Raw genomic sequence first — 56089 nt, 5'->3', positions numbered from 1 at the left:
GGCGTTGCTCGATCTCCTCCAGCACCGCCATCGCTGCAGCGCAAGCCACTGGGTTGCCGCCAAAGGTGTTGAAGTAACGGTAGGAGTTGCGGAAGCGCTCCATCACCTCCGGCCGTGTGACCAGGCCCGCCACCGGGTAGCCGTTGCCCATGGGCTTGCCCATGGTCACCACGTCGGGGATCACGCCCTGCTTCTGGTGCGCCCAGAAATGGCTACCACTGCGCGCAAAGCCCGACTGCACCTCGTCGCAGATCAGGAAGCCGCCAGCCTGGCGGACCACCTGTTCGGTCGGCCGCAACCAGCCCGGGGCCTGGTCGGGGAAGCCTTCGTTCAGGAACAGCGGACACACGATCAGCGCAGCGAAGCCGATGCCCGAGCGCTCATGCTCGTCGATCTGCTCCTGCACCTTGGCGGCAAACCGCAGCCCCTGGGGGTCGTCGATGCGCAGGCTGTCGGGCGCCTCCACATGGCGCACGTACTGGTTGAGCCCGTATCCGTATTTGGGTGCGTTGCCAGTCGACAGCTGGCTGACCAGGCTGGTGTTGCCGTGGTAAGTGGCGTCGGTGGCGATCACGCCCCGCTTGCCGGTCATGGCTTCGGCTATGCGCAGCGCGATGTCGTTGGCCTCGGAGCCGGTGCAAGTGAGCAGGGCGTTGGAGAGCTCGCCACCGTACGTGGACGTCAGCTTCTCGACGTAGTTCACCAGGTTCTCGTGCAGGTAGCGGCTGTGCACGTTGAGCTGGGCGCTTTGCGAACAGATCGCCTCCACCACCCTCGGGTTGCAGTGCCCGACGTGGGGCACGTTGTTGTAGCAGTCCAGGTAGCGGCGGCCGTCCGCGTCCCAGAGCCACACGTCTTCGCCCTTCACGATGTGGACCGGTCGCTTGTAGAAGGTGGAGACGTTGGGGCCGAGCAGGGCCCGCCGTTTCTCCAGCAGTTCGGTTTCGTTCATTTCAGTTTTCCATCAAACAGCCAACCAGAAGAAACAAGTTCTGGCGCCTGCGGCGCCAGAACTTCACCGGAAAAGGCAGCCTGACCAGGCGATCCTCAGGAGATCACGTCCTGGATCAGTTCCTTGTTTTCCTTGTGGCGGATGATCGCGAAGAAGTAGCCCACCACCAGAACACCGAACGGCAGCAGCGCCATGAACCAGCCCAGACCGTTCATGGCCCAGGAGGTGGTGGTCGGGTCCAGGCCTTCGGCGACCGCACCCGTCAGCAGGCCGAAGCGCGCCATCAGCAGGTAGAGCCCGACCGACAGACCGATGGTGGCCAGCACCGGCGCAATCAGCGACTGGAAGATGTTCGCGTCGCCCGGCACACGACGGAACCAGGCGATCACCGCCAGACAGACCAGGATCTCGATCAGCAGGATCGACACCACCGCCAGACCGGAGAACCAGAAGAACATGTTGAGGATGGGATCCAGACCCGCCATCGCAAAGAGGGCAATGACGGCGGCGGTGATCACCGAGACGATGATCGAGCCGGCCGACGGTGCGCCGCGCTGGTTGACCTTGGCCATGGCCGCGGGCAGGGTGCCACCGCGGCCCAGGGCAAACAGGTAGCGCGCAGCGGAGTTCTGGAACGCCAGCATGGCGGCAAACAGACTCGAGAGCACCAGGCTCTTCATCAGCGCGGACAGCCAGTCACCCACATACTGGCCGGCCAGCGAGAACAGCACATTGGCGGGATTGACCAGGGGCGCGCCGTCGACCGACGACAGCTCGACCACGCGGTCCATCACCTTGCCTGCACCGAGGCCACTGACCACAGCGAACGAGGTGAAAGCGAACAGCACGGTGATCAGCACCACGGCGACGTAGGTGGCCAACGGCACGGTGCGCTTGGGGTCGATCGATTCTTCGCCGTAGATGGCGGTGGCTTCGAAGCCCACAAAAGAGGCGAAGGCGAAGGCCAGCGCGATGCCGGCGGAACCAGCCAGACCACCCGCCAGGATGTTGGCGGGGCTGAAGGACGCCGCAAAATTCCATCCCTCCGGGCCACCCTGCACGAAGATCGCCACCGCAGTGACCACCAGGCTCAGGAGCTCAAGCCCCATCAGCAGGCCCAGCACGTGCGCGCCCACGTCCACGCTGCGCAGCGACAGCCAGGTCACCGCGGCCCAGGCCACCAGAGACCATCCCCACCAGGGCAGCCCCCCGACCTGCTCGGCCATCAGGCCGCCGAAGAAGCCGAAGATCGACAGGTGGATGGCCAGGTAGGCCAGCAGGGACACGAAGGCCGAGCCCACGCCCAGGTGCAAGCCCATGCCGCGACCGATGTACGCGAAGAACGCGCCGGAGTTGGTCACCTGGTGGCTCATGGCGGCGTAGCCCACGCTGAACAGCAGCAGGATCAGGCCCGCCAGCAGGTAGGCGCCCGGCGCGGCCGCGCCGTTGCCGAGCAGGATGGCGGCGGGCAGTGCGCCGGTCATGCCCACCAGCGGCGAGGCGGCGGCGACCACGAAGAAGACGATGCCGATCACCCCCAGGCGGCCGGATCGCAGGGACTGATCGGCACCCGGGGCGGACCCGGACGGTGAATGTGAGGTAGAGGCGGTGTTCATGGCTTGTCCTGAAGGGTGGGTGGGAGAACGGGCTCAGAAGCCCTTGACCAGGCTGAGCACCAACCGGTTGTCACCAGCGCCCCCGAGCTGCTCTTTGCGGGTGGCGCCCGAGAACGTGGCGCCTACGGACAGGCCTTCGCCCAGGTCGCGGGTGACGCCCAGGCTGTAGTCACCGAAGTCCCCGGCGGTCTTGTTGCGCATGCCCAGCCCGGCCTGCAGCTTCCAGGCCTCGCCGAGGGGTTGCGTGTAGGCCAGGCTCAGGCGACCGAACTTCTCGATCACGCCGCTGACACCGCGTGCGTACTTGACGGTCACCGGCCCCCAGCTCAGGCTGGCATAGGCCTCGTTGCCGTTCCAGCCCCCGCCGCTGCTGGGGTAGATGAAGCTGATCAGCCCGATGTCGTAGGACAGCTGCTCGGTGATGGCGCCGCGGTGGCCGCCGTAGAGGTCGATCTCCAGTTTCGCGTCGCCAAAGCGGCCGGTGGAGTTCCAGTTGCCCAGGTAGAAGCCGTTGTCGAAACTGGTGTCGACGCCGCCCTGGAGCGCGGGGCGAACCTGTTTCCCTTTGGGGTTGTCCTGGTCCAGGCCGTTGGACTTGTACAAGGACACGACACCCAGGTTGTAGCTGGTGTCGGCCAGGACGATGCTGGGTGCGCTCAGGCATGCGGCGCAGCATGCCAGGAGGGTGAAGGCGCGTTTCATGTGGTCGTTCCTCGGTGTTGTGTTGGGCTGTTCCGTTCCGCTGGCCTGTGTTGCCAAGGGTGGACGGGATGCTAGGGACGGGCCGCCGAACGGGTTATCAAAACTGCGCACGATGTGGTCCGGGTTTCTCCCAATCGGGCCCTCTGCTGCTACGCTGCGTGCCATGAGCGACCCCACTGCCGAGGCCCCCGAAGACGCGGACGCGCCCGGCTGGGCCCAGTCCCTGCTGACCTTCGACATGGACGCCCACGCTGCGGCGCAGGGCGACTGGTCGCTGCATTACGAGCAGCTCTCCAGCGGGCGTTTCCGCGGCGAACTGTCCCTGGTGCAGCTGGTGGGCGTGCGCCTTACCGAAGAGAAGACCAGCCTCGCGCTGCGCCAGCGCGGCAGGCTGGGTGAGCAGGTCTACGGGTTCGCGATGTCGGTCGCGCCGACCGGGGATGTGTACTTCGACGGCCGCAAGGTCCACCCCGACGCCATCCTCTGCGGCAGCGGGCGCGAGATCGATTTCGTCACCCCGGCGCAGCACGACCTGATCGCGCTGACCGTGGAGCGCAGCCTGCTCAACCCCTTGTGGGAGCACATGTACCAGAAGCCGCTGGCCAGCTGGCTGGAGCGTCAGGTGGAGCTGCTGCCCACACCCGAGAGCGCCGCTGCGCTGCGCAGCAAGCACCAGCAGGCGCTGAAGGAGGCGCTGGCGCTGGCGCAGCACTTCACCGACCCGTCTGCGTTGAACCAGTTGCGCGACGACATCCTGATCGAGTGGATCGAGGCACTGCCGCCGAGTGTGGATATCTCGGACCTGGACTCGCTGGCGCGGCGCAAGCGCATGGTGGACAAGGCCTGCGAGCTGATGATGGCCAACCCGGACGAGCCGCCCTCGATCCTGGACGTGTGCAGCCGGGTGGGTGCGAGCCGGCGCAAGCTGAACTATTGCTTCCAGGACGTGCTGGGGATCTCACCGACGCAGTACCTGCGGGCGCTGCGGCTCAACGGCGTGCGGCGCGGTCTGCGCGAGGCGGAGCCCGGCGCGACGGTGCAGGACGTGGCGGCGCGCTGGGGGTTCTGGCACCTGGGGCAGTTTTCGCTGGACTACAAGAAGCACTTCTTCGAACTGCCGTCCGAGACCCTGAACCGAGCTCGGAAAGGACGTTCAGGGTAAACCCGCAAGTCGGTTTTGCGCATTTCCGATCACGCACGGCGGGGAGTGGCCGGCACAGTGCTCGGCATGAGTTCTTCCTACCCCCATCTCTCCCTGCACGTGGCCGGTCAATGGCTGTCCGCGGCCTCGGGCGGCGAGCGCCCGGTCATCAACCCTGCCGACGAATGTGTGCTCGCCACACTGCCGCTGGCCGGCCCGGCCGAGCTGGCTGCGGCCGCCGAGTCGGCCCGGCGCGGCTTCGAGCGTTGGCGTCGCGTGCGACCGCACGACCGCTACGTCATCCTGCGCCGCGCCGCCGAGCTGCTGCGTCAGCGTGCCGATGAGATCGCCACCGTGCTCACGCTGGAGCAGGGCAAGCCGCAGGCCGAGGCCAAGCGCGAAGTCGTGCTCTCGGCCGACATCATCGACTTCCAGGCCGAAGAGGCCAAGCGCCTGTATGGCCGGGCGGTGGCCCCGCGCGTGGACGGCATCCTCTCGCACACCGTCACCCGCGTGCCGGTGGGACCGGTGGCCGCCTTCACGCCCTGGAACTTTCCGGTCAACCTGCCCAGCCGCAAGCTCGGCAGCGCGCTGGCTGCGGGCTGCAGCGTGGTGCTCAAGCCGGCAGAAGAGACGCCGGGCAGCGCCATGCTGCTCGTGCGCTGCTTTCTGGACGCCGGTGTGCCACCCGACGCGATCAACATGGTGTGTGGCGACCCGGCCGAGGTCTCTTCCTTTCTGATCGAGCGGCCCGAGATCGCCAAGGTCTCGGTCACCGGTTCGGTGGCTGTGGGCAAGCTGCTGGGCGAGCAGGCTGCCCGTCACGTCAAGCGCTTCACCGGCGAGCTGGGCGGCCACGCGCCCGTCATCGTCGCCGAGGACATGTGCGAAGGCGCTGGCCTGGACTTTGTGCTCAAGCAGTCGGTCACCGCCAAGTACCGCAACGCCGGCCAGGTCTGCGCCTCGCCGATCCGCTTCTACGTGCCGCGCGCGCAGCTGGCCGTCTTCAGCGAACGCTTCTCCGCCGCCGCGCGGAAGCTTCAACTCGGTTCGGGCCTGGACGCTGCCACTCAGATGGGACCGCTTTCGCACGCGCGCCGCATCGACGACATGGAGCGCTTCGTGGACGACGCCGTGGGCCAGGGCGCGCGCCTGCTCACCGGTGGCCACCGCGTGCAGCGGTCCGGCTTTTTCTTCGAACCCACCGTCTTCGCCGAGGCGCCGGCCAGCACCCGCCTGATGCAGCAGGAGCCCTTCGGACCGATCGCTGTGATCCAGCCCTACGACACGCTGGACGCCGCCATCGAACAGGCCAACGCGCTGCCCTACGGTCTGGGCGCCTATGCCTTCACGCGCGACCTGCACACCGCCCACCGCCTGGGCGAAGGCATCGAGGCCGGCATGGTCGGCATCAACCACTTCGGCGTCTCGCAGCCCGAGCTGCCCTTCGGCGGCATCCGCGAAAGCGGCATCGGCCACGAACAGGGCCCCGAGGGCATCACGCACTACACCGAAATCAAAACCATCACCGTCGGCCAACCCTTCTGAACCCGGGAGCACATCACATGAGCAGCATCGACCAACTCAAAGCCGACAACGCCGAATTCCAGTGGCACCCCATGGCGCACCCGGCGGCCATGAAAAAGGCCAAGCCCGACATCGTCGCGCGCGGCGAGGGCTGCTGGATCTGGGACGTGGACGGCCACAAGCTGCTGGACGGAGTGGGCGGCCTGTGGGCCAGCAACCTGGGCCACAGCGCCACGGCGGTGCGCGACGCCATCGTCGCGCAGCTCGACGAACTGCCCTTCTACAACACCTTCCGCGGCACCTCGCACCCGCGCGCCATCGAGCTCTCGGCGCGGCTCGTGAAGCTGATGGAGCCCGACGGTGTGGCCAGCGTGATGTTCTCCAGCGGCGGATCGGACGCGGTGGAAACCGCGCTCAAGCTGGCCCGCCAGTACCACAAGCTGCGCGGCGAGAAGGATCGCTTCAAGTTCATCAGCCTGCGCCAGGGCTACCACGGCGTGCACTTCGGCGGCATGAGCGTCAATGGCAACACCAACTTCCGCCGCGCCTACGAGCCGCTGCTGCCCGGTTGCTTCCACATCGACACGCCCTGGCTCTACCGCAACCCCTACACGAACGACCCGCTGGAACTGGGCGAGATCTGCGCCGAGCTGCTGGAGCGCGAGATCGTGTTCCAGGGCCCGGACACCGTGGCCGCCTTCATCGCCGAGCCGGTGCAGGGCGCGGGCGGCGTGATCGTGCCACCGGCCAACTACTGGCCGCTTGTGCGCAAGATCTGTGACAAATACGGTGTGTTGCTGATCGCCGACGAGGTGGTCACCGGCTTCGGCCGCACCGGCCATCTGTTCGGCACCCGCCTGTGGGGCGTGACCGCCGACCTGTGGTGCCTGGCCAAGGGCATCAGCTCGGGCTATGTGCCGCTGGGCGCGACAGCGATCTCGGGCAAGGTCGCCCAGGTGTTCAACGACGACAAGACCGGCCAGGCCGCCGTGGGCCACGGCTATACGTACAGTGCCCACCCGGTGGCCGCCGCCGCGGCGCTGGCCACGCTGGACCAGATCGCTGCGCTGGACGTGCCGGGCAACGCCGGGCGCGTCGGCGCGGTGATGCAGGAGCGCCTGCGCAAGCTGGAGCAGACCTGCAGCTTCGTCGGCAACGTGCGCGGCGTCGGCCTGATGCTGGGCATCGAGATGGTGGACGACAAGGCAACGCGCGCGCCCATGCCGCGCAGCAGCGACATCCCGGCACGTGTGGCCAAGGAGGCCTACCAGCGCGGCCTGATGGTGCGAATCTCCGGCCCCAATCTCATCCTCTCGCCGCCTCTGGTGATCTCACTCGAAGAGGTGAACCACCTGTGCGACACGCTGGAGGCCGCATTCGCCGCTGTGGAGGCCAGCCTGTGAGCCCGACGAAGGCTGGTCGCCCGCCGGTCATCCTGCTGATCGGCACCGTCGACACCAAGAGCGACGAGATGGCCTACCTGCGCGAGTCGGTCGAGCATCTTGGTGGCCGCGCAGTGGTGATGGATGTGGGCGTGCTGGGCCGGGGCGGCTTCACGCCCGACATCCTCAACAGCGAGGTGGCCGCCGCCGCGGGGGTGACGTTGCAGCAGGTGATGGAAACGGGCGACGAGAACACCTCGATGAAGCTCATGGCCACCGGCGCGTCGCTGATCGCGACCCAGTGGTTCGTCGAGGGGCGCTTCGACGGCTTGCTGGCCCTGGGCGGCACCATGGGCACCGACCTGGCGCTGGACGTGGCCAACGCGCTGCCGCTGGGCTGCCCGAAGGTAGTGCTCTCCACCATCGCCTACTCGCCGCTGATCCCGCCCGACCGCATCCCGCCCGACCTCATCATGCGGCTGTGGGCCGGTGGCCTGTACGGGCTGAACCGGCTGTGCAAGGCGGCGCTGGGCCAAGCAGCGGGTGCGGTGGTGGGCGCCTGCCTGGCGCGCGCGGCCGAGGCCGACCCGCGCCCTGTGGTGGGCATGACCTCGCTGGGCAGCAGCGCGCTCTCCTATATGAAGAAGCTCAAGCCGGCGCTGGAGGCGCGCGGCTACGAGCTGGCGGTGTTCCACACCACCGGCATGGGCGGGCGTGCGTTCGAAGACCTGGCACGGCGCGGCTACTTCGCCTGCGTGATGGACTTCAGCCTGCAGGAACTGGTGAACGACCTGGCCGGCAGCTGCGTGAGCGCCGGCAGCGAGCGCCTGCTCGGCGCAGGCCTCGCAGGCGTACCGCAGATCGTGGCACCGGGCGCGACCGACATGGTCGACTTTCCGGCCTGGACGCGCTGCCCCTCACAGTTTGAAGGCCGCTCGGTGCACGAGCACAACCGCCTGATCGCCTCGGTCTGCATCGACCCCGAGATGCGCCGCCACGTGGCGCGCGCCATCGCGGACCGGCTGGAGCGGGCCACCGGTCCCACCTGCCTGCTGCTGCCCACGGGTGGCGTGGAGCAGTGGGACCGGCTTGGCGAACCGCTGCACGACCCCGAAGGTCTCAAGGCCTTCAGCGACGAAATGGTCCATGTCGTCTCGCCCGAAACCGTGTTCCAGCCGGTGCAAGCCCACATCAACGACGATGCCTTCGCACAGGCCGCCTTGGCCGTGTTCGACGCCTGGGTGGCCAATGGGCTGGTCGCTGCCAGTCCCATGAACAACCATTGAGCCCGGTCCAGGCATTCAGCGAACCCCTAGGCATGTTCCATACCCTTTTCAACTGGTTCAAGGCCCCCAATAAGACTGACCTGGCACCCACTGGCCTGCTCACCCGCCCACCTGAGCACGCGCCGCTCAGGCCTCTGCTGCTGCGCGTGTTCGACGTCACCGGACAGCTGCGCCTGGCCGCCGGTCGGGGTCTGGGCAGCCTGAACCTGGGATTGAAGGAAGGCGCCTCGCGTGCCACCCAGCTGGAGCAGATGCTGGTGAACACCGAAGGCCGCATTGACCGCAGCCGCGAGGTGGCGGCGCGCATTGAAGAGCGCTTGCTGGCCGACACCTCGGCTTCGGCTGGCAGATTGCGCGAGGGCCTGGCCTCCGGGGAGGCAGAGCTGGCGAGGGTGCGGGGCTCGACGCTGGAGGTCATCGACTCCATCGAGCAGGTGGCGCGTCAGATCAACATTGTTGCGCTCAACGCGTCCATCGAGGCGGCGCGCGCGGGTGAGCAAGGACGCGGTTTCGCCGTCGTTGCTTCCGAGGTGCGCATGCTGGCGCAGCGTGCACTGGAGGCTTCGGTCCAAGCCCGCGCCGGGCTGGACTTCAGCTCACTGCAGCAGCGCCTGGACGGTTTGAGCGACAGCACCTCGCAAGAGCTCGATGCGCTCGCCGGCACCATCAACCACGCCTTGGTGGAGTTGCGTGGCAACTTCGACACCATCGCCGCCGATCTGGACCAGGCCTCCCAGCACAACCGCGTGGTCGCCGAGACCCTGCCCGTGTTGACCCAGCGGCTGGAGACCGTGGACACCCGGCTGTCACAGGTGGAAGCGCTGGAAAAGGACGTGCGCGTCGCGCTGGACGCGACCACCGAGCCGGATGCAGCGTTGACCCAGACATTGAACCAGCGGCACCTCCTGCAGGCTGCGGGCAGTGACGCGGTGCAGCGCATTCGGGCGCGGGGCCGCCTGCGCGTGGCGGTGGAGCCGGGATTTGTCGGTCTTTCGTTCCGCCTGCGTGCCGGGGGCGCCTTGCAGGGTCTGGACGTTGAATACGCACAGGCCTTCGCGAGACACTTGGGCGTGCAGGTGGAGTTCGTCGAGACCGTCTGGGACCAGTGCCTGGGTTTGCCGTACTTTGGGCGCGACTTCCGCGAAGCCCCGGTGGATCTGGTGTGGTCTGCGTTGCCACCGGCGCCCGAATTCACCGGCCTGACTTTCAGCCAACCCTACACCCGCCACCCCATGGTGCTGGCCCGGCGGCGTAACGACACCCGCGTGACAGGCCTTCTCAGTCTGGAGGGCAAGGTGCTGGGTTGCGGCTACGACCCCGGCGCCTTCGAGGCGCTGCAGGCCGCAGGCGTGCGCTGGCAGGCCAACCGCGACCTGCCGGGTGCGTCCGTGCAACTGGGCAGCCTGATCGCCTATCCCGACCCCACGCGCATCTACGACGCGCTGGCCGATGCGCGGATCGACGCCTTCTTCGTGGAACGCCCCATCTTCCACTGGGCAGCCAGTGCGCCGGAAAGCCCGTGGTCTTCCCGTCTGCAGTTGGTGCCCAACGGCCTGATCGACGACGAGTTGCCCTACGTGGTGGGGGCGGCAGACACGCCAGAGGGCCACGCATTGATTGCCGAGGTGAACCACTTCCTGAGGGTCTTCTCCGGTACCACGCAACAAATCGCCATCGAATGTCGATGGCAAGGACTCAGTACATGACCGAAGCTTCCGCAAGCGCCCTGGTGCTCGACTTTGGCGGCGTCATCAGCCGCATGCTGTTCGAGACGCACGACTTGTCCGAGCAGGCCCTGGGCCTGCCGCCCGGCACCCTCACCTGGAGGGGGCCGTTCGACCCTTCGACCGATCCGCTCTGGCAGGACATGCAGGCCGACAAGCTGAGCGAACGCGACTACTGGATGGCCCGCACCCGCGAGGTGGGGCGCCTGGTGGGCGAGTACTGGGACCGCATGGAAACCTTCGTGCAGCGCGCACGCGGCGCCGACGTGGAGGCCGTGATCCGGCCCGAGGCGGTCTCGATCATCTGCGCGGCGAAAGCCGCCGGGAAGAAGCTGGCCATCCTCTCCAACGAGCTGGATCTCTTCTATGGCACCGACTTCCGCAGCCGCCTGCCGTTGCTGCAGCTGTTCGACGTGATTGTGGACGCCACCTACACCGGCATCCTCAAGCCCGACCCGCGCGCCTACGCCGCCGTGACCGAGGCACTGGGGCTGCCCGCTGGCGAATGTGTGTTCGTCGACGACCAGAAGCGCAACGCCGACGGCGGTGTGAAGGCCGGGATGCAGGTGGTGCACTTCGACGTGCTGCAGCCGGCGGCATCCTTTGAGAAGGCGCGGGAACTGTTGGGTCTGTAGGCGCTCTCTTCATGGCAACAACGCCTTGAAGAATATGAACCCCCTGAAGAACGCCCCCCGGCGCACGCTGCTGGCCGCGACCGGCGCGGGCGCCGTCCTGCTCACCCTCGGGGCCTGGCTGCGCCAGACACCGGACGCCCAGGCCCAAGCCATGCCCAGCACCCTGCCTCTCATGACCGGTCCCGCACCGGCCCTCTTCATCGGCCACGGCAGCCCGATGAACGCGATCCAGAGCAACCGTTTCACGCAGACCCTGACCCGGTGGGGTGAGGCGCTGGGCCGCCCCAAGGCCATCCTCATGGTGTCGGCCCACTGGCTGACCGAGCGCGACACACGGGTGTCCACGACCGAGAAGCCACCGATGATCTACGACTTCGGTGGCTTCCCGGCTCCGCTGTACGAGGTGCAGTACCCCGCGCCCGGCGCGCCGTCCGAGGCGCTCGGCGCCGCGGCGAGGCTGGCGCCCCGCCAGGTGATCCAGGACGCCCGGCGCGGACTGGACCATGGCACCTGGAGCGTACTCAAGCACCTGTACCCGGCGGCCGACGTGCCGGTGTTCCAGCTGTCCATCGACATCGCGCGCGATGGTGCGTACCACCTGGCGCTGGGCCGCGCGCTGTCGGCCTTGCGCGGTGAGGGCGTGATGATCGTGGGCAGCGGCAACGTGGTGCACAACCTGCGCATCCTCGACGAGACCGCGGGTGAAACCGAGCGCGCAAGCACCCCCTGGGCCCAGGCCTTCGACGACACCGTGAAGCAGGCGATGGACGCCGGGGATGCCCGGGCGCTGGCGGAATGGGCGTCCCTGACCGAAGGCGCCGCCACGGCTGTGCCGTTCCCCGACCACTACTTTCCGATGCTCTATGCCCTCGGTGCGGCGCAGGCGAACGAAAAGCCCCGCCACGTGTTCGAGGGCTTTCACGAAGGTACGCTCTCGATGCGCTGCGTGCAGTGGGGCTGATCCGCAGCGACCGCGCTATGCTGGCCGCATGACCTCCTCCATCGAACTCATCGAATTCACCACCGGCGGTGATCCCGCCGCCGAGCCAGTGGCCAGCATCGTGGTGCTGCACGGCCTGGGCGCCGACGGCCGCGACTTCGTGCCCGTGGCCCAGGCCATGGACCTCTCTGCCATCGGCCCGGTGCGCTTCGTGTTCCCCAGTGCACCGGTGCGGCCGGTGACGATCAACGGGGGCTATGAAATGCGCGCCTGGTACGACATCTATCCGCCCGGCAGCGATCCTTCCGTGCCCCGGCGCGAGGACGAACCCGGGCTGCGCGAGAGCCAGGCCATCGTGCAGCAGTTGCTGGACCGGGAGGCGCAGCGCGGCGTGCCACCGGGTCGCACCGTGCTCATGGGCTTCTCGCAGGGCTGCGCCATGACCCTGCTGGCCGGCCTGCGTGCTCCGCAGCAGCTGGCCGGGCTGGTGGCGCTCTCGGGCTACCTGCCGCTGGCGGCAAGCACGGCGGCGGAGGCCAGCGAGGCCAGCCGCGGTGTGCCGGTGTTCATGGCGCATGGCGATGCCGACGACATCGTGGTGCCGTCGCGCGGCGAGGCGGCGCGTGATGCCCTGGTCGACCTGGGCTGTCCGGTGGAATGGCAGATCTATCCCATGGGGCACGAGGTGTGCATGGACGAGGTGGCCGACCTCAACGCCTGGTTGCTGCGGCGGTTCGCGGGCCAGGCGTGATCGATGTTTGTTACGGATCAATTCAACTGCAACCAACTGACGCCGGAGCGCCGGTGACCTTTGGCAGCGCAACGGCTGGCGCTATGCTGGCAGCATGAACAGCCGTCGGAAGATTCAGCTGCGCGAAACCGTCACCGGCGACGACCCGTCGGCGGTGCCCTCCGCCACGCTGATCGTCCTGCACGGACTGGGGGCCGAGGGGCGCGACTTCGCGCCGCTGGTCAATGAGCTGGACCTGTCGTCCGCAGGGCCGGTGCGGTTCGTGTTCCCCAATGCGCCCCTGCGCACAGTGAACGTTGGCGGTGGCGAACCCATGCGCGCCTGGTACGACCCGCGCCCTGTGGCCGCCGAGACCGGTGCCGTGTCGACGCAGGACGAAGAGGGCCTGCGTGCGTCCTGCGAAATCGTGCAGGCGCTGATCGACCGGGAGGCGGCGCGCGGCATGCCCCCCGGCCATGTGGTGCTGCTGGGCTTTTCCCAGGGTGCGGTGATGACGCTGATGGCGGGACTGCGCGCACCCCAGCGCCTGGCCGGTCTGGTGGTGCTCTCGGGCTACCTGCCGCTGTCCATTGCCACCGAGGCCGAGGCCAGCGCCGCCAACCGCGACGTGCCCATCTTCATGGCGCACGGCCGGCAGGACCCGGTGGTGCTGCCCCAGCGCGCCGAGTCCTCGCGCGACAAGCTGCTGCGCATGGGCTACGACATCGCTTGGCACGACTACCCGATGGGGCACGAGGTCTGCCAGCAGGAGGTGCGCGACCTCAGCGGCTGGCTGTCGGTGCTGCTTGCGCCCTGGCATTGAGCGCGGCGGCGCTCAGCGCGCCGCGTTCACCAGGGCGTTGGTCAGGCGGCTGTGCCGATCCAGCTTCTTCAGGTGTCACCGCTCTGCGACGTAGTGCGACATGTGCGCACTCTCTCCGGGTGCCAGAAACCCCCGCACTTCCGCTTCGAGCGTGTGGTCGGCCACGGTGGCGCGGGCGCGCTGGTGCAGGTAGTCGGCCCACGAGGCGACGATGAAGCGCTCCACATAGCGCGAGGGTTCGCCCAGGTCCTTGTAGACGCGCCAGAAGGTGGCGCCATCGCGTCGGCGCGGCGCCTTCATGCGGCTGATGGTGTCCAGGAAAGCCTTGTCTTCGCCGACCCGGATGCGGTAACCCACTTCCACGGCCACCGGGCCTGCCTCCGGGTTGGGTTCGGCCTCGACAAACAGCTCGTCCCAAGGGGTGCCCTGTGTCACTTCGTGCGCTTCGCCCACGCGCAGCGGGAACGGGCGCGCCAGCAGCAGTCCCGCCGCCATCAGGCCCCCTGCGGCCACCAGGGCGGTTGTGAGGCCGGTGATGTCGGACAGCGCACCCCAGAAAGCCGAGCCGATGGCGAACGCACCGAGCGAAGCCACGATGTGCAGCGCCACGGCGCGTGAACGAACCCAGGCCGGTGCGCTGGCTTGCGTGGCAGTGTTGAAGGTGGACATGGCCGCCATCCAGGCCGCACCGCCCACAGCCATGGCGGCGTACACCAGCAGCGGCACCCGAACCCAGGCGGCCAGCAGCATGACGGTGGCGAACGCCACGCAGGCCACGGCGATGATGGCTTCGAGCCCGAAGCGGTTGCGCAGCCGGCCAATCACCAGGCCCGAGGCCACCGCCCCGGTGCCCATGCAGCCCATCAGCAGGCCGAAACCCTGCGCTCCGGTGCCGAGCTGGCGCTGCGCGATCACCGGCAGCAGTGCCCACAGGGCCGAGCCGGCGGCGCTGTAGGCCATCACGCGCACCAGTTGCGCCAGGATGATCCGCGAGTGCCAGGCGAAACGCAGACCGCTCAGCGTGCCGCCCCACAGTCGCTCGGCCGGCAGGCGCGACGGTGGGTGGGCCTTGGGCGGCCAGCGGCGGATCGATTCCCACATCACCACCGTGGTGAACACCGTCACCACGAACACCCAACCCGCACCAAGCATCGCAAACAGGAGGCCGGCCAGCGTGGGGCCGATGGCGCGTGCCGCGTTGTAGGCGATGCCGATGGCCGTGATCGCCTGCGGCCATTCGTCGCGCGGCACCGGGTCGATCACCGACGAGTTCCAGGCCGGTGTCAACACGGCCGTGCAGCAGCCGCACACGAACACCAGGAACAGCACCGAAGCCGGCCCGCCCCAGCCGCCGAGCACCAGCAAGGCCAGCAGCACGCAGGCCACCACCTGCGCAACCAGCGCGCCCGAGATCAGGCGGCGGCGGTCGGTGGTGTCGGCCAGTACCCCGGCTGGCAGCGCCAGCAGGAACATGGGAAGGAAGACGGCGGTCTGCACCAGTGCCGCCAGAAAGGACGAGCCGGTCAGCTGGACCATCAGCCAGGCCGCAGCCATGGTCTGCATGCCGCTGCCGATGAAGAAGACTGCGCCACACAGCCAGAGCCCGCGAAAAGCAGGTTGTCGCAGGGGGCTCCAGATGGAGTGGGAGGGGGTCATCGGGCCATTGTCCCGCAGGGGCTCAGACTCGCCGCGCGGCCTCGGTCAAAACCCTGGCCAGGCGGTTGTGCCGCTCCACCAGCGGCCCCAGGTCGACGGTCGCCAGCCGACGTTCCCGCACCACCACCCGGCCATTGACCACCGTGTACGCCGCCTGAGGGCTGGCACACAGCAGCAGGCTGGCCACCGGGTCGTGCACCGCGCCGCCCGCGAAGCCGAGTGTGCGCAAGTCGAACAGCGCGAAGTCTGCGCACATGCCCGGCGCCAGGTGGCCGATGTCGGCGCGGCCCAGCACCTGCGCCCCGCCGCGCGTGGCGACGTGCAGCGCGTCGCGCGCGGTCATCTCGGCCGGGCCGAGGTCGCAGCCGAAGAAGGTCTTGCCCTCGCGGGTCTCGGGGGCTGAGAGCGCGCGGCCCACGCGCGCCAGCAGCAGCGCCTGTCGCGCCTCGTTCACCATGTGGGCACCGTCGTTGCTGGCGCTGCCGTCCACGCCCAGACCCACCGGCACGCCGGCGTTGAGCATGCGGCGGATAGGGGCGATGCCGGAAGCCAGGCGCATGTTGCTGCAGGGGCAGTGCGCCACGCCGGTGCGGCTGGCGGCAAACAGCGAGATGCCCTCGTTGTCGAGCTTGACGCAGTGCGCGTGCCAGACGTCGTCGCCCAGCCAACCCAGTTCCTGCGCGTACTGTGCGGGCGTTCGGTTGAACTTTTCGCGGCTGTAGGCGATGTCGTGGTCGTTTTCGGCCAGGTGGGTGTGCAGGCGCACGCCCTGTCCCTTGAAGCTGCGCGCCAGTTCGGCGCTCTGCTTCATCAGCGCGGGGCTGACGGAGAAGGGCGAACACGGCGCCAGCGCGATCTGCACCATGGCGCCGTGTGACGCGTCGTGCCAGGCCTCGATCAGGCGCTGGCTGTCCTTCAGGATGGCGTCTTCTTTCTCCACGACCCGGTCCGGTGGCAGGCCGCCCTGCGACTGGCCCACGCTCATGCTGCCGCGCGTGGCGACGAAGCGCATGCCGATGCGCTGGGCGGCCTCGAGGCTGTCCTCCAGCCGCACGCCGTTGGGGTAGATGTAGAGGTGGTCGCTGCTGGTGGTGCAGCCGCTCATCAGCAGCTCGGCCATGGCGACTTGGGTCGAGACCTGCACCATCTCGGGTGTCAGGCCGGCCCAGATGGGATACAGCCCGCGCAGCCATGAAAACAGCTCCGCGTCCTGCACGCCGGGGATGGCGCGCGTGAGCGACTGGTACATGTGGTGGTGGGTGTTCACCAGACCGGGGGTGACCAGGTGGCCACGCGCGTCGATGGTCTCGTCCGCCGATTCGAGCAGGGCGCGCGGCAGTTCGGCGGTCGGGCCGAGCCACTCGATCACGTTGTCACGCACGAAAAGACTCGCGTCCTTCAGTTCGCGGCCCTGGGCCGGATCGGCGTGGTCGAAGGTGGCGATGCAGGTGGCGTTGTGGATCAGCAGGGTCTTCGGATTCATGTCACTTCAACCAGTAGTTCGGTTTGGAGAAAGTCTTCTTCAGGTGCTCGATGAAAAAGCGCACCTTGGCCGGCAGATGGCGCTGCTGCGGGTACACGGCCAGGATGTCGTAGGCGGGCAGGGCGAACTCGTCGAGCACGGTCACCAGCTCGCCACGCTGCAGCTGCGCCTGGATCTCCCAGGTGCTGCGCCAGCCCAGGCCCAGGCCCTCGCTGACCCAGCGGTGCAGCAGCTCGCCGTCGTTGCAGTCCAGGTTGCCCTCGGCACGCACCGTCACGGTCTTGCCGTCCTGCTGGAAGTACCAGCCGCGCTGCTGACCGCCCTGCAGGTTGAAGGCCAGGCAGTTGTGCTGTGCCAGGTCGTCCAGCGTTTGCGGCTCGCCGTGTTTGCGGAAGTAGGCCGGCGTGCCACAAACCACGCGCTGGTTGGTGGCGAGCTTGATGGCGACGAAGTTCGGGTCGATGGCGCCGCCGATGCGGATGCCCATGTCGTAGCCCTCGCGCACCAGGTCCACCACCCGGTCCGTCAGGTTGAACGACAGCTTGACGGCGGGGTGGGCCTTGAGGAAAGCGCTGGCATGCGGCGCCACATGCAGCCGCCCGAAGGCCGCGGGCGCGGACACGATGAGGTGGCCGCTGGCCTGGTGCTTCTGCGCCGCCACGCTGGCCTCGGCCTGTGCCCACTGCGCCAGCAGGGGCCGGCATTCGTCGAGGAAGCGCGCGCCCGCGTCGGTCAGCACCAGACGCCGGGTGGAACGGTGCATCAGCTGCGTGCCCAGACGCTTTTCCAGCGCGTCGATGCGCCGGCCCATCATCACCGGAGTAATGCCGGCGTGCAGCGCGGCCGCGGCCAGGCTGCCGTGCTCCATCACCTGCACGAAGGCTTCGATTTCCTTGTAGCGGTCCATGGCCGGATGTTATGCCTTTGATTGCGTACCGGAAGTATCGAATCAACTGACCGTCAGTGGCATTCACAAGACCGTATGGTGTCCATAGCATGGACCCCAGTTCACAAACCACTGGAGACAGGCATGGCCAAGATGAGAGCCGCGATGGCGGCGGTGCTGGTGATGGAGAAGGAAGGCATTGCCCAGGCCTTCGGTGTGCCGGGGGCAGCCATCAACCCGCTGTACGCCGCGCTGCGCGAGCGCGGCAGCATCACCCATGTGCTGGCCCGCCATGTGGAGGCCGCCTCGCACATGGCCGAGGGCTACACACGCGCCCGCGCCGGCAACATCGGCGTCTGCATCGGTACCAGCGGGCCGGCCGGCACCGACATGATCACCGGCCTGTATTCGGCCAGTGCCGATTCGATACCGATTCTCTGCATCACCGGGCAGGCGCCGCGCGCCCGGCTGTACAAGGAAGACTTCCAGGCGGTGGACATCGAAAGCATCGCCAAACCCGTGACCAAGTGGGCCGTGACGGTGCGCGAACCGGCCCTGATGCCGCGCGTGTTCCAGCAGGCCTTCCACCTCATGCGTTCCGGCCGACCCGGCCCGGTGCTGATCGACCTGCCGTTCGATGTGCAAATGGCCGAGATCGAGTTCGACATCGAGACCTACGAACCGCTGCCGGTCTACAAACCCGCGGCCACGCGCCGGCAGATCGAAAAGGCGCTGGACATGCTGGCCGCCTCGGAAAAACCGCTGATCGTGGCCGGTGGCGGCATCCTCAACGCCGACGCGGCCGATCTGCTGGTGCAGTTCGCGGAAGTCACCGGCGTGCCGGTGATCCCCACGCTCATGGGCTGGGGTTCCATCCCCGATGACCACCCGCTCATGGCCGGCATGGTGGGCCTGCAGACGAGTCACCGTTACGGCAACGCGACGATGCTGGCGAGCGACTTCGTGCTGGGCATTGGCAACCGCTGGGCCAACCGCCACACCGGCAGCGTCGAGACCTACACCAAAGGCCGGACCTTTGTGCACGTGGACATCGAGCCGACGCAGATCGGCCGGGTGTTCGAGCCCGACTTCGGCATCGTGTCCGACGCCAAGGCCGCGCTTGAACTGTTCGTGCAGGTGGCGCGCGAGCGCGTGGCCGCCAGGACCTGGCCGAGCTATGCCGACTGGGCCGAGCGCTGCGCCGAGCGCAAGCGCGTGATGTTGCGCAAGACGCACTTCGAGCAGATTCCGATGAAGCCGCACCGCGTCTACGAGGAGATGAACCAGGTCTTCGGCCGCGACACGGTGTACGTCAGCACCATCGGCCTGTCGCAGATCGCGGCGGCGCAGTTCCTGCACGTCTACGGCCCGCGCCAGTGGATCAACTGCGGCCAGGCGGGGCCGCTGGGCTGGACGCTGCCCGCCGCGCTGGGGGTGGTCGCAGCGGACCCAACGAAAAACGTGGTGGCGCTGTCGGGCGACTACGACTTCCAGTTCCTGATCGAGGAATTGGCCGTGGGCGCGCAGTTCCGCCTGCCCTATGTGCACGTGCTGGTGAACAACAGCTACCTGGGCCTGATCCGCCAGAGCCAGCGCGGCTTCGACATGGACTACTGCGTGCAGCTGGCCTTCGAGAACCAGAACGTGCCGGAAGAAGCGGGCGAGCTGCGCGGCTACGGTGTCGACCACGTGGCCGTGGTGGAAGGCCTGGGCTGCAAGGCCCTGCGCGTGACCGACCCCGAACAGCTGCAGGGCGCGCTGCGACAGGCGCAGCAACTGGCCGACGAGCACCGCGTTCCTGTCGTCGTGGAATGCATACTGGAGCGGGTCACCAACATCGCCATGGGCACCGAGATCGACAAGGTGGTCGAGTTCGAAGACATCGACTGCCGCGCCGCGCAGGGCCTTGAAACCGCAGGTCTCCTGGACTGAGCACAACAACAACGGAATACAACATGCCGCAATTCGCCGCCAACCTCTCCATGCTCTGGAACGAGCTGCCCTTCCTCGACCGCTTCGACGCGGCGGCGAAGGCCGGTTTCAAGGCCGTGGAGTTCCTGTTTCCCTACGACTTCCCCGCCGAAGACATCGCCGATCGCCTGCAGCGCAACGGCCTGCAGCTGGTGCTGCACAACCTGCCGCCGGGCGACTGGGCTGCGGGCGAGCGTGGCATGGCCTGCATCCCGGGCCGTGAAGACGAGTTCCGCGCCGGGGTGGCCAAGGCCGCCGAATACGCGCCGGTGATCGGTGTGCAGCGCTGGCACTGCATGGCAGGTCTCATGCCCGCGGGCGTGAGCGAGGCGCAGGCGCGCGCCACCTGGGTGTCCAACGTGCGCTTTGCCGCGGCCGCGGCGAAGCAGCTGGGCCTGCCGCTGCTGATCGAACCCATCAACAGCTTCGACATGCCGGGTTACTTCGTGAACCGCCCGCGCCAGGCGATCGCGTTGATGGACGAGGTGGGTGCGGACAACGTGTTCCTGCAGTACGACATCTACCACGCGCAGCGCATGGAAGGCGAGCTGTGCAACACCATCAAGGATTTGCTGCCGCGCATCGCGCACATGCAGCTGGCCGACACGCCCGGCCGCCATGAGCCGGGCACCGGCGAGATCCACCACCGCAACCTGTTCGACCACATCGACGCGTTGGGCTACGCCGGCTGGATCGGTTGCGAATACAAGCCGAAAGACGCCACGCCAGGCGGTACCGACCGGGGCCTGTCATGGGTCGCCGCGCACGGACAACAGCTTTGAACAAAACCCTCGAGGAGACAAGACACATGACCAAGAGCGGCAGCAAGGTCGGCTTCATCGGCCTGGGCATCATGGGCACGCCCATGGCGCTGAACCTCATCAAGGCCGGCCACACTCTGTTCGTGGCCAGCCGCAGCAAGATCCCGGCCGAACTCGCCGAGGCGGGTGCGACGGTCTGCACCAACGCCACCGAGGTGGCCAAGCGCGCCGACGTGATCATCACCATGGTGCCGGACACACCGCATGTGCAGGACGTTCTGTTCGGCGAGACCGGCGTGGCCAATGGCCTGAGCGCGGGCAAGACCGTGGTTGATATGAGCAGCATCAGCCCCATGGCGACCAAGCAGTTTGCGCAGCAGATCAACGCCCTGGGCTGCGACTACCTGGACGCACCGGTCAGCGGTGGCGAGGTGGGTGCCAAGGCCGGCAGCCTGACCATCATGGTCGGCGGGCCGGAGGCGGCGTTCGAGCGCGTGAAGCCGCTGTTCGAGGCCATGGGCAAGAACATCACCCTGGTGGGCGGCAACGGCGACGGCCAGACCACCAAGGTGGCCAACCAGATCATCGTGGCGCTCAACATCGAGGCGGTGGCCGAGGCCCTGCTGTTCGCCAGCAAGGCCGGCGCCGACCCCGCCAAGGTGCGCCAGGCGCTGATGGGCGGTTTCGCGGCCAGCCGCATCCTGGAAGTGCACGGCGAGCGCATGGTCAAACGGACGTTCAACCCGGGTTTCCGCATCGAGCTGCACCAGAAGGACCTGAACCTGGCGCTGCAGGGTGCGAAGGAACTGGGCGTGAGCCTGCCGAACACGGCCAGCGTGGCGCAGCTGATGCAGAGCTGTGCGGCGCACGGCATGGCGGGGCTGGACCATTCGGCGCTCTGTCGTTCGCTGGAGATCGCGTCGAACCATGAGATCGCCCAGGCCCCCGCCGCCTGAGACCCCGCTAGACTGCGGCGACCATGACACAGCCTAGCCTGAACGACCCCCGCGCGCTGCTGCGCTATCTGTACGACGTGGCGGTGCAACGCGCGCTGCCGCTGCACAACACCGCTGCCCACCTGCCGGCGCCGCCAAAGGGTCGCACCCTGGTGCTGGGCGCGGGCAAGGCAGGCGGGGCGATGGCGCACGCGGTCGAGGCCCTGTGGCCGCAGGACGCGCCGCTCACGGGTCTGGTGGTCACGCGCTACGGCCACACGCCGCCGCGAACGCAAGGTCTGGCGCAACGCATCGAGGTGGTGGAAGCGGCGCACCCGGTGCCCGACGCGGCCGGCCTCGACGCCGCACAGCGCATCCTCGCGCTGACGCGCGGCCTGACCGAGGACGACCTGGTGCTGTGCCTCATCTCGGGCGGCGGTTCGTCGTTGCTGACCCTGCCCTGCGAAGGCCTGACGCTGGCAGACAAGCAGCGCATCAACCGGCAGTTGCTGGAGAGCGGCGCCCACATCGGCGAAATGAACACCGTGCGCAAGCACCTCTCGCGCATCAAGGGCGGGCGCCTGGCGGCGGCCTGCGCGCCCGCGAGCGTGGTCACGCTGACCATCAGCGACGTGCCGGGCGACGACGTGAGCGTGATCGCCAGCGGCCCCACGGTGGCCGACGCGACGACCTGCGCCGACGCGCTGGACATCCTGCGGCGCTACGGCATCGAAGTCCCTGCGTCGGTGCGGCAACAACTGGAAGCCGGCGCGCTCGAAACCCCCAAGCCCGGCGACCCGCGGCTGGCGCGCTGCGAAACCCACCTGATCGCCACGCCGCAGCAGAGCCTGGACGCGGCGGCCGATGCGGCCCGCGCGCTGGGCCTGCGCACCTACGTGCTCAGTGACGAGATCGAAGGCGAGTCGCGCGAGGTCGGCAAGGTGCACGCGGCGCTGGCGCGCTCGACGGCGCTGGGCCGCAGCAGCTTCGAGGCACCCTGCGTCATCCTCAGCGGTGGCGAAACCACGGTGACGGTGCGCCCGCGCGCCGAAGGCCAGCCCAGAGGCCGGGGCGGGCGGGCCGGTGAGTTCTGCATGGGTCTGGCGCAGGCGCTGGGCGGGCAGGAGAACGTGTGGGCGCTGGCAGCCGACACCGACGGCATCGACGGCGTGGAGGACAACGCGGGCGCCCTGGTCGCGCCCGACACGCTGGCGCGCGCCGCAGCCCAGGGCCTGAAGCTGGCCGACCACCTGGCCCGCAACGACGCGGTCGGCTTTTTCGAACCGCTGGGCGATCTGGTGGTCACCGGCCCCACGCACACCAACGTCAACGACTTCCGCGCGCTGCTCGTGACCCGGTCGTAAGCCGATCGTGCACGTTTGTGCATGTTGTAATTCTTGTTTGTGCACGATATGATGCGCGCATGAATACGGACATCCCCCTGGCTCGCCGCGACCAGATTGCCGCACGGCTGGCCCAAGGCCAGTCCGTGGTGGCCGCCACTCTGGCGGCAGAATTCCAGGTCTCGGAAGACGCCATTCGCCGCGACCTGCGCGCGCTGGCCGGCGAGGGCCTGTGCCGCCGCGTCTACGGCGGCGCGCTGCCGCCGCTGCCCGGCGCCACCCCTATGGCGGTGCGCATGGACGAGCGGCGCGAGCGCAAGGCCGCGCTGGCGCGGGCGGCGGTCGCCATCATCGAACCCGGCGAATTCCTGTTCCTGGACAGCAGCAGCACCAACCTCGCGCTGGCCCAGTGCCTGCCGCCGGAGTACGCGCTCACCGTGGCCACCAACTCGGTGGACATCGCCGCCGCGCTGCTGCGCCGGCAGGACGTGCACCTCATCATGGTGGGCGGCGCGGTGGACCCGCTGGTGGGCGGCTGCATTGACGCCACCGCGGTGCTCGCCGTGGGGCAGATGAACATCCAGCGCTGCTTCCTGGGCACCTGCGGCGTGCTGGTGGACACGGGCATCTGCACCGTGGACGCGGCCGACGCCGCCTTCAAACGCGCACTGCGCGCGGCCAGCCAGCGCTGCGTGGCCATGGCGACCAACGACAAGCTTGGCCTGCTGCTGCCGCACCGCGTCACCCCCACCCGAGAGATCGACCATTTCGTGGTCGAACACGACGCCGACTTCGCCTTCCTGAAGGCACTGGCGAAGCAGGGCACGCAGGTCCTCAAAGCGGAACAAGCATGAACCCCCGCGCTCCACCGCTGCGCGGGTCGCTGCCCCCCGAGGGGGCTGATCCGGCTTGGGGCGGCCCGGCGCCGGATCGGCCGGCCGCCGACAGCCCCGCCACCCGCCTGGCCACGCGTCTGGCCTTCCTGGTCGCCGGCTTCGGGCTGGCCTGCTGGGCGCCGCTGGTGCCGTTCGCCAAGCAGCGCCTGGGGGTGGGCGATGGCGTCCTGGGCGCCTTGCTGCTGTGCCTGGGCGTCGGTTCGGTGGTGGCGATGCTGTGGGCCGGCTGGTTCAGCGCGCGCCACGGCAGCCGTCCGGTGGTGATTGCGGGCGGCCTGGGGGTGGCCCTGCTGCTGCCGCTGCTCGCCCTGGCGGACGCGCCGCTGACGCTCGGCCTGGCCCTGATGCTCTTCGGCGCGGCGCTCGGCTCGCTGGACGTGGCGATGAACGTGCACGCCCTGGCGGTCGAGCGCGACGCGGGCCGGCCGCTGATGTCGGGCTTCCATGCGCTGTTCAGCGTGGGCGGCCTGCTGGGCGCGGCGGCCATGACCGCGCTGCTCTCGGCAGGCTGGTCGCCGCTGGCGGGCACGCTGCTCGGCTCGGGGCTGATGCTGGCCGCGATGGCTCTGGTGGCGCCGCGCCTGCTGCGCGCCACGCCCGCCGCCGAAGCGCCGACGCTGGCCTGGCCGCGCGGTCCGGTGCTGCTGCTGGCGCTGCTGGCGGGCGTGTGCTTTCTCGTCGAAGGCGCGGTGCTCGACTGGAGCGCGCTGCTGCTGACCGAAGGCGGCCTTCTGGCCGCGGCGCAGGGTGGGCTGGGCTTCATGGTGTTTTCGGTGGCCATGACCGCCGGGCGTTTCGGCGGCGATGCGCTGTGCGCGCGCCTGGGCGACCGGGTGGTGCTGACGGCCGGTGGTCTGCTCGCGGTCGGCGGTTTCGTGCTGGTGCTGCTGGCGGCGTCGGCGGGGCCGGCGATGGCCGGCTTCTTCTGCATCGGTCTGGGCGCGTCCAACCTGGTGCCGGTGCTGTTCCGCCGCGCCGGTGCGCAGACCGTGATGGCGCCGGGTCTGGCGATCGCGGCCATCTCGACCACCGGTTACGCAGGCGTGCTGCTCGGCCCGGCCGCCATCGGCTTCGTGTCCCAGCTGGTGGGCCTGCCCATCGCCTTCGCCCTGCTGGCGGCCCTGCTCGCCCTGCTGCCACTGCTGGCCCACCGCGTGGTGGCGCGCCCCGCCTGAAAGATTCCTCATGAAACTGGCGCACATCGCCCTCTGGACGCGCGACCTCGGCGCCGCCGCCACCTTCTGGTAGTCATTTTTCGGTGCTGCGGTTGGCGAGCCCTACCGCAGCCGACGCCGAGCGCCCGGGCTGGGACCACCTGGCCCTTTCGCTGGACAGCGCCGAGGCGGTCGATGCCCTGGCGGCGCGGTGTCGCGATGCAGGCTGCCTCGTCTCCGGCCCACGCACCACGGGTGACGGCTTCTACGAAGCGGTGCTGGCCATGCCCGACGGCACGCGGGTCGAAGTCACGGCCTGAACCCTCTTCGCCATACGCATTGGGTCTCCCTGGCAGGACCTTGCCTCCGGACAAATGAGCGTTGTCCGCGGTGCTGTTTCAGGCTTACCGCCACCCGTTGTCCTTTGAGAATGGGTCCGCAGCTTCCGCTCAAGTGCGGGTGCCAGGAGCCGATACACAGAGACCCGACACCCTGTGAACGGGTGCGCCTACAACCCAGATGTTCCGGAGATGACCCCAATGAAAACTGCGCGGAAATGGTCGGTGATCAACAGGCTGTACGCCGTCTTCGCACTGACTGGTCTTTTGATCGCGGGACTGCTTGTCATGGGCTACAGCTTGCAGCTGCGCCATCAGAGCACCCTGGATTCCGTGATCGATGTGGAGTACAGCCGCATGCGTCAGGTCTCCGAGTGGCAACTGGTGGCCACCGGCACCACGGTCCGCATTGTGGCCCTCAACCGGGGCAGCGACCCGGGGCTGGCGGCCCTGTTCGGTCCTGAGATCGGACCCCGCATCAAGGTCATCGACAAGCACTTTGCCGACATCAAGCAGTGGGCCACAGAGCCGGAGCAGCTGGCGGTCATCGGCAGGATCGAAGCCACCAGCCCACCGATCATGGCTGCGCTGGGCAAGATCGCGAAGTTCCGCGAGGCCGGTGATGCGGACGCTGCACTCAAGACCTTCGAGCAGGAGTTCATGCCCCATGTAAATGATTATCACAAGGGCGTCGACGAGTTCGCGGAGCTTCAGGGCAAGCGGCTGAACGCCTCCATTCGTGAGCAACAGGCCCGCGAACAGACGCTTTTCTGGACTGGCAATGTGGTCGTGCTGGTTCTTGTGCTCCTGGCTGGCGTGCTCATGGTGCGTCTGGCGCAGCACATCAAGGCCCGCCTGCGGGAGTCTGTCGAGCAGGCCCATGCGGTCGCCGCGGGAGACCTCACGGTGAGATCCCGGTACCGCGGTGGCGACGAGTTCGGCGTGCTGATGCAGTCCATGGACGCGATGGCGGAGGGACTGGGCGCTGTGGTGCGCAACGTGCGCCAGGGCAGCGACCAGATTACGGGCGCATCCAGCGAAATCGCCCAAGGCAACCAGGACCTTTCAGAACGCACCGAGCGCCAGGCCAGCCATCTGCAGCAGACCTCCGGAACCATGGAGCAGCTGACCGATGCCGTGCGCCACACCGCCGACAACGCGCGTGAGGCATCCAGGCTGGCGACCGATGCCAGCGAGATCGCCCACCGTGGCGGCGAGGTGGTGGGGCGCGTGGTGGAGACCATGACGCAGATCCAGCAGTCGTCCGGGCGCATTGGCGAAATCACCGGGGTGATCGACAGCATCTCGTTCCAGACCAACATCCTGGCGCTCAATGCCGCTGTGGAAGCGGCGCGTGCGGGCGAACAGGGGCGTGGTTTTGCTGTGGTGGCAGCGGAGGTCCGCACCCTGGCCCAACGCTCCGCTTCGGCGGCCAGGGAGATCAAGGAGCTGATTGCCGACTCTTCCGACAAGGTGCGCGCTGGCGGAGAGCAGGTCAACGCAGCAGGGCAGACCATGTTCGAGCTGGTCTCTTCCGTGAAGAAGGTCACAGGCCTGATCGAAGACATCAGCCGATCGGCCGAGGAACAGCGCAACGGCATTTCTGAAGTGAGTCGGTCCGTGGCCGAAATCGACCAGTCCACGCAACAGAACGCCGCGTTGGTCGAGCAGGCGGCTGCCGCGGCGGGGGCGATGAGGGAACAGGCGCGCCATCTCGACCAGGTGGTCAAGACCTTCCGGATCTGACAGGTGTTGTCGGTGGTGCCCGAAGCCGACAGCTGATCCACAGGCCGACTGTTTGGCTCCGCGGGGCCGGTTACAAACCCGGCCGGCGAATCGTTTCTAATTACGCCCTGCCGCTGGCGAGCCCGCCAGCGCAGCGCCAGCCCCTCGCGGGCTGGCAACACCCCCTTCAGAATCGATTCACCACCGGCGCCTTCCGGGGCGCTGCGGACCCGTTTTGCGCAGTTCTTTTCACCACGCTGCTCCCTCTGCCCTGGCGCGCCAGCTGGCGCGTGCGCTGCCTGTGGGCGCGTCCCCCGACGCGCCGCGGCAGGACGTGGCCGAGCGCCTGGGTGGGTGGCTCAACGTGGCCGAGACCATCCAGCTGCACGCCGCACAGGCGGCGATCGAGGCGGCCGGCGCGGCGGCCTCCCGCCGCCCGCCCCGCACCGGGCCCGCGGCACTGCATGCCACGCTGAGTGCCGAGCTCGACCGTGTGCGCGCCGTGCTGACCCGCTCCATCACCACCGCGCCGGCCCACAAGCCCGATCCGAACGACCTCGACACCGAGTTCGCGCTGTTCCACCAGCGGCTGGGCGACCAGCAGCGCCGCATGGAGATGAGCATCGACGCGCTGCGCGAGCACGTGCGCCAGCAGCTGGCCCAGTCCACGCCGGCCATGGCGCAGCTGGCTGCCACCGACGCCGTGATGGACGGCTTTTTTGGCGGGCGCGAGCAGCGCCTGCTGTCCACCCTGCCGGCCTTTCTGAAAGCGCGCTTTGCGGCGCTGCGCCGCGAAGCGGCCGAGGCACGCGAACCAGACACCACCGACGACCTGCGCTGGCTGCAGACCTTCGCGGCCGAGTTCGAGCAGACCCTGCTCGCCGAACTCGACCTGCGCCTGCAGCCCGTGACCGGTCTGATCGAAGCCCTTGCCCATGAGCACTGAAACCTCCACTTCCCGTCCTTACCGCGCCCTGTCGTTTTTGGCCTTCATCGTGGGCCTGGCCGCCGTCGCCTGGGTGGCCAGCGGCTTCGTCGGCAGCAGCGCCTTCGCGCTGGGCATGACGCTGCTGATCGGCGCCGTCTACCTGGGCGGCACCTGGGAGCTGCGCCGCTTCGGCCAGACCACCGCCGCGCTGCACACCGCCATGGCCGGCGTGCCGCAGCCCCTGGCCCAGCTGGCCGACTGGCTGCCCAGCGTGCCCGCGCCGCTGCGCCACGCCGTGCGCCAGCGCATCGAAGGCGAACGCAGCGCCTTTCCGGGTCTGGCGCTCACGCCCTATCTCATCGGTCTGCTGGTCATGCTGGGCATGCTCGGCACCTTCCTGGGCATGGTGGTTACCTTCAAAGGCGCCGTGTTCGCGCTCGAAGGCTCGGCCGACCTGAACGCCATCCGCGCCGCGCTGGCCGCGCCCATCAAGGGCCTGGGCCTGTCTTTCGGCACCTCCGTGGCCGGTGTCGCCACCTCGGCCATGCTCGGCCTCATGGCCACGCTGGCGCGGCGCGAGCGCACCCAGGCCCTGCGCACGCTGGACGCTCTGGCCGCCACCACGCTGCGCCCCTTCTCGGCCGCGCACCAGCGCCAGCAGAGCTTCGAGGCCCTGCAGCGGCAGGCCGAGGCCCTGCCCGCCGCCGCGCAGCACCTGCAGACGCTCATCGAACAGGTCGAGCGTCGCAGCCAGCAACTGGACGAGGCGCTGCTCGCTCGCCAGGCCGAGTTCCAGCGCGAAGCCGCCGCCGCCTACACCGGGTTGGCGAAATCGGTGGAACAGTCGCTGCGCGAGAGCCTGGCCGCCAGCGCCCGAGCCGCCACCGAGAGCCTGCAGCCCGTGGTGCAGCAGGCCATGGCCGGGATCGCCGCCGAATCCAGCCGCCTGCACGAAGGGGTGAACGCGGCGGTGCGGGCCCAGCTCGAAGGCCTGTCGGCCCGCTTCAGCGCCACCACCGCCACCGTGGCCGACACCTGGACCCGCGCGCTGGACCGGCAGGAACAGGGCAGTCAGCAACTGCTGCAAGGCCTGGGCGAATCGCTCACCGCCTTCAACAGCGGTTTCGACCAGCGCGCCAGCCAGCTGTTGTCCAGCGTGCGGGCCGCGCAGACCGAGGCCCAGAGCCTGCGCGCCCAGGCCGAGCAGCAGCAGCGGGCCGCACTCACGGCCGCGCTGGAGCGCATGGCGCAAGACCTGCGCACCCAATGGCAGCAGGCCGGCGAACAGACCCTGGCGCAGCAGCGCGCCGTACTGCAGGCGCTGCAAGACACCGCCACCCAGCTCACGCAACACAGCAGCGAGCAGACCGGTCGCAGCCTGGACGGCGTGGCCCGCCTCATCGCCCAGACCGAGGCCCTGGTGGAAGCGCGCACCGCCAGCGAAGCCGCATGGACCACACAGCATGCGCAGCGCATGGACGAACTGGCCGCACTGTGGCGCAGCGAACTGTCCGCGCTGCACGAGGCCGAGCTGCAGCGCCAGCAGGTCCGGGCCGAACAGCAGGCCCAGGCCTTCAGCACCCTTGCTCGGCAGCTGCAGACCCTGCGGGACGATGAGGCCGCACGCGGCGACGCCGCCGTGCAGCGCCTGGCCGACCTGCAGGCGGCGCTGGCCACCCAGCTCGCCACCCTGGGCACGGCGCTGGAAGCGCCCATGGCCCGCCTGATGCAGACGGCGTCCGAAGCGCCCAAGGCCGCGGCCGAAGTCATTGCGCAACTGCGCGAACAGATGAGCCGCCTGGCCGAACGGGACAACGCCACGCTGGGCGAGCGCGCCGAACTGGTCGGCCAGATCGGCACCCTGCTGCAGCAGGTGCAGCAGACCACGGGCGAGCAGCGCGCCGCCATCGAACACCTGGTCGGCTCGGCCACCGGCGTGCTCGACCGCGTGGGCCAGCAGTTTGCCGACACCGTGGGCGCGCAGGCCGGCCGCGCCGAGGCCATGGCCGAACAGGCCGCCACCAGTGCGGCCCAGTTGGCCAGCCTGGGCGAGGCCTTCCAGCAGGGCACGCAGCAGCTGGCCGCCAGCCACGAGCAACTGGTGCAGAACCTGCAGAAGGTCGAGAGCGCCATCGGCCAGTCGCTGGCGCGCAGCGACGAGCAGCTCGCCTACTACGTGGCGCAGGCGCGCGAAGTCATCGACCTGTCCATCAGCGCGCAGCAGGGCATCGTGGAAGACCTGCGCAAGCTGCGCGGGCCGGTCGCCAAGGCCGCTGCAGGGGCCCTTGCATGAGTGCCTTCCACGACACCGCCGAGGAGCACCTGGCCGACGGCGACGACAGCGCCGAAATGACGGCGCCGGTCTGGGCCGTGTTCGGCGACCTCATGGCTGGCCTGGTCGGTGCCTTCGTGCTGGTCTTCATCGGCGTGCTGCTCACCCAGGTGGACCTGGTCAACAGCCTGCAGAGCGAAATCGCCAAACGCCAGCAGGAAGAGGCCCGCCGCATGGCCCTGGAAAAGGCGCTGGCCGTGCCGCTGGCCAGCGGCCGCGTCACGCTCAACAACGGCCGCATCGGCATCAGTGGCAGCGTGCTGTTCGACTTCAACTCCGACCAGCTGCGCCCCGAAGGCGAACAGCTGCTCAAGGCCCTGGTGCCGCCGCTGCAGGTCTATCTGGGCGAGCGCGACGAGATGCTCATGGTCAGCGGCTTCACCGACAACAAGACGGTGGTCAGGGGGCCCAGCCAGCGCTACGAGGACAACCTCGAACTCTCGGCCCAGCGTGCGCTCACCGTCACGCGGGCGCTGATCACCAGCGGCATGCCGCGCTCGCGCGTGTTTGCCGCCGCCTTCGGCGCCGAACAGCCCGTGGCCAGCAACGCCGACGAACAGGGCCGGGCGCTCAACCGCCGGGTGGAAATGGCCCCCGTGCCGCGCGCCAGCGCAGCAGCGGGCGACGCCGGAACTCCAGCCGCGCCCCGTCCCTGACCATGAAATCGTCCGCCGTGCGCCCCTCGCCCCTGGCCGAGCTCAACGCCCACATCGAGCGCGCGTCGGCCGCCGCGCGCGACGGGATGGCCGGCGGCGGTGGCCCCTGGCCCGAACTGCGCAGCGCGCAGCGCTTTCGCGAAACCTGGGAGCGCATCGGCGCCGAGGTGCAGGTGCAGCGTGCGCTGGACCGCGCTCCGCCCAACGCCGGCCCGCTCAACCCCCAGCGCCTGATGCTGGAGACCCTGGCCCGCATGGGCGATCTTTCACCGCACTACCTGCGCCGCTTCCTGACCCATACCGAGACCCTGCTCTGGCTGGAGCAGGCGCATGGCTTGCTCCGGTCGCCCACGGCGGGCAAGGGCGGGGCGGGCAAGCCAGCGAAAGCCGGCCGCAAGATGGCCTGAGCACCGCGCCCCAAGGCTTCAGGTCGGGGCTGGCTGCGCTGCGGTCGCTGGTACACCACCGAGGCATCCGATGCCGACCAGCGTGGCCTCGATGGCAGAGTCCAGCGGCGTGTGCGGTTCGTGGCCCAGAAAGGCCACCAGGCGGCTGTTGTCCATGCGCACTTCCTGCTGCCAGAGGTACCTCATTTCAAGCAGTTCCCTGAGCGTCGTCACGAACGGCGACAGCAGACGCACCATCCACCAGGGAAACGCCCTGAGCCGGGGTTCTCCAAAGCCGTGACGAACCATCACGCGCTGTATGGCCCGGCCGAACCCTCGACCGTCGGCATCCCAGTGGCCTGCCATGTGGAAGCTGGCGAACGCCGGCAGCTCGTGGCGCCGCCGGGCCAGTTCAACCATCGTCCGGGCCACGTCCGGCAGGAACGCGAACTGATGCCCCACGCCGGCACGGCCGGGCAGTTGCACCGTCCGTGCCACCGCTCCCGGCTTGACCATGCCTTGCGTGAACCAGCTGTTGCCGCACCGCGGCCCGAAGAAGTCGCCGGCGCGCACGACGATCACCCGGATGTCGCCCGCCTCGGCGGCCGCGGCCAGGCGCCGCTCCAGCTCCACGCGGATCGCCCCCTTGCGGGTGACAGGGCGCTGCGGCGAACGCTCTTCCAGCAGAGGGAAGGCATCCGGCCCGTAGTTGTAGACCGTACCTGGCAACACAACGGTGGCGCGGTGCGCGCGGGCCGCCGCAATCGTGTTGTCAATCATTGGCAGCACGAGTTCGGACCAGCGGCGATAGCCCGGTGGGTTGACGGCGTGCACGATCAGCGCACAACCGCGCGCCGCGGCCGACACAGCGGCGGCATCGAGTGCGTCGCCGGTGACCCATTCGATGCCACCCGGGTTCGCCGCGGTCGCTGCGGGACCGCGCTTGAGGCCACGGACGCGCCAGCCCGCGTCCAGCAGTTGGCGAGCCACCTCGCCGCCGATGCCTCCGGTGGCGCCCAACACCAGTGCGGTGGGTTGTTCCTTCATCTTCACTCTCCAGTGGGTTGCGATGAAGGGGATTGTTGGATGCGCCGGGTAAAAAGAAAATTGCCCAAAGCAGAACACCGGCTATACATTTACGTATGACTACATCCGTCGGCTGGGAGCTTTATCGCTCGTTTCTTTCGGTGCTGCAGGAGGGGTCCCTTTCTGGCGCTGCGCGTGCGCTGGGGCTCACACAACCCACCATCGGCCGCCACATCACCTTGCTTGAAGCGCACCTGGGTGTTGCGCTCTTCACGCGCTCGCAGGCCGGTCTCCTGCCCACCGAGGCCGCAGCGGCCCTGCGCGCCGATGCCGAGGCCATGCAGACCGCCGCGGCGGCGCTGGAGCGCACGGCGGGCGGGCTGGGCACGGACGTTCAGGGGGCCGTCCGCATTTCGGCGAGCGAGGTGGTCGGTGCCGAGGTGTTGCCGCCCATCCTGGCCGAACTGCGGGCGCGTCACCCCAAGCTCCAGCTGGAACTCGTGCTCAGCAACCGGTTGCAGGACGTGGTGCGGCGCGAGGTCGACATCGCGGTGCGCATGACGCCACCCCAGCAGGAGGTGTTGCTGGCCACGCGCGTCGGCGACGTGCCGCTCGGGCTGCACGCGCACCGTGCCTACCTCGACCGGCACGGGGTGCCCGGCAGCCTGGCCGATCTGAAACAGCACGCCCTGATCGGGTTCGATCAGGAGACGCCGTTCCTGCGGTCGGCACGCGCCGGCCTGTCGCTCTGGTCGCGCGAGCACTTTGCGCTTCGCTGCGACAGCGACCTGGCCCAGCTGGCCCTGCTGCGCAGCGGCGCGGGCATCGGCGTCTGTCAGCTGGCGCTGGCCCAACGCAGCCCGGACCTGGTCAGGCTGCTGCCCGACGCGTTCTCGTTCTCGCTGACCAGCTGGGTCGTGATGCACGAGGGCCTGAAAAGCAATCCGCGATGCAGGACCGTGTTCGACGCGTTGGTAGCGGGGCTGCGACGCTATGTGCACCAAGGCGCAGCGCCGGGCCATGATCGGCCATCGCTGCCCTGATGCCCCTGGGGCGTGGCGTGCGCGGCCAGTACCATCGCCCCCCATGACCGATGACACCCAGGACCCTGTCCACGAAGACCGCGTGTGGAGTGACGAGCGCTGGACGGCGCGCGTGATCAAGAACGAAGACGACGACGGCTGGGCCGTGGCCATGTTCCTCGAAGGCCAGGCCGAGCCTGCGCTGGTCGGCCCCTGGACCATGGGGCGCGACAAGAAGAACCCCAAGCCGCTGGACGTGAACGCCTTCAACACGCTGGTGAAGACGGCCAGCGAGTTCATCCGCCGTTCCGAGCAGCAGCGCCATGCCGAACTGAACAAGAGCGTGCATGTGACGGTGGATGGGCGGCGCCTGCGCGTGGCGCTGGCCATCGTGCCGGACGAGGAGGGGGCCACGGCCACGCTGCGCGCCACCAATGAATACGACGAGGAACTGGCCGTGGTGCCGGTGCCGCCGACCTTCCGGCTGAACGCGGCCAGTGCCGAGGCCTGGGTGGTGTCGGGCTTCGAGAAGCCGCGCCGATGAACACGGCTTGGGGCTGCTCTGCGTCAGAATGCGCGCCTCGTTCCAACTTCTGAATCCCTTGAACCGTCCCGACCACACCGTCGTCTGGCCCGAGCCGCCGTCCATCGTGGCCGCGCGCTCGAAGATCGCCATGCGCCTGTCGTGGATGACCTCGTTGCTGGGTCTGGCGCTGTTCGCAGTGGACCGGTTCATCGGCACGCCGGTGACGGCCGACAGCATGATGACCCTGGTGCTGGCGGTCATGGGGGCGCTGGCCTGGGTGCTGCTGAGGGTCCGTCGCTACAACAGCGTGGCCTGGCTGCTGGTGGTCTTCCTGTTCGGGATGGCGGCGTCGTCGACCTACTTTTACGGATCGGTGCGCACCATCAACATCGTGCTGATCCTGATGGGGCAGGTCGCGGCGGGCATTTTCCTGAGCCGGCGCGGGCTGCTCTGGACCACTGCAGCCGCGGTGGCGATGCTCGGTCTGCTGACCTGGGCCGATGCCACCGGTCTGCTGGCGGGACAGCCGAGCTTTGCCGTGAGCTGGCGCAACTGGCTGTCGCAGAGCGCGAGCCTGGTGGGGGTGGCTGCGATGATGTCCCTCAACCGCACGCAGGTGCGCCTGGCGCAGGAGCTGCACCTTCGGGAAGCCACGCAGCGCCTTCAGACCCAGCTGGACCGCGACCTGGGGCAGAGCCGGTTCTCGCGCCTGTTCCGGGCCAGCCCCACGCCCATCTTCGTGCAGTCCATGCGCAACGGCGCCATCCTGGATGCAAACTTGGCGTTTGAAAGTGTGCTGGGCTACACCCGCAAAGAGGTGCTGAGCCGGCGCGACGGGTTCCTCTGGCTGCACGACGAGGCCTATGCGGCGTTCTCGCAGGATCGCCGCGCCCACCAGCGCACCGGTTGGCACACCATCACCGGCATCGGGCGCAATGGTCAACAGATCCCCCTGCAGATCTGCAGCGAGCGGGACAATGATGCGGACGACGGCTTGCGCATCACGGTGCTGCGCGTGCCCGGTCACACGACCAGCGCGATGCCGACGGTGTACGCGCCGCTGGAAGGGGGCCAGGGTGCTTGACTCCCTGCCGCTCGAAGATCCGTCGGAGATCGAACGCAACCAGTACCGGCACGACAACCGCAGCCTGCGCTGGGTGCAGTTGTGCGTGGCGCTGCTGCTGGCGGGCATGGCCCTGGCGGACCACCTGCTGGCGCCGCCCGGCGAATCCCTGGCGCACATTTCCTGGTCGATGGCGGGGGTGGCGCTGCTCGCATACCTGCTGCTGAGATCGCATCGGCGCCGCTGGGAGAGCCCGCTGGTGGTGACGGGCATTCTGATGGTGGCCGCCTGGTCGGTGTACAGCTTCGGCTCGGTGCGGGCGGCGTCCGGGTTCGCGTTCCAGGGCGCGGTGGTCATGGCCGGTACCTACCTGAGCCTGCGCGCGCTGCTGGCCACCACGGTCGCCAGCGTGGTCATCCTGGGCGGACTGACCTGGGCCGAGACGGGCGGGCACCTGCCGCCCGCGAACATGGGGGCCGACTTGCGCTACTGGCTCACGGGCAGCGCCATCCTGCTGCTGATCGGCTTTCAGCTGCACCAGACACGGCGGTCGACCGACGAGGTCTACCGGCGGCGACTGAGCCAGATGGAGGACCGCCTGCGGCTGGAACACGAGCGCGACCGCTCCCTGCGCCGCTTCCGGCGCATCTTCCAGCTCAACCCCACGGCCCTGGTGGTGCAGGCGGCCAACACGCAGGCCGTGGTGGAAGTCAACCCGGCGTTCGAGCGCTGCTTCGGATACGCGGGTGCCGAGTTGGAGGGGCGGCGCGCGGAGGCCTTCTGGGCCGATGTGCAGCAGTGGCAGGAGCACCGCCGGGTGCTGTTTGAGAATGGTCACACCGGGTGGCAGCAGGCCTGGTGGCACCACGCCGATGGCCATGCGGTCGATGTGCTGGTGTGCAGCGAGCTGAATGAAGACCCAGCCGGTCTGCTGATCCTGACCACGGTGGTGAATCGGCTGGAAACGCGATGAATTGACGCCTGGGCGCCACGGCAGTGGTGCGTCTGGCCGTGCCGGGCGCATAATGCGAGTTGCTCAGGCGTTTGGCCTGGGCGTTCCAAGTGATCGGTCAGTTTCGCGTGCCACGGTGCACTTTCGGGTTTGTTGTGCTTTCGGGACCCCATCGCTTTTTGTGTATCTGCTTTCTTAGGAGTCCTCCATGGGCAACAAACTTTACGTGGGCAACCTGCCCTACAGCGTGCGCGATGACGACCTGCAACAGGCCTTCAGCGAATTCGGCTCTGTCAACAGCGCCAAGGTCATGATGGAGCGCGACACCGGCCGCTCCAAGGGTTTCGGCTTCGTCGAAATGGGCAACGATGCCGAGGCGCAAGCCGCCATCAACGGCATGAACGGCCAGTCCCTGGGTGGCCGCAGCGTCACCGTGAACGAAGCCCGTCCGATGGAACCCCGTCCCCCGCGCAGCGGTGGTTTCGGTGGCGACCGCGGCGGCTTCGGCGGCGGTGACCGTTCGGGTGGCGGCGGCTACGGCGGTGGCAACCGCTCCGGTGGCGGCGGCTACGGCCGCGGCGGCTACTGAGCCCTGCAAATAGGTTGACCCGGCTCCGCGCCGGGTCCAACAGAAAGCCCCGAGGCTCGCGCCGCGGGGCTTTTTTCATGGGCCGCCGCCGGGGCTGCCAAGCCGGTCTTTTCAGCGCCGGATGCGCTTGCCGGTCTTGAACACCCACCAGACCACGGCCAGGCAGGCGGCCATGAAGACCAGGGTCATGCCGGTGCTGACAGCGATGTGCACGTCGGCCTGGCCGTAGAAGGCCCAGCGCAGGCCGCTGATGAGGTAGACCACCGGATTGAACAGCGAGACGGTCTGCCAAGGCTCGGGCAGCATGTTGATGCTGTAGAACGCGCCACCCAGGAAGGTCAGCGGCGTGATGACCAGCAGCGGGATCACCTGCAGCTTCTGGAAGCTGTCGGCCCACAGGCCGATGATGAACCCGAACAGGCAGAACGACACCACCGTCAGCAGCAGGAAGCCGACCATCCACACCGGGTGGGCGATGTGGTAGGGCACGAAGAAGCGCGCGGTCAGCAGGATCAGGGTGCCCAGCAGCAGGCTCTTGCTGGCCGCGGCGCCCACGTAACCCAGCAGCACCTCGATCCAGTTGACCGGGGCCGACAGCAGCTCGTAGATGGTGCCCGACCACTTGGGCATGTAGATGCCGAACGATGCGTTGGAGATGCTCTCGCTCAGCAGCGAGAGCATGAGCAGGCCGGGGATGATGTAGGCGCCGTAGTCGACGCCGCTGATGTCGCCCATGCGCGAGCCGATGGCCGTGCCGAAGACGATGAAGTACAGCGATGTGGTGAGCACCGGCGCGATGATGCTCTGCGCCCAGGTGCGGAAGGCGCGGTTCATCTCGAACATGTAGATGGCGCGCACCGCATGGATGTTCAGACCCGTCATGTTCAGACCTCGGCTTTCTGGTCGTGGACGAGGCTGACGAAGATGTCTTCGAGCGAGCTTTCGCTGGTGCGCAGGTCCTTGTAGACGATGCCTTGTGCGGCCAGAGCGGCCAGCAGCTCGGCGATGCCGGTGTCGTCCTTCTGGGTGTCGAAGCCGTAGGTCAGCGTCAGGCCGTCGGCCGAGAGCTGCAGCGGCCAGCGCGCCAGCGCCCCGGGCACCTGCGCCAGCGGGTGCTGCAGTGTCAGCGCCAGTTCCTTGCGGCCCAGCTGGCGCATCAGCACGGCCTTGTCCTCCACCACGATCAGCTCGCCCTTGCGGATCACACCGATGCGGTCGGCCATGTCCTCGGCCTCCTCGATGTAGTGGGTGGTCAGGATGATGGTGGTGCCCGCGTCGCGCAGCTGGCGCACCAGGCGCCACATGTCGTGCCGCAGCTCCACGTCCACGCCCGCGCTGGGTTCGTCCAGGAACAGGATCTTGGGTTCGTGCGACAGCGCCTTGGCGATCAGCACGCGGCGCTTCATGCCGCCCGAGAGCGTCATGATCTTGTTGTCCTTCTTGTCCCAGAGCGAGAGGTCCTTGAGGATCTGCTCGATCAACGCAGGGTTGGGCGCCTTGCCAAACAGGCCGCGGCTGAAGCTGACCGTGGCCCAGACGGTTTCAAACGCGTCGGTGTGCAGCTCTTGCGGCACCAGGCCGATGGTGGCGCGGGCCTGGCGATAGTCGCGCACGGTGTCGAAGCCGTCGGCGGTGATGGTCCCCTCGGTGGCATTGCTCATGCCGCAGATGGTGCTGATGAGGGTGGTCTTGCCGGCGCCGTTGGGGCCGAGCAGCGCGAAGATCTCGCCACGGCGGATGTCCAGGGTGACGTTCTTCAGCGCCTGGAAGCCACCCGCGTAGGTCTTGCTTACGCCGCGCACGCTGACGATGGCGTCGGGCGGCAGGGAAACGGGGTTGAGGGTCATCCCGCCATTGTGGCCGGGGTCGCGTTTGGCTGCTCAGCGGCGGGCGTTGTCCCCGATTCCCTGGGCGAATCGCTGGAGCAGTTCCTCGGGCAGGTCGTGGCCCATGCCAGGGATGAAGTCGGCAGTGGCGTTGGCAATGCGCTGCGCCAGGTCCTCGCCGCAGGCCACGGGCACGAGCGGGTCGTCCACGCCATGGATCACCAGGGTCGGTGCCTGAATGTGAGGCAGCAGGGCCGAGCGGTCGCCGTCGGCCACCACCGCCAGCAACTGCCGGGCCGAACCCGACGGGTGCCAGGCGCGCTGCACCGATTCCAGCGCCCGCGCCCGCAGGTCCTGGTAGTCGCTCGGGTAGGTGGGGCTGCCGATGAGGTACAGCACCTGGATGATCCAGTCCACGGCGGCGTCGGTGCCCGGCTTCATGGGCCGCGACATGAGCGCGCGCCGCACCCGCCACGAGGGCTGGGGCAGGCGGCGCGAGCCGCTGCTGGTCATCATCAGCGTGAGGCTGGCGACCCGCTCGGGCGCCATGGCCGCCAGGTGCTGGGCGATCATGCCGCCCATCGACGCGCCGCAGACGTGGGCCTGTTCGATGTCCAGGGCGTCGAGCACGCCCAGCGCGTCGCGCGCCATGTCGGCCAGCGAGTAGGGGCTGTGCACCGGCAGGTGCATCGCGTAACGCAGCCCGGCCAGCGCCATGTTGGGCACACCGGCGGCGTCGAAGCCCTGGCTCAGGCCGATGTCGCGGTTGTCGAAGCGCACCACGCGAAAACCCTGCCGGACCAGCATCTGCACCATGGCCTGCGGCCAGGCGATGAGCTGCATGCCCAGGCCCATGATGAGCAGCACCACCGGACCATCGGCAGGGCCCTGGTCGTCGACCTCGATGCGGACGCCGTTGGCTTCGACCTTCATGCTCAGTACCAGCGGGTCAGCGCTTCGGGCTGGTGCGCCACCTTGAAGAACCAGCGCCGTGCGCCTTGAACGTCGAAGCGCTTCCAGTGGTCGGGGTCCTGGCGCAGGCGGTCGGCGATGGCGTACATCGCCATCGGGTTCATGCCCATGCCGATGTGGCTGGCGTGCACCTCGATGTTCTCGGTGTGGGCGTGGCGTACGGGGTTGATGCTGCACTGCCAGGCGACCACGCCGTCGGTCTTGCTGTAGATCGAGGTGGTGGGCACCGGCGGCGGCCTGCGCACCTGGGCCAGCAGCTCCTCGTCGTGCGGGTGCTGGCCGCTGACCAGCTGGTAGAAGCGCCAGGCGTTGGTGGCCTTGGGGTGGCCGGTGAAGGGCGTGCCCAGCGTGATCACGCAGCGCACCAGCTCGGGCAGTTCCTTGGCCATCTCGCGGGCGTAGATGCCGCCCAGGCTCCAGCCGACCAGGCTGATCTTGCCGCCGTGTTTCTGGTGCAGCGCCTCGATGCGGGCACGGCAAGCTTCGAGTACGCCGTCGCGCGGGCCGAGGTTGAAGCCCTGCTCCCAGCCGTAGGCGGCGTAGCGGTGCTGTTTCAGGAAGCGGCGCAGCGCCAGGGTGCTCATGTCGTTGGCGCCCAGACCCGGAAACACCAGCACCGCGTGACCGTCGCCCGAGGGCATGCGGGAGAGCCAGGGCGAGACGGCGGCCAGCGCCATGGCCTCCCACGGCGCGCGCGCCTCCAGCATCATCAGCCACAGGCCGGGCGGCACGGTGTGCAGTCCGGCCTCGGTGTCGTGATCCGGTGGTGGGGTGGTCTGGCGGCGGGGGCTGGGACTCATGCGTGCGCGGAAGCTGGGGAGCAGCGGACCATGTTAGCCAGCGCGGGCCCTTTTCTTTGGTGCGGCGGCCCTAGCCGGCGGTCGCTTGCGGGACACGGACGGGGCCTGGGGTGCGTCATCCGGCACGGTCACGGGCACAGGCAGCGCCCGCAGCTCCTCCATCGCAGCGTCCACCGCCCGCGCCAGGTCCTTCACATCGGGCAGGGCGGCGGCGTCGGCCATCAGGCCGAGGTCCATCGCGGCGTCGAAGCTCTGCACCGTGATGTTCAGCGCCAGGCCGTGCACCACGATGCTGGTCGGGTGGTTCGAGAGCACGCGCGCACCGGCCAGGTACAGCGGCACCTGCGGGCCCGGCACGTTGGAGATCACCACGTTGGCCACCTGCGGCAGCCGCTCGGCCACCTTGGCCTTGCCGTAGAGCGAGGCCGCGGCCTCGATCAGCCAGGGCACGCCGATGGACGGAAAGTCGGTGGGCAGGATGCTTTTCATGCGGCCCATGGTCGACTTCATCGCCCCGGTGGCCGCGCGGATGTGGGCCAGCCGCTTCGCGGGGTCGGCCAGGTGCGTGCCCAGACTGACCAGGCTCATCGAGGCCTGGTTGTCGGCGCGCGTGTCGCCGGCTTCGCGCAGCGAGATTGGCACCGCGGCCACCAGGCTCTTGCGCGGCAGCGCGCCGCGCTGCTGCAGGTAGGTTCGCAGCGCGGACGAACACAGCATGAGCACCCCATCGTTGAGCGTGGCCCCGTGCGCCCGCATCAGGGCCTTGAGTTCGGCCAGCGGCACGCTGGTGGCGGCGAAGGCCCGCGCGGGTGTGACGGTGGCGTTCATCGGGGTGTCGGGCGCCAGCTCGACGTTGCCCGAGCCTTGGCCCAGCAGGTTCTTTGCGCTGAGCGCGCTCCTGGCCGTACCGGCCACGGTGCCCAGCGTGGCCGGCAGATCACGCACCATGCGCGCCACCTGCAGCGCCTCGTGGCTCAGCGCGCCTCGCAGCATCTCCACCATGTCGAGCCGGAAGGTCCTGGTGCGGCGGGACGGGCGGATCTCCAGCTCACGCGGCTCGGGCGTCAGGTCGAACAGCACATTGGCCAGCGCCACCGCGGCCTGGCCATCGACCGCGGCGTGGTGCAGCTGGGTGTAGACGCCGACCTGCTTGCGGCCTTGCGCGCTGCGTGGCAGGCCCTCGATCACGTGCATCTTCCACAACGGCCGGTGGCGGTCCAGCAGCACCGGGTGCAGCAGCGAGACCTGCTCCTCCATCAGGCTGCGCGCGTCGCCCCGGGTGGCGCTGCCGCGCGGCAGCCGGATCTCGACGATGTGTTTGCTCAGGTCGGGTTCAGCGTCGACCCAGGCCGGGTTGGCCAGGTTCAGCGGCATCCACCACAGGCGGCGGCGCAGCACCGGCGCGGCGGGCAGGCGGGCCGCGATGCGTCGCCGCAGGTCGTTCACATACCGCCCGCGGTGGCCGGCCGGCAGCTCCAGCAGGTGCATGGCGCCGACGTGCATCGGCATCTCCGGCTTTTCGAGGTAGAGGAAGGTGGCGTCCAGTCCGGAGAGTTGTCTCATGCCCATGGGTGGCCTCATGTGGTCACGGGCCATTGTGGGTGCAGCCGCCCCGACTGACCATCCGTCGGTGCAGCGTCATATGACTGTGAATATGTACAGTATTTGTCCGACAATACACGTCCATGAGCGAGCACCTCATTCCCATCAGCGCCCTCAAAGGTCGTGGCCTGGCCTGGCGCCAGCCGCACCGTTTTGAACGCGACCAGCGCGCCGCGTTCGACGACGGCTGGGGCACGCTCGAAGAAGGTCTGGCCGAGCGGGAGGAGGCCGCTGCCCCGGCCACGCAGGTCACCTGGGAAGACTGCCGCAGCGCCATCACCCGCAACGAATCGCCCGACATCGGTTTCAACCTCGGCCTCAATCCCTACCGCGGCTGCGAGCATGGCTGCGTGTACTGCTACGCCCGGCCCAGCCACAGCTACCTCAACCTGTCGCCGGGGCTGGATTTCGAGACCCGGATCATTGCCAAGCGCGGCATCGCGGAGGTGCTGCGGCGCGAGCTGCTGAGCCCGCGCCATGTGCCCGAGATGATCGCCATCGGCACAGTGACCGACGCCTACCAGCCGCTGGAGCGCGAGCTGCGGCTCACGCGCGGCGTGCTGGAGGTGCTCTCTACCGCACGGCACCCGCTGGGCATGGTGACCAAGGGCAGCGGCGTCGAGCGCGACCTGGACCTGCTCGCGCCCATGGGGCGGGCCGGTCTCGCGGCCGTGTACGTGACGGTGACGACGCTGGATGCGAAGCTGGCCCGCGTGCTGGAGCCGCGCGCCGCCGCGCCGCACCGGCGGCTGCGCACCATCCGCACCCTGGCCGAGGCGGGCGTGCCCACGGGCGTGAGCGTCTCGCCGCAGATTCCCTTCCTCAACGACGACATGGAGCAGGTGCTGGAAGCGGCCTGGGAGGCCGGCGCGCGCAGGGCTTTCTACCAGGTGCTGCGCCTGCCCTGGGAGCTCTCGCCCATGTTCCGCCAGTGGCTGTACCAGCATTACCCCGAGCGCGCGGCGCGCGTGATGGGCCGGGTGCAGGACCTGCGCGGCGGCAAGGACTACGACGCCGACTTCGCCACCCGCATGAAGGGCCAGGGCATCTGGGCCGACCTGATCCGCCAGCGGTTTGTGAAGACCTGTGACCGCCTGGGGTTCAACCGCGAGCGCGAGCCGCTGGATACCTCGCGCTTCCGGCCCGCCGCGCTGCGTGGTCAGGGGGATCTGTTCTAGGCCTTGAGCAGATCGAGTGAATCCACCCGCCAGTGGTGCAGCGCCTCGTAGAAGCCTTCCCACACGCAGCCGTTGCAGCCACGGCCGCAGCAGCTGTCGGGCTCGGGCGGGGGCGGGCGCAGGGCGGTGTCCAGGTCGATGCCGCGTTCCCGCTGAGCCCGGCCGCGCAGGTGGGCGATGAGGGCACGGGCGGTGGCCAGGTCGCCCAGCGGCAGGAGGCCCGGGTCTTGCGGGGCGAAGCGGGGCTGTTCCTTGCCCTCGAACACGCCGCGCTCGGCGAACATCGCCGCCGGTCGCACCCACAGCCCGAAGCCGCCGTAGAGCGCGCGATACAGCGTCATGCCCTGCAGGGTTTCGCTGCAGCGCACGGTGTCGATCACGTCGTACCAGCCGCCCTTGTAATGGCGGTACAGGCCGGGTGAGGTGGCGTTCAGCGGGGGCAGGTCGTGGTCGGTCGGCGCGGTCATGCAGAAACAGAAAACGGAAGACGCTCAGTCGTCGGCGATCAGTCGGCCCATGCGGTGGGCCAGTTCCACCGCCGAGGCCACGCCGAGTTTTTCGAAGATGTTGGCGCGGTGGAACTCCACCGTGCGCTGGGCAATGCCCAGGTGGTCGGCGATGTTCTTGTTGTAGTGGCCCTGCAGCAGCTCATCGAGCACCTCGCGTTCGCGCGCGCTCAGCGCGGCCAGGGCTTGCTGGAAGCGCAGCTTCTCCCGCGCCTCGGTGTGCAGGCGCACGGCGGCCTCGCGCGCGGCCTCCACCTTGTCCACCAGCTGGTTGTTCTGGAACGGCTTTTCCAGGAAGTCCCAGGCGCCGTTCTTGACCGCGGCCACCGCCATGCCCACGTCGCCGTGGCCGGTGAGGAACAGCACCGGCCAGGGCCAGCGGGCGGCCTTGAGCTGCTCGAAGGTGGCCAGGCCCGAGAGCGGTTCCATGCGGATGTCCAGCAGCACCACGCTGCACGCCCGGGACAGATCGCCCAGCTCGCCGCGTTGCAGCGCCTGCACGAAGGCGTCGCCTCCGGTCCACACGCGCGTGGGCAGGCCGCGCGAATCGAGCAGCCAGGCCAGGCCGTCGCGGAAGTCCGCGTCGTCGTCCACGATGTGGACCGGCGGGTTCGGAGGGGTCAGGGATTCAAGGGCAGCCACAGCGTGAATTGTGCGCCGAGCAGGTCGGGGCAGTCGCCCAGGTCGATGTGGCCGTGGTGCGCTTCGGCGATGGAGCGGCAGATGGCCAGGCCCATGCCCATGCCGCCGGGTTTGTGGCTGGCGAAGGCGTCGAACACGGTGGTGCGCTGCTCGGCCGGCACGCCGGGGCCGCTGTCGCACACGCGCAGGCCGACGTGGCCGTCGCCGGTCACCAGGCCCACGCGCACGGTGGGCGGGGTGCGGCCGCTGCGCGCGGCCCACTCGCTGGCATTGAGCACCAGGTTGTGCAGCGCGTTTTCCAGCAGCAACGCGTCGGCCGGCACGGTGGGGCCCTCGCCGCCGGGCAGAGCCAGTTCCAGCCGCACGCCCTCGGGCAGCGGCACCGCCTGCGCCACGCGCGCAGCCCAGGGCGCCAGCGTCAGCGGCAGGCGCACGGTTTCCTGCCGGCGGGCCAGGGCGTTCACGCGCTGGATCACGCGGCCGGCCTTGTCGGCCATGCGCTCCATGCGCTCGACCACCGGCACGATCTCTTCGAGCGTGATGCGCTGCTCGCGCACCCGGTTGAGCAGGCCGGTGGCGAAGCTGCTGAGCGCGCCCAGCGGCTGGTTGAGTTCGTGCGCCAGTGTGGACGCCACCTCGCCCATGGCCACCAGGCGGCCCGAGGCTTCGAGCTGTTCCTGCTGGCGCGCGGCCAGGCGTTCGATGCGGCGGCGCTCGGTCACGTCCAGCACCGAGCCGACCCAGCCCACCACCTCGCCACTGGCCAGGCGCAAGGGCGCGCTGTGCGCCAGCACGTCCAGCCGCTGGCCGTCGCGGTGCTGGAGCTGCAGGGCCAGGGCCTCGGGCGCCTGCGCGGCGCGCTGCACCTGTTCGAACTCGTCGCCCTGTCCGGCGGGCCAATAGGGTGGCGGGTCGCTGCTGGTCATCAGCTCCTGCGGTGTCCAGCCCACGAGGCGGGCGAAGGCGGGGTTGACGTGCAGCAGGCGACCGCCGGTGTCCCAGGCGCGCAGGCCCAGGGTGACCGAGCGTTCCATGGCGGTGCGCAGCGCCAGCTGGGTCTGCAGCCGGGCCTCGGCGCGCTGGCGGCGGGCGCTGTCGCGCCACAGGGCCAGCAGCGCCAGCAGCATGCCCAGCAGGCACAGCAGGGCCACGGCGAAAAAGGCGCGTGGTGCCAGCGGTGGCGTGCTGTCGGTCAGCGCGACCTGCAGGCGCAGCTGCGCGCCCGGCAGCTGGATGGGGGCGGTGAAGTGCAGGCCATCGGCGGCGGCCGGCGCACGTTCGTCCGCCCGCGTGACCGTGTGGTCCTGCAGGAACCAGGCGGGCAGCACGTCGGCCAGCAACCGCTTCAGCGGCACCGCGGCCACCGCATCGCCGGTGAAGCGGCCCTGCTCGAAGTGCGGCACGGCAAGCCAGAGCCAGGCATCGCTGCCGTCCATCGTGGGGAAAGGTCCGGCGTAGGCCGGGCGCTGCAGGCCGCGGGTGGTGTCCAGCATGGTGGCCAGGGCGGCGGCGTGTTCGGGGGCCTGGGCCGCGGCCATCAGTTCGGCTGGCCAGCGACTGCGCTCGCCCGGCGCCGCGGCCGGCACCCAGCCGTGAAAGGCGATGCGGCCGGGGCTCTGCCACCAAGGGCCGTGGCGCGCAGCCACCGCCTGGTCGTCGCCCCCGTTCTGGTGGACTTGGGCCAGCGCGGCCAGATCGGTCTCCAGCCGACGGAAATGGAAGCGCAGGGTCTGGTCCAGCCACTCGGCGTCTGCTGTGCGGCGGCGGTCGGCCTCGCGCGCTTCTTCGCTGCGCAGGAACAGCCACAGCGCCAGCGCCGACGCGGCCACCAGCAGCAGCAGCGCCACCAGCCAGCCCATGGCGCGGCGCGTCAGGGCGGCGGTCTGGCGCGTGTCCAGATCGAGCGCGTCGAGGTCGGGGGCGGGCCGCGTGGGCGTGTCGGAAGCCATGGGCCCGCTAGCATAGCCAGCATGTCTGTCGAACGACCGTCGCCGCCCCAGCGCGCCATGCCGAGCATGCGCCGCCGGATGCTGCTGGGCGCGGCCTGTGCGGTGGTGGGCAGCGCCGCGCTGGCGGATGCGCAGCCGGTGCTGCTGCGCTTTTCGCACGTGGTGGCGCCGGACACACCCAAGGGCCAGATGGCGCTGCGTTTCCAGGCGCTGGTGCATGAGCGTGGTGGCGGGCGCATCCGCGTCGAGCTGTACCCGGACTCGCAACTCTGGGGCGACGACGACGAAATGGAGGCGCTGCGCCTGGGCGCGGTGGAGATGCTGGCGCCCTCGCTGTCCAAGTTCGGTATGGCGGGTGTGCCCGAGTTTGAGGTGTTCGACCTGCCCTACCTGTTCGCCGACCTGGCCCAGGTGCGGCGTGTGACGCAGGGGGCGGTGGGGCGCGGGCTGCTGGAGCGGCTGGCACGCCAGCAGATGCGGGGTCTGGGTTTTCTGGACAACGGCTTCAAGCAGATGAGCGCCCGGCGCGCGCTGCGCACGCCGGACTATTACCGCGGTCTGCGCGTGCGGGTGCAAGCCTCGCGGGTGCTGGGCGAGCAGATGCGCGCCCTGGGGGCGCAGCCGGTGGTGTTGCCGTTTGGCGAAACCCAGCGGGCGCTGGCCAGCGGTGTGGTGGACGCGGCGGAGAACCCGCTGTCGAACTTCCTCACGCAGGGCCTGGCCGCGCTGCAGCCGCACCTGACGCTGACGCAGCACGGCTATCTGGGCTACGCGTTGGTGACGCACCCGCGCTTCTGGGCCAGCCTGTCGCGGAACGACCGTGCGCTGGTGGACGAGGCGCTGGACGAGGCGCTGGCGCACGGCAACCGGCTGGCCGAGGCGCTGGACCGCCAGGCCATGGCGACCCTGCGCCAGACCCCCAGCCTGCAGGTGCACGCGCTGGGCGCGGCTGAGCGCGAGGCGCTGCGGCACCACCTGCGGCCGGTGGCGGACGGCTTCGGGCGCAGCGTGGGGGCAGGGCTCCTGCGCGACGTGCAGCGGGCCGTCGGGGCCGGTACGTAGTTCTACGACTGTTGAACGCCACAGTTGGCGCGCGGCGGGGGGCTGCGTATCGTCCCGCATCCCCAAAACAGCCCTCAGGAGACACGCCATGGCTGCAACCGCCGAGCGCAAACCGCTCTACAAATCCCTCTATGTCCAGGTTCTGGCCGCCGTCACCATCGGTGTGCTGCTGGGCCATTTCCACCCCGAACTCGGCGAGCAGATGAAGCCGCTGGGCGATGCCTTCATCAAGCTCATCAAGATGATCATCGCCCCCATCATCTTCTGCACCGTGGTGGTCGGCATCGCCGGCATGGAGGACATGAAGAAGGTCGGCAAGACCGGTGGCCTGGCCCTGCTGTATTTCGAGGTGGTGTCCACGCTGGCGCTGGTCATCGGCCTGCTGGTGGTCAACTTCGTGCAGCCCGGCAGCGGCATGCACGTGGACGCCGCCACGCTGGACACCAAGGCGATCGCCGCCTACACCGAGCCCGGCAAGATGAAGGGCACGGTCGACTTCCTGATGGGCGTGATCCCGACCTCGGTGGTGGACGCCTTCGCCAAGGGCGACATCCTGCAGGTGCTGCTGTTCTCTGTGCTGTTCGGTTTCGCGCTGCACAAGTTCGGCGGCCGCGGCACCCTGGTGTTCGACTTCATCGAGAAGTCGTCCCACGTACTGTTCGACATCGTCGGCATCATCATGAAGGTCGCGCCCATCGGTGCCTTCGGCGCCATGGCCTTCACCATCGGCAAGTACGGCATCGACTCGCTGTTCTCGCTGGGCAAGCTCATGGGCACCTTCTACCTGACCTGCCTGATCTTCGTGTTCGGCGTGCTGGGCCTGATCGCCCGCCTGCACGGCTTTTCCATCGTCCGGTTCATCAAGTACATCAAGGAAGAGCTGCTGATCGTGCTGGGCACATCGTCCAGCGAATCGGTGCTGCCGCGCATGATGGAGAAGATGGAGAACCTGGGCGCCCGCAAGTCGGTGGTCGGCCTGGTGATCCCCACCGGCTATTCCTTCAACCTCGACGGCACGTCCATCTACCTGACCATGGCCGCGGTGTTCATTGCCCAGGCGACCGACACGCCTATGACCCTGGTGCAGCAGCTGACCCTGCTGGCCGTGCTGCTGCTCACCTCCAAGGGCGCGGCCGGCATCACCGGCAGCGGCTTCATCGTGCTGGCGGCCACGCTCTCGGCCGTGGGCGGCGTGCCGGTGGCCGGCCTGGCGCTGATCCTGGGCATCGACCGCTTCATGAGCGAGGCTCGCGCCCTGACCAACCTGGTGGGCAACGGCGTGGCGACCCTGGTGGTGGCCAAGTGGACGGGCGACCTGGACATGCAGCGCCTGAACCAAGGCCTGGCGCACCCGAGCGCCCAGGAGGCCGACGAACCCGAGGCCATCCTGGATCAGCAGGTCGCGCGCATGGCAGTCGCCGACGGAAAGTCCTGACCGGCGGTGCCCTACGCCCACAAAAAAGCCGCTCGATGAGCGGCTTTTTTGCGCGAGGCGGTAGTGCAGGGGGTGCTTACAGTTTCAGCCCGGCGATGTAGCTGTCGAAGCGCCACTCGGAGAACTTGCTCCACAGCACCTGGTCGCGCTGGAAGGCGCGCATGTCCTGGTGGATCTTCTTGAACTCGGGCGACTTGGCCTCGTGCTCGGCAAACACTTCCATGCTGGCCTTGTAGCCCGCGTCCATGATGGACTTGTCGAAGGCGCGCAGCTTGGTGCCGGCGGCCACCAGGCGGCGCAGGGCGGCCGGGTTCTGGGCGTCGTACTTGGCGGTCATGTCGCGCGCGGCCACGGCGCCGGCGGCGCGCACGATGGCCTTGTTCTCGGCCGACAGCGCTTCGAAGGCCTTCTTGTTGATGAAGAACTCCAGCTCGGCGCCGCCTTCCCACCAGCCGGGGTAGTAGTAGTGCTTGGCGACCTTGTGGAAGCCGAGCTTTTCATCGTCGAACGGGCCGACGAATTCGGTCGCATCCAGCGTGCCCTTTTCCAGCGCCTGGTAGACCTCGCCGGCGGGCATGTTCTGCGCCACCACGCCCAGCTTGGTCATGGCTTCGCCGAACAGGCCGCCGCCCATGCGCATCTTCAGGCCCTTGAGGTCGGCGGCCGACTTGATCTCCTTGCGGTACCAGCCACCCATCTGGGTGCCGGTGTTGCCCGCGCTCATGGAGGCGATGTTGTACTGGGCGTAGAACTCGTCCATCAGCTTGCGGCCGTTGCCGTGTTCCATCCAGGCGTCCATGTGGCGCGCGGTCAGACCGAAGGGCACGGCACAGCCGAAGGCGAAGATGGGGTTCTTGCCGGTGAAGTAGTAGGACGCGGTCTGCGCCATCTCGATGGTGCTGTTCTGCAGCGCATCGACCACGCCGAAGGGGGGCACCAGCTCGCCCGCTGCGTGCACCGAGATTTCAAACTTGCCACCCGAGAGCGCCTTGACGGTTTCAGAGAACTTCTCGGCCGAGCCGTAGATGGTGGGCAGCGACTTGGGGAAGCTCGACGCCAGGCGCCAGCGCACGGCCGCCTGGGCGTGCACGGCGGGGGCCGCGCCGGCGGCGAGCACGCCAGCGATGCCGGCGTTTTTGATCAGGGAACGACGATCCATGGTTTTCTCCGGGATGAAAAATGCCGGTGCCCCGGGGCGTCTGGCGCCCCGGTCGCCCGGCGGTTGGCAAACCCGTGAACCTTACCAGAGCCTAGGGTTAACCCTTATCACCTACCGGAGGCCGGCATGGGGCACCGGCAGCGAGGGGTGCGGCAGTGCCGGTACCTGGGCCTGCGCTGCGGCGGACCGCCCTTCGACCCACGCCGCGCGCCAGGCGGGCAGGGTTTGCGACGGGTCCTCGCCCAGGCCCCGCACCACGCAGCCGCCGGCCGCCCCGGCCGCGGCCACCGCTTGCAGCTGCGCCGGTTCCAGGATGCCGCCGATGCCCACCACCGGCGCCGGTGCCATGTGGGCCCACCAGGCCAGGTTGTCCAGGCCTTGCGGCCGCCAGGGCATGTCCTTGGTGGTGGTGGGCCAGACCGGACCGCAGGCGATCAGGTCGGGCAGCAGGCTGGCCGCACGGCACAACTCCCAGAGGCTGTGTGAACTGAGACCCAGCTGCACGCCTCCGTCTCGCGCGCCCTGCAGCGCCGCATGGTCGGCGGGGGCGAGCGCCAGCAGGTCTTCCTGCCCCAGGTGCAGGGCGCGGGCGCCGGCCTGCAGCGCCGCGTGCCAGTGGTCGTTGATGACGAGCGTGACGCCGGCCACGTCGGCCGCGCGCTGGCTGCGGGCGATGGCGGCGCGCAACTGCGCGGCCCAGGCGCCGTCGTCCAGGTCCGCGGGCCTTTTCATGCGCAGCTGGATGGTGTCCACCGTGGGGGCCGCGCGCAGCACCATCTCCACCCGCTCGGCGCTGTCGACGATGGCGTAGACCCCGGGCTCGCGGCCGCGAGTGCACTCTGGCCAGCCGGTGGGCGCCTGCTCACCCACTGACAGCCGCGGCAGCAGGGACGCATCGGCGCCAAAGCCTTCCCGGGCCACCACCGGTCCGGCGCCACGCCCCACGGCGCGCGCGTGGCGCAGGGCGTGCGTGGTCGCCATCTTGGCCAGCACGGCGGCGTCGGCCGCCACGAAGCCCAGCGCCAGCGCCGCGGCCAGTGAGGTGGTGAACGTGCAGCCGGTGCCGTGGTGGTGGGGTGTGTCCACCCGCGGCAGCGTGAGCCAGCCGCGCGCGTGCGGCGTGTCGATCCAGTCGTGTGAGAGCGCAGGCGTGGCGGCGTCGCCGCCGGTGACCACCACCGCCTGCACGCCCTGCGCACGCAGCGCCGAGGCCATGGCCGGCACACCGCTGCCGCCGTCCGGGCCGAGCAGGCGCACTGCTTCGTGCTGGTTGGGCGTGACCACGGTCGCGCGGGGCAGCAGCTCCTCGCGGTAGACCCGCATCAGCGCCTCGTCCACGAAACCGGCGCCGGTGCTCGCACGCAGCACCGGGTCGATCACGAAGGCCAGCGGCGCGCGCAGGCGCAGCCGGTCCACCCAGTGCGCGACCACCTGCGCATTGGCCGCGCTGCCCAGCAGGCCGGTCTTGATGACGGTCGGCGGCAGGTCCTCGGCCAGTGCGGCCAGCTGGGCGTCCAGCAGGTCGGGCGGTACCGCGTCGATGCGGGTCACCGCGGTGGTGCTCTGCGCGGTGACGGCGGCGACCACGGGGCACAGGTGCACGCCGAAGGCGTCGGCCGCGCGCTGGTCGGCCGCCAGGCCCGCGCCGCCGCCGCTGTCGGTGCCGGCGATGCTCCAGAGGATGGGGAGCGTGTTCATGCGATCAGGAAGGGGTGTCCGCTGACGGGGGTCGAGGCCACGGCCATGTCCTGTGGCGCCATCACGCCAGCCTCGAAGGCAGCGCGGCCTGCCTCGATGGCCAGGCCAAAGGCGTGCGCCATGCGCACCGGGTCCACGGCCTGTGACACGGCGGAGTTCAGCAGCACGGCGTCAAAGCCCAGCTCCATGGCCTGCGCCGCGTGGCTGGGTGCGCCGATGCCGGCGTCCACCACCAGCGGCACACCCGGCAGGCGCGCGCGCAGCGTGCGCAGTGCGAACGGATTGATCAGGCCCTGGCCCGAGCCGATGGGCGCGCCCCAAGGCATCAGCACTTCGCAGCCCGCGTCCCGCAGGCGCTGGCAGGTCACCAGGTCGTCGGTGCAGTAGGGAAAGACCGCAAAGCCGTCCTTGATCAGCTGCGCCGCCGCCTCCACCGTGCCCCAGGGGTCGGGCTGCAGGGTGTGCTCGTCGCCCACCACTTCGAGCTTGATCCAGCGCGTGCCGTACAGCTCGCGCGCCATGTGGGCCAGGGTAATGGCCTCGCGCGCCGTGCGGCAGCCGGCGGTGTTGGGCAGCAGGCGCACGCCGCTGTCGACGATGCCCTGCACGAAGCCGTTGTCGCCGGCCGCTGCCAGGGTGCGGCGCAGGCCGACGGTGACCACCTGCGTGCCGCTGGCGGTGATCGCCTCGCGCAGCACCTGGGGCGAGGGGTAGCCCGCGCTGCCCAGGAAGAAGCGGCTGGACAGCTCGGTGCCATAGACGGTGAGGGTGGACATGGTTCAGGCTCCGTGAGAGACCGTGGGCGGGGTGGCCGGTGCGCACGCCAGCCGGTCCAGCGCCTGGACCAGCCGGTGGATGTGGTCTTCGGTGTGGGCGGCCGAGAGCGCGATGCGCAGCCGCGCCGTGCCCTCGGGCACGGTGGGCGGGCGGATGGCCGGCACCCAGATCCCTTGCTCGCGCAGGCCTTCCATGACGGCCAGTGCCTCGGCGTTGCCGCCGATCAGCAGCGGCTGGATGGGCGTGTCCGAGTGGCCGAGCCGCCAGCCGCTCTTCGCGAGCACCGGTTGCAGGCCCTCGCGCAGCTGGGCGATCCGGTGCTGCAGCTGCACCCGGCGGTCGTCGCCCTGCTCGATCAGTCGCAGGCTGCTGCGCAGCGCGCAGGCCAGCAGGGCCGGTGCGGCGGTGGCGAAGATGTAGCTGCGGGTCTTCTGCAGCAGCCACTCGACCAGGTCGTCGGGCCCGGCCACGAAGGCGCCGGCCACGCCCGCGGCCTTGCCCAGCGTGGCCATGTAGAGCACGCGGCGCGAGGCGCCGGCCCTGCCTCCGATGTCCGTGAGGCCCACGGCGGCCAGGCTGCCTCGCCCCTGCGGGCCGCAGACGCCGAAGCCGTGCGCGTCGTCCAGCAGCAGCAGCGCGTCGTGCCGTTCGCACAGGGCCAGCAGCGCGGGGATGTCGGCGACGTCACCGTCCATGCTGAACACCGCGTCGCTGATCACCAGCTTGCGCCGGGCTGGGCTGGCGGCGAGCTGCTGTTCAAGGTCCGCCAGGTCGGCGTGGGCGAAGCGGTGGATGCGGGCGCGAGAGAGCCGCGCGCCGTCGATCAGGCAGGCGTGGTTGAGCGCGTCGGAATAGATCGCGTCGCCGTCGCCCACCAGGGCCGGCACGATGCCGATGTTGGTGGCGTAGCCGGCGTAGAAGTACAGCGCGCGCGGCAGGCCCAAGAAGGCCGCCAGTTCATGCTCCAGCGCCTCGTTGGCGGTGCTGTGGCCGCTGACCAGGGGCGAGGCCCCGGCGCCCACACCGAAGCGGCGCGCGCCCTCGCAGGCGGCATCGGCCAGATCGGGATGGCCGGCCAGGGCCAGGTAGTCGTTGCTGCAGAAAGCCAGCATCTCGCGCCCGTCCACGCGCAGCACCGCGCCGCTGGGGGTGTCGCCCGCGGGCTCGACCGCGCGGCGGCGGCGGCGCAGGTGGGCCTCGTCCAGCGCCTGCAGGCGCTGCGGGATCTCGTCGAGCCAGGAGGTCGACGAAGGGGTGAACGGGGCGTTCGTGTCGTTGTTCATGGATAGGTGTCACTGTCCGGGGCGCCCGTGGAACCGGCTATGCCGGGCCACAGGGTGCGTCCCCCCGGGGGGAAGACGCGAAGCGGCGCAGGGGGGCACTGCTCATGGCAGTTCGATGGGCACCGCGCGGAAGTCGGGCGTGGTGCTGTGGGGAATGTCGGCCAGCAGCGGCGCACCCAGGCGCTGGCGCAGGAAGGCGATGTTCTCGTCGGCCGCGGCCATGCCGGGGTCGATGCGGTTGGCCACCCAGCCCGCCAGCGTGAGGCCGCGCGCGCGGATGGCTTCGGCGCTCAGCAGCGCGTGGTTCAGGCAGCCCAGGCGCAGCCCCACCACCAGCAGCACCGGCAGGCCCAGGGCCTGCGCCAGGTCGGCGCCGGTGTGTTCGGGTGTGAGCGGCACCAGGAAGCCGCCCGCGCCTTCCACCACCACCGCGTCGGCGCGCTGCGCCAGTGCGCGCTGGCAGGCCACCAGGTGGTGGATGTCGATGCGGGTGCCCGCTCGCTCGGCCGCCAGGTGCGGGGAGAGCGGGTCGGGCAGGCGCACCGGGTTGTCCAGCGCGGGTGGCACCCGCACGGAGGAGGCCGCACGCAGGGTCATGGCGTCCTCGCTGTCCCAGCCATCCGGCGTGGGCACCAGGCCGGCAGCCACGGGCTTCATGCCCACGACGCGCGGGTGGCGGCGCGCCAGCGCGTGCAGCAGCGCGCAGCTCACCAAGGTCTTGCCCACGCCGGTGTCGGTGCCGGTGACGAAGAAGGCGGTCATGGGGTTTCTTCCGAAAGCGTGGCCTCCAGCGCGGCCAGCGCACCGTGGGTCAGGTGCTGCATCGCCTCTTCGTCCAGCACATAGGGCGGCATGAAGTACAGCGTCTTGCCGATGGGTCGCAGCACCAGGCCGCGCGCCAGCGCATGGCCCTGGTAGCGGCGCGCGAAGTCGGGCAACGATGTCTCGATGTCCCAGGCCCAGATCATTCCCTGGCGCCGCGCGTGCTGCACGCGCGGGTGCGTGGTCAGCGGCGCCAGCAGCGCGTCCAGCGCCTGCGCGGTGTCGTGGTTGCGGGCCAGCGCGTTGGTCTGCTCGAACAGGTCCAGCGTGGTCAGCGCAGCGCGGCAGGCCAGCGGGTTGCCGGTGTAGGAGTGCGAATGCAGGAAGCCGCGCGCCACGTCGTCGTCGTAGAAGGCGGCGTAGACCGCGTCGGTGGTCAGCACCGCCGACAGCGGCAGCGTGCCGCCGGTCAGGCCCTTGGACAGGCACAAGAAGTCGGGCCGGATGCCGGCCTGTTCGTGCGCGAACAGGGTGCCGGTGCGGCCGAAGCCGGTGGCGATCTCGTCCACCACCAGGTGCACGCCGTAGCGGTCACACAGCGCGCGCGCCTGGCGCAGGTAGGCGGCGTCGTGCATGGCCATGCCGGCGGCGCACTGCACCAGCGGCTCCACGATCAGCGCGGCCGTGGTCTCGTGGTGTTGCGCGAGCCAGTCGGCCAGCGCAGCCGCAGCGGCGTCGGCCCCGATGCCGCGCCGGTCGGGGCTGGGCACGGTGGCGGCCAGCCGCACCAGCGGCGCGTAGGCCTCGCGGAACAGGGCGATGTCGGTCACGGCCAGCGCACCCACGGTCTCACCGTGGTAGCCCCCGGCCAGGCCGACGAAGCGGCTCTTGGCCGGGCGCCCGCTGTTGCGCCAGAAGTGGGCGCTCATCTTGAGCGCGATCTCGGTGGCCGAGGCGCCGTCGCTGGCGTAGAAGGCGTGGCCCAGGCCGGTCAGCGCCGACAGCCGCTCCGAGAGCTCCACCACCGGCGCGTGCGTGAAGCCGGCGAGCATCACATGGTCCAGCGTGGACATCTGGTCGGCCAGCGCGGCGCGCATGGCGGGGTGGCTGTGGCCGAACAGGTTGACCCACCAGGAGCTCACGGCGTCGAGGTAGCGGGTGCCGTCGGTGCCGTACAGCCACGGGCCTTCGGCGCGCGCGATGGCCACCGGCGGCAGGGCCTCGTGGCGCTTCATCTGCGTGCAGGGGTGCCACACGCTGCGCAGGCTGCGCTGCGCCAGGTCGGCGGTGTTCACTTCGCCTGTTCCTGTGTTTGCACCGGCACGTGGTCGCGCGAGCCGTTGGCGCGGTTGTGATCATCGACGAACACCAGCTTCGGCTTGTGCGTGGCCACCTGGTCCTCGTGCACCTGCGCGAAGGCCGCGATGATGAGCAGGTCGCCCGCCGAGGCGCGCCGCGCGGCCGAGCCGTTGACCGAAATCATGCCGCTGCCGCGCTCGCCCTTGATGGCGTAGGTGATGAAGCGTTCGCCGTTGTTGATGTTCCAGATGTGGATCTGTTCGTTCTCGGCGATGTCGGAGGCGTCCAGCAGGTCTTCGTCGATGGCGCAGGAGCCTTCGTAGTGCAGTTCGCACTGGGTCACGGCGACGCGGTGGATCTTGGACTTGAGCAGGGTGCGGAACATGGTGGGGTCTCCGGGTTCGGTGAGTGGGGTCAGCCGCCGACGATGGCCTGGAAGGTCAGCACGGTGTCGTTGGGCTGCAGGACGGTGTTGGCGCGTTGGTCGCGCGGCACGAAGGCGCCGTTGACGGCGGTCGCGATGGTATCGGGGTCCAGGCCCTGCTCGTCCAACAGCCGGGCCAGCGTCAGGCCCTCGGGGCACAGCAAGGTGAGGCCGTTGAAGTTCAGCATAGGTCGACGTGGGCAGAGGCTTGATCCAGAACAGTCGCAGAACGGGCTTCGCCCGGCCGCAGGCTGTGTCCCCCCTCCGGAACGGGAGGGGGGAAGCCGCGTAGCGGCGCAGCGGGGAGTCCCAGTGCAGCGAGCGCATCCTGCGCGAGCGCCGGCGCCAGCAGCCAGCCATGGCGGTACAGACCGTTGATGCGCAGCAGGCCGTCTTCGGTGTCGATGCGCGGTTCGTTGTCCGGCCGGGCCGGGCGCAGGTTGGTCTCCAGGTGCACGATGCGCGCCTCGGCCAGCTCGGGCATCACGCTCTGCGCGGCGGCCATCAGCTCGACCGCGCTGCGCAGGCTCACGGGAGAGCGGTCTTCGCTCTCGATCTCGCTGGCACCGATGACGATGTGGTCGCCCGGCCGCGGCACGATGTAGACGCGGTGGCGCGGGTGCAGCAGG

Annotated in this window: 52 protein-coding genes and 2 pseudogenes (2 of these 54 cut by a window edge); 29 read left to right on the top strand and 25 right to left on the bottom strand. The window is 69.3% G+C overall.

Translation table 11 applies throughout. The annotated features are described in order from the left end of the window. The 3 genes from ACFOPI_RS10850 to ACFOPI_RS10840 all read right to left on the bottom strand — a co-directional run. A protein-coding gene (locus ACFOPI_RS10850) for an aspartate aminotransferase family protein (RefSeq protein ID WP_382173732.1) crosses the window boundary here: on the bottom strand, nt 1-952 show its 5' portion. 332 nt of this gene lie to the left of the window's left edge; only the first 952 of its 1284 coding nucleotides appear in the window; the start codon lies at nt 950-952; its stop codon lies off the left edge, out of view. Between the two features lie 95 nt (nt 953-1047). Next, complete coding sequence (locus tag ACFOPI_RS10845) at nt 1048-2568, bottom strand: APC family permease (protein ID WP_382173730.1); 1521 nt, start codon at nt 2566-2568, stop codon at nt 1048-1050. Between the two features lie 33 nt (nt 2569-2601). Continuing rightward, the gene (locus tag ACFOPI_RS10840) at nt 2602-3270 is read right to left on the bottom strand and encodes a TorF family putative porin (RefSeq protein ID WP_382173729.1); all 669 of its coding nucleotides are present in this window, start codon (nt 3268-3270) and stop codon (nt 2602-2604) included. 163 nt (nt 3271-3433) lie between these two features. On the opposite strand from ACFOPI_RS10840, the gene ACFOPI_RS10835 reads away from it, so the two are divergent. From ACFOPI_RS10835 to ACFOPI_RS10795, 9 genes are all read left to right on the top strand, one after another. Beyond that, a complete protein-coding gene (locus ACFOPI_RS10835; protein ID WP_382173727.1) occupies nt 3434-4432 on the top strand; it encodes a helix-turn-helix domain-containing protein in 999 nt (332 codons plus the stop codon). A gap of 66 nt (nt 4433-4498) precedes the next feature. Next, complete coding sequence (locus ACFOPI_RS10830; protein ID WP_382173725.1) at nt 4499-5959, top strand: NAD-dependent succinate-semialdehyde dehydrogenase; 1461 nt, start codon at nt 4499-4501, stop codon at nt 5957-5959. 17 nt (nt 5960-5976) lie between these two features. Next, entirely contained in the window at nt 5977-7341 is a 1365-nt protein-coding gene (locus tag ACFOPI_RS10825) for an aminotransferase class III-fold pyridoxal phosphate-dependent enzyme (protein WP_382173723.1), read from the top strand. Beyond that, nucleotides 7338-8606, top strand: coding sequence for a Tm-1-like ATP-binding domain-containing protein (locus ACFOPI_RS10820; RefSeq protein WP_382173721.1), 1269 nt, complete (start codon nt 7338-7340; stop codon nt 8604-8606). The genes ACFOPI_RS10825 and ACFOPI_RS10820 overlap by 4 nt, the downstream gene beginning before the upstream one ends. A gap of 32 nt (nt 8607-8638) precedes the next feature. Beyond that, on the top strand, nt 8639-10312 hold the full coding sequence (locus ACFOPI_RS10815) for a methyl-accepting chemotaxis protein (RefSeq protein WP_382173719.1): 1674 nt from the start codon (nt 8639-8641) through the stop codon (nt 10310-10312). Further along, nucleotides 10309-10965, top strand: a complete 657-nt coding sequence (locus tag ACFOPI_RS10810; protein ID WP_382173717.1) for an HAD-IA family hydrolase — start codon at nt 10309-10311, stop codon at nt 10963-10965. The genes ACFOPI_RS10815 and ACFOPI_RS10810 overlap by 4 nt, the downstream gene beginning before the upstream one ends. A 34-nt stretch (nt 10966-10999) precedes the next feature. Continuing rightward, nucleotides 11000-11926 carry a 4,5-DOPA-extradiol-dioxygenase gene (gene ygiD, locus ACFOPI_RS10805; protein WP_382173715.1) on the top strand — a complete coding sequence of 309 codons (927 nt, stop codon included), beginning with the start codon at nt 11000-11002 and terminating at the stop codon, nt 11924-11926. 28 nt (nt 11927-11954) lie between these two features. Continuing rightward, nucleotides 11955-12656, top strand: coding sequence for an alpha/beta hydrolase (locus ACFOPI_RS10800; RefSeq protein WP_382173713.1), 702 nt, complete (start codon nt 11955-11957; stop codon nt 12654-12656). A 94-nt stretch (nt 12657-12750) separates the two neighbouring features. Continuing rightward, the gene (locus tag ACFOPI_RS10795) at nt 12751-13458 is read left to right on the top strand and encodes an alpha/beta hydrolase (RefSeq protein ID WP_382173711.1); all 708 of its coding nucleotides are present in this window, start codon (nt 12751-12753) and stop codon (nt 13456-13458) included. Between the two features lie 75 nt (nt 13459-13533). On the opposite strand, the gene ACFOPI_RS10790 is transcribed toward ACFOPI_RS10795, so the two are convergent. Genes ACFOPI_RS10790 through ACFOPI_RS10780 form a run of 3 tightly spaced genes read right to left on the bottom strand, consistent with a single transcriptional unit; the run spans nt 13534 to nt 17504 of the window. Beyond that, the gene (locus ACFOPI_RS10790; RefSeq protein WP_382173710.1) at nt 13534-15114 is read right to left on the bottom strand and encodes an MFS transporter; all 1581 of its coding nucleotides are present in this window, start codon (nt 15112-15114) and stop codon (nt 13534-13536) included. Nucleotides 15115-15136: 22 nt separating this feature from the next. Then, nucleotides 15137-16597 carry an 8-oxoguanine deaminase gene (locus ACFOPI_RS10785; protein ID WP_382173709.1) on the bottom strand — a complete coding sequence of 487 codons (1461 nt, stop codon included), beginning with the start codon at nt 16595-16597 and terminating at the stop codon, nt 15137-15139. 1 nt (nt 16598) lies between these two features. Continuing rightward, nucleotides 16599-17504, bottom strand: a complete 906-nt coding sequence (locus ACFOPI_RS10780) for a LysR family transcriptional regulator (RefSeq protein WP_382173707.1) — start codon at nt 17502-17504, stop codon at nt 16599-16601. 123 nt (nt 17505-17627) lie between these two features. Between ACFOPI_RS10780 and gcl the strand changes: the two genes are divergently transcribed. The 12 genes and pseudogenes from gcl to ACFOPI_RS10720 all read left to right on the top strand — a co-directional run. Further along, nucleotides 17628-19415 carry a glyoxylate carboligase gene (gene gcl, locus ACFOPI_RS10775; RefSeq protein WP_382173705.1) on the top strand — a complete coding sequence of 596 codons (1788 nt, stop codon included), beginning with the start codon at nt 17628-17630 and terminating at the stop codon, nt 19413-19415. Between the two features lie 23 nt (nt 19416-19438). Further along, entirely contained in the window at nt 19439-20236 is a 798-nt protein-coding gene (hyi, locus tag ACFOPI_RS10770) for a hydroxypyruvate isomerase (protein WP_382173703.1), read from the top strand. Next, nucleotides 20206-21171, top strand: coding sequence for a 2-hydroxy-3-oxopropionate reductase (glxR, locus tag ACFOPI_RS10765; protein ID WP_382173702.1), 966 nt, complete (start codon nt 20206-20208; stop codon nt 21169-21171). Before hyi ends, glxR begins: the two co-directional genes overlap by 31 nt. A 23-nt stretch (nt 21172-21194) precedes the next feature. Then, a complete protein-coding gene (locus ACFOPI_RS10760) occupies nt 21195-22514 on the top strand; it encodes a glycerate kinase type-2 family protein (RefSeq protein WP_382173701.1) in 1320 nt (439 codons plus the stop codon). Nucleotides 22515-22531: 17 nt separating this feature from the next. Then, complete coding sequence (locus ACFOPI_RS10755; RefSeq protein WP_382173699.1) at nt 22532-23347, top strand: DeoR/GlpR family DNA-binding transcription regulator; 816 nt, start codon at nt 22532-22534, stop codon at nt 23345-23347. Then, complete coding sequence (locus ACFOPI_RS10750) at nt 23344-24564, top strand: MFS transporter (protein WP_382173697.1); 1221 nt, start codon at nt 23344-23346, stop codon at nt 24562-24564. The genes ACFOPI_RS10755 and ACFOPI_RS10750 overlap by 4 nt, the downstream gene beginning before the upstream one ends. Before the next feature lie 92 nt (nt 24565-24656). After that, a complete protein-coding gene (locus ACFOPI_RS10745; protein WP_382173695.1) occupies nt 24657-24863 on the top strand; it encodes a VOC family protein in 207 nt (68 codons plus the stop codon). A 306-nt stretch (nt 24864-25169) separates the two neighbouring features. Further along, nucleotides 25170-26627, top strand: a complete 1458-nt coding sequence (locus ACFOPI_RS10740; protein WP_382173693.1) for a methyl-accepting chemotaxis protein — start codon at nt 25170-25172, stop codon at nt 26625-26627. Between the two features lie 214 nt (nt 26628-26841). Beyond that, nucleotides 26842-27552: a DUF3348 family protein gene (locus ACFOPI_RS10735; protein ID WP_382173691.1), complete on the top strand. Its 711-nt coding sequence runs from the start codon at nt 26842-26844 to the stop codon at nt 27550-27552. After that, entirely contained in the window at nt 27542-29827 is a 2286-nt protein-coding gene (locus ACFOPI_RS10730) for a DUF802 domain-containing protein (RefSeq protein WP_382173689.1), read from the top strand. The genes ACFOPI_RS10735 and ACFOPI_RS10730 overlap by 11 nt, the downstream gene beginning before the upstream one ends. After that, nucleotides 29824-30522 (top strand): OmpA family protein, encoded by a 699-nt coding sequence (locus ACFOPI_RS10725; RefSeq protein ID WP_382173688.1) that lies wholly within the window; start codon nt 29824-29826, stop codon nt 30520-30522. The genes ACFOPI_RS10730 and ACFOPI_RS10725 overlap by 4 nt, the downstream gene beginning before the upstream one ends. Beyond that, nucleotides 30489-30929 (top strand): annotated as a pseudogene (locus tag ACFOPI_RS10720) (DUF2894 domain-containing protein); the annotation flags it as partial. The gene ACFOPI_RS10725 and the pseudogene ACFOPI_RS10720, both read left to right, overlap by 34 nt. An 18-nt stretch (nt 30930-30947) precedes the next feature. On the opposite strand, the gene ACFOPI_RS10715 reads toward ACFOPI_RS10720, so the two are convergent. After that, nucleotides 30948-31955: an NAD-dependent epimerase/dehydratase family protein gene (locus tag ACFOPI_RS10715; protein ID WP_382173686.1), complete on the bottom strand. Its 1008-nt coding sequence runs from the start codon at nt 31953-31955 to the stop codon at nt 30948-30950. Between the two features lie 95 nt (nt 31956-32050). Between ACFOPI_RS10715 and ACFOPI_RS10710 the strand changes: the two genes are divergently transcribed. The 5 genes from ACFOPI_RS10710 to ACFOPI_RS10690 all read left to right on the top strand — a co-directional run bounded on the left by ACFOPI_RS10710 (nt 32051) and on the right by ACFOPI_RS10690 (nt 36086). Further along, the gene (locus tag ACFOPI_RS10710; protein WP_382173684.1) at nt 32051-32977 is read left to right on the top strand and encodes a LysR family transcriptional regulator; all 927 of its coding nucleotides are present in this window, start codon (nt 32051-32053) and stop codon (nt 32975-32977) included. Between the two features lie 43 nt (nt 32978-33020). Beyond that, nucleotides 33021-33500 carry a hypothetical protein gene (locus ACFOPI_RS10705; RefSeq protein ID WP_382173682.1) on the top strand — a complete coding sequence of 160 codons (480 nt, stop codon included), beginning with the start codon at nt 33021-33023 and terminating at the stop codon, nt 33498-33500. Nucleotides 33501-33558: 58 nt separating this feature from the next. Further along, on the top strand, nt 33559-34566 hold the full coding sequence (locus ACFOPI_RS10700) for a PAS domain-containing protein (RefSeq protein WP_382173681.1): 1008 nt from the start codon (nt 33559-33561) through the stop codon (nt 34564-34566). After that, a complete protein-coding gene (locus ACFOPI_RS10695; RefSeq protein WP_382173680.1) occupies nt 34559-35518 on the top strand; it encodes a PAS domain S-box protein in 960 nt (319 codons plus the stop codon). Before ACFOPI_RS10700 ends, ACFOPI_RS10695 begins: the two co-directional genes overlap by 8 nt. A gap of 187 nt (nt 35519-35705) precedes the next feature. Then, nucleotides 35706-36086, top strand: a complete 381-nt coding sequence (locus ACFOPI_RS10690; RefSeq protein ID WP_382173678.1) for an RNA recognition motif domain-containing protein — start codon at nt 35706-35708, stop codon at nt 36084-36086. Nucleotides 36087-36197: 111 nt separating this feature from the next. Here the strand turns inward: ACFOPI_RS10690 and ACFOPI_RS10685 are convergent, their stop codons facing one another. The 5 genes from ACFOPI_RS10685 to ACFOPI_RS10665 are packed head-to-tail and all read right to left on the bottom strand — an operon-like array spanning nt 36198 to nt 41247. Next, complete coding sequence (locus ACFOPI_RS10685; RefSeq protein WP_382174917.1) at nt 36198-36959, bottom strand: ABC transporter permease; 762 nt, start codon at nt 36957-36959, stop codon at nt 36198-36200. Nucleotides 36960-36970: 11 nt separating this feature from the next. Next, entirely contained in the window at nt 36971-37933 is a 963-nt protein-coding gene (locus ACFOPI_RS10680; RefSeq protein ID WP_382173676.1) for an ABC transporter ATP-binding protein, read from the bottom strand. A gap of 33 nt (nt 37934-37966) precedes the next feature. Beyond that, complete coding sequence (locus tag ACFOPI_RS10675; protein ID WP_382173674.1) at nt 37967-38845, bottom strand: alpha/beta fold hydrolase; 879 nt, start codon at nt 38843-38845, stop codon at nt 37967-37969. Nucleotides 38846-38847: 2 nt separating this feature from the next. Beyond that, on the bottom strand, nt 38848-39684 hold the full coding sequence (locus ACFOPI_RS10670; protein ID WP_382173672.1) for an esterase/lipase family protein: 837 nt from the start codon (nt 39682-39684) through the stop codon (nt 38848-38850). A 33-nt stretch (nt 39685-39717) separates the two neighbouring features. Continuing rightward, complete coding sequence (locus ACFOPI_RS10665; RefSeq protein WP_382173671.1) at nt 39718-41247, bottom strand: wax ester/triacylglycerol synthase family O-acyltransferase; 1530 nt, start codon at nt 41245-41247, stop codon at nt 39718-39720. Nucleotides 41248-41369: 122 nt separating this feature from the next. On the opposite strand from ACFOPI_RS10665, the gene ACFOPI_RS10660 reads away from it, so the two are divergent. Then, nucleotides 41370-42464, top strand: a complete 1095-nt coding sequence (locus ACFOPI_RS10660) for a PA0069 family radical SAM protein (protein WP_382173670.1) — start codon at nt 41370-41372, stop codon at nt 42462-42464. On the opposite strand, the gene ACFOPI_RS10655 is transcribed toward ACFOPI_RS10660, so the two are convergent. From ACFOPI_RS10655 to ACFOPI_RS10640, 4 genes and pseudogenes are all read right to left on the bottom strand, one after another. Continuing rightward, nucleotides 42461-42586 (bottom strand): oxidoreductase-like domain-containing protein, encoded by a 126-nt coding sequence (locus ACFOPI_RS10655; RefSeq protein WP_382174914.1) that lies wholly within the window; start codon nt 42584-42586, stop codon nt 42461-42463. The two genes, ACFOPI_RS10660 and ACFOPI_RS10655, sit on opposite strands and share 4 nt — an antisense overlap. Before the next feature lie 111 nt (nt 42587-42697). Then, nucleotides 42698-42931: pseudogene (locus ACFOPI_RS10650) on the bottom strand (DUF1653 domain-containing protein); the annotation flags it as partial. Nucleotides 42932-42955: 24 nt separating this feature from the next. Next, entirely contained in the window at nt 42956-43612 is a 657-nt protein-coding gene (locus ACFOPI_RS10645; protein WP_382173668.1) for a response regulator transcription factor, read from the bottom strand. Continuing rightward, on the bottom strand, nt 43591-45561 hold the full coding sequence (locus tag ACFOPI_RS10640) for a two-component system sensor histidine kinase NtrB (RefSeq protein WP_382173666.1): 1971 nt from the start codon (nt 45559-45561) through the stop codon (nt 43591-43593). Before ACFOPI_RS10640 ends, ACFOPI_RS10645 begins: the two co-directional genes overlap by 22 nt. A 21-nt stretch (nt 45562-45582) precedes the next feature. Between ACFOPI_RS10640 and ACFOPI_RS10635 the strand changes: the two genes are divergently transcribed. Together ACFOPI_RS10635 and ACFOPI_RS10630 are read left to right on the top strand one after the other, a co-directional pair. Continuing rightward, a complete protein-coding gene (locus tag ACFOPI_RS10635; RefSeq protein ID WP_382173665.1) occupies nt 45583-46623 on the top strand; it encodes a DctP family TRAP transporter solute-binding subunit in 1041 nt (346 codons plus the stop codon). 88 nt (nt 46624-46711) lie between these two features. Then, the gene (locus ACFOPI_RS10630; protein ID WP_382173663.1) at nt 46712-48058 is read left to right on the top strand and encodes a dicarboxylate/amino acid:cation symporter; all 1347 of its coding nucleotides are present in this window, start codon (nt 46712-46714) and stop codon (nt 48056-48058) included. Between the two features lie 76 nt (nt 48059-48134). Here ACFOPI_RS10630 and ACFOPI_RS10625 read toward each other — a convergent pair whose 3' ends face one another. From ACFOPI_RS10625 to ACFOPI_RS10585, 9 genes are all read right to left on the bottom strand, one after another. Then, nucleotides 48135-49217, bottom strand: a complete 1083-nt coding sequence (locus ACFOPI_RS10625) for a TRAP transporter substrate-binding protein (RefSeq protein ID WP_382173661.1) — start codon at nt 49215-49217, stop codon at nt 48135-48137. Between the two features lie 111 nt (nt 49218-49328). Continuing rightward, a complete protein-coding gene (thiD, locus tag ACFOPI_RS10620) occupies nt 49329-50915 on the bottom strand; it encodes a bifunctional hydroxymethylpyrimidine kinase/phosphomethylpyrimidine kinase (RefSeq protein WP_382173659.1) in 1587 nt (528 codons plus the stop codon). Next, nucleotides 50912-51691 carry a thiazole synthase gene (locus tag ACFOPI_RS10615; RefSeq protein WP_382173657.1) on the bottom strand — a complete coding sequence of 260 codons (780 nt, stop codon included), beginning with the start codon at nt 51689-51691 and terminating at the stop codon, nt 50912-50914. The genes thiD and ACFOPI_RS10615 overlap by 4 nt, the downstream gene beginning before the upstream one ends. Before the next feature lie 3 nt (nt 51692-51694). Then, entirely contained in the window at nt 51695-52975 is a 1281-nt protein-coding gene (gene bioF / locus ACFOPI_RS10610) for an 8-amino-7-oxononanoate synthase (protein WP_382173656.1), read from the bottom strand. Nucleotides 52976-53077: 102 nt separating this feature from the next. After that, nucleotides 53078-53737: a dethiobiotin synthase gene (gene bioD / locus ACFOPI_RS10605; protein ID WP_382173654.1), complete on the bottom strand. Its 660-nt coding sequence runs from the start codon at nt 53735-53737 to the stop codon at nt 53078-53080. Continuing rightward, nucleotides 53734-55032: an adenosylmethionine--8-amino-7-oxononanoate transaminase gene (locus ACFOPI_RS10600; RefSeq protein ID WP_382173653.1), complete on the bottom strand. Its 1299-nt coding sequence runs from the start codon at nt 55030-55032 to the stop codon at nt 53734-53736. The genes bioD and ACFOPI_RS10600 overlap by 4 nt, the downstream gene beginning before the upstream one ends. Further along, complete coding sequence (gene panD, locus ACFOPI_RS10595; protein ID WP_382173652.1) at nt 55029-55421, bottom strand: aspartate 1-decarboxylase; 393 nt, start codon at nt 55419-55421, stop codon at nt 55029-55031. Before panD ends, ACFOPI_RS10600 begins: the two co-directional genes overlap by 4 nt. 29 nt (nt 55422-55450) lie before the next feature. After that, the gene (gene thiS / locus ACFOPI_RS10590) at nt 55451-55648 is read right to left on the bottom strand and encodes a sulfur carrier protein ThiS (protein ID WP_382173651.1); all 198 of its coding nucleotides are present in this window, start codon (nt 55646-55648) and stop codon (nt 55451-55453) included. Next, on the bottom strand, nt 55642-56089 hold the final stretch of the coding sequence (locus ACFOPI_RS10585; RefSeq protein WP_382173649.1) for an FAD-dependent oxidoreductase. The gene runs 713 nt beyond the window's last position; the window shows 448 of its 1161 coding nt (coding positions 714-1161); its start codon lies off the right edge, out of view; it ends in the stop codon at nt 55642-55644. Before ACFOPI_RS10585 ends, thiS begins: the two co-directional genes overlap by 7 nt.

It is taken from the genome of Hydrogenophaga luteola (genome assembly GCF_042648585.1).
GTDB classification, from domain to species: Bacteria; Pseudomonadota; Gammaproteobacteria; order Burkholderiales; family Burkholderiaceae_C; genus Hydrogenophaga; species Hydrogenophaga luteola.
Note: the sequence above shows the minus strand (reverse complement) of the source record. Positions and strands in the feature narration are given on the sequence as shown.

Coding starts and splice junctions, on each gene's coding strand:
- thiD (WP_382173659.1), bottom strand. CDS start 50,915: ATGAACACGCTCCCCATCCTCTGGAGCATCGCCGGCACCGACAGCGGC.
- ACFOPI_RS10715 (WP_382173686.1), bottom strand. CDS start 31,955: ATGAAGGAACAACCCACCGCACTGGTGTTGGGCGCCACCGGAGGCATC.
- ACFOPI_RS10640 (WP_382173666.1), bottom strand. CDS start 45,561: ATGGCTTCCGACACGCCCACGCGGCCCGCCCCCGACCTCGACGCGCTC.
- ACFOPI_RS10660 (WP_382173670.1), top strand. CDS start 41,370: ATGAGCGAGCACCTCATTCCCATCAGCGCCCTCAAAGGTCGTGGCCTG.
- ACFOPI_RS10680 (WP_382173676.1), bottom strand. CDS start 37,933: ATGACCCTCAACCCCGTTTCCCTGCCGCCCGACGCCATCGTCAGCGTG.
- ACFOPI_RS10625 (WP_382173661.1), bottom strand. CDS start 49,217: ATGGATCGTCGTTCCCTGATCAAAAACGCCGGCATCGCTGGCGTGCTC.
- ACFOPI_RS10840 (WP_382173729.1), bottom strand. CDS start 3,270: ATGAAACGCGCCTTCACCCTCCTGGCATGCTGCGCCGCATGCCTGAGC.
- bioF (WP_382173656.1), bottom strand. CDS start 52,975: ATGAACAACGACACGAACGCCCCGTTCACCCCTTCGTCGACCTCCTGG.
- ACFOPI_RS10630 (WP_382173663.1), top strand. CDS start 46,712: ATGGCTGCAACCGCCGAGCGCAAACCGCTCTACAAATCCCTCTATGTC.
- panD (WP_382173652.1), bottom strand. CDS start 55,421: ATGTTCCGCACCCTGCTCAAGTCCAAGATCCACCGCGTCGCCGTGACC.
- ACFOPI_RS10830 (WP_382173725.1), top strand. CDS start 4,499: ATGAGTTCTTCCTACCCCCATCTCTCCCTGCACGTGGCCGGTCAATGG.
- ACFOPI_RS10710 (WP_382173684.1), top strand. CDS start 32,051: ATGACTACATCCGTCGGCTGGGAGCTTTATCGCTCGTTTCTTTCGGTG.
- ACFOPI_RS10665 (WP_382173671.1), bottom strand. CDS start 41,247: ATGAGACAACTCTCCGGACTGGACGCCACCTTCCTCTACCTCGAAAAG.
- ACFOPI_RS10750 (WP_382173697.1), top strand. CDS start 23,344: ATGAACCCCCGCGCTCCACCGCTGCGCGGGTCGCTGCCCCCCGAGGGG.
- ACFOPI_RS10780 (WP_382173707.1), bottom strand. CDS start 17,504: ATGGACCGCTACAAGGAAATCGAAGCCTTCGTGCAGGTGATGGAGCAC.
- ACFOPI_RS10670 (WP_382173672.1), bottom strand. CDS start 39,684: ATGAGTCCCAGCCCCCGCCGCCAGACCACCCCACCACCGGATCACGAC.
- ACFOPI_RS10740 (WP_382173693.1), top strand. CDS start 25,170: ATGGGCTACAGCTTGCAGCTGCGCCATCAGAGCACCCTGGATTCCGTG.
- bioD (WP_382173654.1), bottom strand. CDS start 53,737: ATGACCGCCTTCTTCGTCACCGGCACCGACACCGGCGTGGGCAAGACC.
- ygiD (WP_382173715.1), top strand. CDS start 11,000: ATGAACCCCCTGAAGAACGCCCCCCGGCGCACGCTGCTGGCCGCGACC.
- ACFOPI_RS10825 (WP_382173723.1), top strand. CDS start 5,977: ATGAGCAGCATCGACCAACTCAAAGCCGACAACGCCGAATTCCAGTGG.
- ACFOPI_RS10815 (WP_382173719.1), top strand. CDS start 8,639: ATGTTCCATACCCTTTTCAACTGGTTCAAGGCCCCCAATAAGACTGAC.
- ACFOPI_RS10795 (WP_382173711.1), top strand. CDS start 12,751: ATGAACAGCCGTCGGAAGATTCAGCTGCGCGAAACCGTCACCGGCGAC.
- ACFOPI_RS10675 (WP_382173674.1), bottom strand. CDS start 38,845: ATGAAGGTCGAAGCCAACGGCGTCCGCATCGAGGTCGACGACCAGGGC.
- ACFOPI_RS10730 (WP_382173689.1), top strand. CDS start 27,542: ATGAGCACTGAAACCTCCACTTCCCGTCCTTACCGCGCCCTGTCGTTT.
- gcl (WP_382173705.1), top strand. CDS start 17,628: ATGGCCAAGATGAGAGCCGCGATGGCGGCGGTGCTGGTGATGGAGAAG.
- ACFOPI_RS10760 (WP_382173701.1), top strand. CDS start 21,195: ATGACACAGCCTAGCCTGAACGACCCCCGCGCGCTGCTGCGCTATCTG.
- ACFOPI_RS10800 (WP_382173713.1), top strand. CDS start 11,955: ATGACCTCCTCCATCGAACTCATCGAATTCACCACCGGCGGTGATCCC.
- thiS (WP_382173651.1), bottom strand. CDS start 55,648: ATGCTGAACTTCAACGGCCTCACCTTGCTGTGCCCCGAGGGCCTGACG.
- ACFOPI_RS10615 (WP_382173657.1), bottom strand. CDS start 51,691: ATGTCCACCCTCACCGTCTATGGCACCGAGCTGTCCAGCCGCTTCTTC.
- ACFOPI_RS10705 (WP_382173682.1), top strand. CDS start 33,021: ATGACCGATGACACCCAGGACCCTGTCCACGAAGACCGCGTGTGGAGT.
- ACFOPI_RS10635 (WP_382173665.1), top strand. CDS start 45,583: ATGTCTGTCGAACGACCGTCGCCGCCCCAGCGCGCCATGCCGAGCATG.
- ACFOPI_RS10725 (WP_382173688.1), top strand. CDS start 29,824: ATGAGTGCCTTCCACGACACCGCCGAGGAGCACCTGGCCGACGGCGAC.
- ACFOPI_RS10690 (WP_382173678.1), top strand. CDS start 35,706: ATGGGCAACAAACTTTACGTGGGCAACCTGCCCTACAGCGTGCGCGAT.
- ACFOPI_RS10810 (WP_382173717.1), top strand. CDS start 10,309: ATGACCGAAGCTTCCGCAAGCGCCCTGGTGCTCGACTTTGGCGGCGTC.
- ACFOPI_RS10845 (WP_382173730.1), bottom strand. CDS start 2,568: ATGAACACCGCCTCTACCTCACATTCACCGTCCGGGTCCGCCCCGGGT.
- glxR (WP_382173702.1), top strand. CDS start 20,206: ATGGGTCGCCGCGCACGGACAACAGCTTTGAACAAAACCCTCGAGGAG.
- hyi (WP_382173703.1), top strand. CDS start 19,439: ATGCCGCAATTCGCCGCCAACCTCTCCATGCTCTGGAACGAGCTGCCC.
- ACFOPI_RS10835 (WP_382173727.1), top strand. CDS start 3,434: ATGAGCGACCCCACTGCCGAGGCCCCCGAAGACGCGGACGCGCCCGGC.
- ACFOPI_RS10790 (WP_382173710.1), bottom strand. CDS start 15,114: ATGACCCCCTCCCACTCCATCTGGAGCCCCCTGCGACAACCTGCTTTT.
- ACFOPI_RS10785 (WP_382173709.1), bottom strand. CDS start 16,597: ATGAATCCGAAGACCCTGCTGATCCACAACGCCACCTGCATCGCCACC.